The 57671-nt window shown below is 53.4% G+C and carries 57 protein-coding genes and 3 pseudogenes (2 of these 60 cut by a window edge); 13 read left to right on the top strand and 47 right to left on the bottom strand.

The window, feature by feature from the left end; translation table 11 throughout:
- On the bottom strand, positions 1-229 hold the start of the coding sequence (locus GC56T2_RS05065; protein WP_144973514.1) for a Cof-type HAD-IIB family hydrolase. It extends 548 nt beyond the left edge of the window; 229 of the gene's 777 nt are visible here — the first part of the coding sequence; the start codon lies at positions 227-229; its stop codon lies beyond the left edge, outside the window.
- Positions 230-415: 186 nt separating this feature from the next.
- On the opposite strand from GC56T2_RS05065, the gene GC56T2_RS18045 reads away from it, so the two are divergent.
- From GC56T2_RS18045 to rnjA, 3 genes are all read left to right on the top strand, one after another.
- Positions 416-550 carry a hypothetical protein gene (locus tag GC56T2_RS18045; protein ID WP_255516023.1) on the top strand — a complete coding sequence of 45 codons (135 nt, stop codon included), beginning with the start codon at positions 416-418 and terminating at the stop codon, positions 548-550.
- A gap of 135 nt (positions 551-685) precedes the next feature.
- Positions 686-901, top strand: coding sequence for a DNA-dependent RNA polymerase subunit epsilon (locus GC56T2_RS05060; protein ID WP_033022097.1), 216 nt, complete (start codon positions 686-688; stop codon positions 899-901).
- Positions 898-2565 (top strand): ribonuclease J1, encoded by a 1668-nt coding sequence (rnjA, locus tag GC56T2_RS05055; RefSeq protein ID WP_144973512.1) that lies wholly within the window; start codon positions 898-900, stop codon positions 2563-2565. Before GC56T2_RS05060 ends, rnjA begins: the two co-directional genes overlap by 4 nt.
- A 261-nt stretch (positions 2566-2826) precedes the next feature.
- Here rnjA and GC56T2_RS05050 read toward each other — a convergent pair whose 3' ends face one another.
- The 10 genes from GC56T2_RS05050 to fadH all read right to left on the bottom strand — a co-directional run bounded on the left by GC56T2_RS05050 (position 2827) and on the right by fadH (position 11038).
- Positions 2827-3489 carry a potassium channel family protein gene (locus tag GC56T2_RS05050; protein ID WP_144973510.1) on the bottom strand — a complete coding sequence of 221 codons (663 nt, stop codon included), beginning with the start codon at positions 3487-3489 and terminating at the stop codon, positions 2827-2829.
- Between the two features lie 511 nt (positions 3490-4000).
- Complete coding sequence (locus GC56T2_RS05045; protein ID WP_144973508.1) at positions 4001-4243, bottom strand: YkuS family protein; 243 nt, start codon at positions 4241-4243, stop codon at positions 4001-4003.
- Positions 4244-4288: 45 nt separating this feature from the next.
- Positions 4289-5425: an N-acetyldiaminopimelate deacetylase gene (locus GC56T2_RS05040; protein ID WP_144973506.1), complete on the bottom strand. Its 1137-nt coding sequence runs from the start codon at positions 5423-5425 to the stop codon at positions 4289-4291.
- Between the two features lie 57 nt (positions 5426-5482).
- Positions 5483-6193 (bottom strand): 2,3,4,5-tetrahydropyridine-2,6-dicarboxylate N-acetyltransferase, encoded by a 711-nt coding sequence (gene dapD, locus GC56T2_RS05035; protein WP_144973504.1) that lies wholly within the window; start codon positions 6191-6193, stop codon positions 5483-5485.
- Positions 6194-6266: 73 nt separating this feature from the next.
- Entirely contained in the window at positions 6267-7139 is an 873-nt protein-coding gene (locus GC56T2_RS05030; RefSeq protein WP_144973502.1) for a transcriptional regulator CcpC, read from the bottom strand.
- A gap of 97 nt (positions 7140-7236) precedes the next feature.
- Complete coding sequence (gene cbpB / locus GC56T2_RS05025) at positions 7237-7713, bottom strand: cyclic-di-AMP-binding protein CbpB (protein ID WP_144973500.1); 477 nt, start codon at positions 7711-7713, stop codon at positions 7237-7239.
- 101 nt (positions 7714-7814) lie between these two features.
- On the bottom strand, positions 7815-8012 hold the full coding sequence (abbA, locus tag GC56T2_RS05020; protein WP_033022080.1) for an antirepressor AbbA: 198 nt from the start codon (positions 8010-8012) through the stop codon (positions 7815-7817).
- A 298-nt stretch (positions 8013-8310) separates the two neighbouring features.
- On the bottom strand, positions 8311-8544 hold the full coding sequence (locus GC56T2_RS05015; RefSeq protein WP_144973499.1) for a hypothetical protein: 234 nt from the start codon (positions 8542-8544) through the stop codon (positions 8311-8313).
- A gap of 50 nt (positions 8545-8594) precedes the next feature.
- Positions 8595-9812: an EAL domain-containing protein gene (locus GC56T2_RS05010; RefSeq protein ID WP_144973496.1), complete on the bottom strand. Its 1218-nt coding sequence runs from the start codon at positions 9810-9812 to the stop codon at positions 8595-8597.
- A 458-nt stretch (positions 9813-10270) separates the two neighbouring features.
- Positions 10271-11038: a 2,4-dienoyl-CoA reductase gene (fadH, locus tag GC56T2_RS05000; protein ID WP_033022072.1), complete on the bottom strand. Its 768-nt coding sequence runs from the start codon at positions 11036-11038 to the stop codon at positions 10271-10273.
- A 475-nt stretch (positions 11039-11513) separates the two neighbouring features.
- On the opposite strand from fadH, the gene GC56T2_RS04995 reads away from it, so the two are divergent.
- Entirely contained in the window at positions 11514-11948 is a 435-nt protein-coding gene (locus tag GC56T2_RS04995) for a YkyB family protein (RefSeq protein WP_144973494.1), read from the top strand.
- Positions 11949-12143: 195 nt separating this feature from the next.
- On the opposite strand, the gene GC56T2_RS04990 is transcribed toward GC56T2_RS04995, so the two are convergent.
- The 5 genes from GC56T2_RS04990 to corA form a co-directional block, all read right to left on the bottom strand.
- Positions 12144-13547 (bottom strand): glycosyltransferase family 2 protein, encoded by a 1404-nt coding sequence (locus tag GC56T2_RS04990; protein ID WP_144977050.1) that lies wholly within the window; start codon positions 13545-13547, stop codon positions 12144-12146.
- The gene (locus GC56T2_RS04985; RefSeq protein WP_144973492.1) at positions 13547-14572 is read right to left on the bottom strand and encodes a HEAT repeat domain-containing protein; all 1026 of its coding nucleotides are present in this window, start codon (positions 14570-14572) and stop codon (positions 13547-13549) included. The genes GC56T2_RS04990 and GC56T2_RS04985 overlap by 1 nt, the downstream gene beginning before the upstream one ends.
- Positions 14573-16207, bottom strand: coding sequence for a diguanylate cyclase (locus GC56T2_RS04980; protein WP_144973490.1), 1635 nt, complete (start codon positions 16205-16207; stop codon positions 14573-14575).
- Between the two features lie 167 nt (positions 16208-16374).
- On the bottom strand, positions 16375-17025 hold the full coding sequence (locus GC56T2_RS04975; RefSeq protein ID WP_144973488.1) for a glycoside hydrolase domain-containing protein: 651 nt from the start codon (positions 17023-17025) through the stop codon (positions 16375-16377).
- Between the two features lie 68 nt (positions 17026-17093).
- Positions 17094-18086, bottom strand: coding sequence for a magnesium/cobalt transporter CorA (gene corA / locus GC56T2_RS04970; RefSeq protein WP_172706104.1), 993 nt, complete (start codon positions 18084-18086; stop codon positions 17094-17096).
- A 198-nt stretch (positions 18087-18284) separates the two neighbouring features.
- Between corA and GC56T2_RS04965 the strand changes: the two genes are divergently transcribed.
- Positions 18285-18512, top strand: a complete 228-nt coding sequence (locus tag GC56T2_RS04965) for an IDEAL domain-containing protein (protein WP_033022062.1) — start codon at positions 18285-18287, stop codon at positions 18510-18512.
- A 155-nt stretch (positions 18513-18667) separates the two neighbouring features.
- Positions 18668-19825, top strand: coding sequence for an aminotransferase A (locus GC56T2_RS04960; protein ID WP_144973486.1), 1158 nt, complete (start codon positions 18668-18670; stop codon positions 19823-19825).
- A gap of 467 nt (positions 19826-20292) precedes the next feature.
- Here the strand turns inward: GC56T2_RS04960 and GC56T2_RS04955 are convergent, their stop codons facing one another.
- From GC56T2_RS04955 to GC56T2_RS18040, 11 genes and pseudogenes are all read right to left on the bottom strand, one after another.
- The gene (locus GC56T2_RS04955; protein ID WP_144973484.1) at positions 20293-21267 is read right to left on the bottom strand and encodes a quinone oxidoreductase family protein; all 975 of its coding nucleotides are present in this window, start codon (positions 21265-21267) and stop codon (positions 20293-20295) included.
- On the bottom strand, positions 21264-22046 hold the full coding sequence (locus GC56T2_RS04950; RefSeq protein ID WP_144973482.1) for a 2-phosphosulfolactate phosphatase: 783 nt from the start codon (positions 22044-22046) through the stop codon (positions 21264-21266). Before GC56T2_RS04950 ends, GC56T2_RS04955 begins: the two co-directional genes overlap by 4 nt.
- A gap of 9 nt (positions 22047-22055) precedes the next feature.
- The gene (locus GC56T2_RS04945; RefSeq protein ID WP_144973481.1) at positions 22056-23114 is read right to left on the bottom strand and encodes a phosphotransferase family protein; all 1059 of its coding nucleotides are present in this window, start codon (positions 23112-23114) and stop codon (positions 22056-22058) included.
- Positions 23115-23217: 103 nt separating this feature from the next.
- A complete protein-coding gene (locus GC56T2_RS04940; RefSeq protein ID WP_033022050.1) occupies positions 23218-23787 on the bottom strand; it encodes a TetR/AcrR family transcriptional regulator in 570 nt (189 codons plus the stop codon).
- 498 nt (positions 23788-24285) lie between these two features.
- Positions 24286-25905 (bottom strand): long-chain-fatty-acid--CoA ligase, encoded by a 1620-nt coding sequence (locus GC56T2_RS04935; protein ID WP_144973479.1) that lies wholly within the window; start codon positions 25903-25905, stop codon positions 24286-24288.
- A gap of 24 nt (positions 25906-25929) precedes the next feature.
- Positions 25930-26712 (bottom strand): SDR family oxidoreductase, encoded by a 783-nt coding sequence (locus GC56T2_RS04930; protein WP_144973477.1) that lies wholly within the window; start codon positions 26710-26712, stop codon positions 25930-25932.
- 19 nt (positions 26713-26731) lie between these two features.
- Positions 26732-27943: an acyl-CoA dehydrogenase gene (locus tag GC56T2_RS04925; protein WP_144973475.1), complete on the bottom strand. Its 1212-nt coding sequence runs from the start codon at positions 27941-27943 to the stop codon at positions 26732-26734.
- Between the two features lie 366 nt (positions 27944-28309).
- Complete coding sequence (locus tag GC56T2_RS04920; RefSeq protein WP_144973473.1) at positions 28310-29176, bottom strand: NAD(P)-dependent oxidoreductase; 867 nt, start codon at positions 29174-29176, stop codon at positions 28310-28312.
- 130 nt (positions 29177-29306) lie between these two features.
- Complete coding sequence (locus GC56T2_RS04915) at positions 29307-30092, bottom strand: SDR family oxidoreductase (RefSeq protein WP_033844840.1); 786 nt, start codon at positions 30090-30092, stop codon at positions 29307-29309.
- Between the two features lie 342 nt (positions 30093-30434).
- Positions 30435-31109: pseudogene (locus GC56T2_RS04910) on the bottom strand (transposase); the annotation flags it as partial.
- Positions 31110-31186: 77 nt separating this feature from the next.
- A pseudogene (locus GC56T2_RS18040) lies at positions 31187-31773 on the bottom strand (transposase); the annotation flags it as partial.
- A 25-nt stretch (positions 31774-31798) separates the two neighbouring features.
- Here GC56T2_RS18040 and GC56T2_RS04900 point away from each other — a divergent pair.
- Positions 31799-32548 (top strand): DUF6426 family protein, encoded by a 750-nt coding sequence (locus GC56T2_RS04900; RefSeq protein WP_033017698.1) that lies wholly within the window; start codon positions 31799-31801, stop codon positions 32546-32548.
- 690 nt (positions 32549-33238) lie between these two features.
- Here GC56T2_RS04900 and odhB read toward each other — a convergent pair.
- The 3 genes from odhB to GC56T2_RS04880 all read right to left on the bottom strand — a co-directional run bounded on the left by odhB (position 33239) and on the right by GC56T2_RS04880 (position 39629).
- The gene (gene odhB, locus GC56T2_RS04890; protein ID WP_144973469.1) at positions 33239-34513 is read right to left on the bottom strand and encodes a 2-oxoglutarate dehydrogenase complex dihydrolipoyllysine-residue succinyltransferase; all 1275 of its coding nucleotides are present in this window, start codon (positions 34511-34513) and stop codon (positions 33239-33241) included.
- A gap of 31 nt (positions 34514-34544) precedes the next feature.
- On the bottom strand, positions 34545-37397 hold the full coding sequence (locus GC56T2_RS04885) for a 2-oxoglutarate dehydrogenase E1 component (RefSeq protein WP_144973467.1): 2853 nt from the start codon (positions 37395-37397) through the stop codon (positions 34545-34547).
- Between the two features lie 255 nt (positions 37398-37652).
- On the bottom strand, positions 37653-39629 hold the full coding sequence (locus GC56T2_RS04880; RefSeq protein WP_144973465.1) for a methyl-accepting chemotaxis protein: 1977 nt from the start codon (positions 39627-39629) through the stop codon (positions 37653-37655).
- Positions 39630-39862: 233 nt separating this feature from the next.
- Between GC56T2_RS04880 and GC56T2_RS04875 the strand changes: the two genes are divergently transcribed.
- Both GC56T2_RS04875 and yyaC read left to right on the top strand, forming a co-directional pair.
- On the top strand, positions 39863-40531 hold the full coding sequence (locus GC56T2_RS04875) for a GNAT family N-acetyltransferase (RefSeq protein ID WP_144973463.1): 669 nt from the start codon (positions 39863-39865) through the stop codon (positions 40529-40531).
- 90 nt (positions 40532-40621) lie between these two features.
- Complete coding sequence (gene yyaC / locus GC56T2_RS04870) at positions 40622-41170, top strand: spore protease YyaC (protein ID WP_144973461.1); 549 nt, start codon at positions 40622-40624, stop codon at positions 41168-41170.
- Between the two features lie 45 nt (positions 41171-41215).
- Here yyaC and ptsP read toward each other — a convergent pair whose 3' ends face one another.
- From ptsP to glcT, 4 genes are all read right to left on the bottom strand, one after another.
- Complete coding sequence (ptsP, locus tag GC56T2_RS04865; protein WP_144973459.1) at positions 41216-42937, bottom strand: phosphoenolpyruvate--protein phosphotransferase; 1722 nt, start codon at positions 42935-42937, stop codon at positions 41216-41218.
- Complete coding sequence (locus GC56T2_RS04860; protein WP_144973457.1) at positions 42937-43203, bottom strand: phosphocarrier protein HPr; 267 nt, start codon at positions 43201-43203, stop codon at positions 42937-42939. Before GC56T2_RS04860 ends, ptsP begins: the two co-directional genes overlap by 1 nt.
- Before the next feature lie 115 nt (positions 43204-43318).
- The gene (gene ptsG / locus GC56T2_RS04855; protein ID WP_144973455.1) at positions 43319-45334 is read right to left on the bottom strand and encodes a glucose-specific PTS transporter subunit IIBC; all 2016 of its coding nucleotides are present in this window, start codon (positions 45332-45334) and stop codon (positions 43319-43321) included.
- Between the two features lie 331 nt (positions 45335-45665).
- Positions 45666-46523 carry a glucose PTS transporter transcription antiterminator GlcT gene (glcT, locus tag GC56T2_RS04850; RefSeq protein ID WP_144973453.1) on the bottom strand — a complete coding sequence of 286 codons (858 nt, stop codon included), beginning with the start codon at positions 46521-46523 and terminating at the stop codon, positions 45666-45668.
- A gap of 285 nt (positions 46524-46808) precedes the next feature.
- Here glcT and GC56T2_RS18035 point away from each other — a divergent pair, with 285 nt between their 5' ends.
- Positions 46809-46937 (top strand): hypothetical protein, encoded by a 129-nt coding sequence (locus GC56T2_RS18035; RefSeq protein WP_255516021.1) that lies wholly within the window; start codon positions 46809-46811, stop codon positions 46935-46937.
- 3 nt (positions 46938-46940) lie between these two features.
- On the opposite strand, the gene GC56T2_RS18030 is transcribed toward GC56T2_RS18035, so the two are convergent.
- The 5 genes from GC56T2_RS18030 to GC56T2_RS04830 all read right to left on the bottom strand — a co-directional run bounded on the left by GC56T2_RS18030 (position 46941) and on the right by GC56T2_RS04830 (position 50950).
- Positions 46941-47066 (bottom strand): hypothetical protein, encoded by a 126-nt coding sequence (locus GC56T2_RS18030; protein ID WP_255516020.1) that lies wholly within the window; start codon positions 47064-47066, stop codon positions 46941-46943.
- Between the two features lie 193 nt (positions 47067-47259).
- Positions 47260-48522, bottom strand: a complete 1263-nt coding sequence (locus GC56T2_RS04845) for an ATP-binding protein (RefSeq protein WP_144973451.1) — start codon at positions 48520-48522, stop codon at positions 47260-47262.
- Between the two features lie 44 nt (positions 48523-48566).
- A complete protein-coding gene (locus tag GC56T2_RS04840; protein WP_144973449.1) occupies positions 48567-48812 on the bottom strand; it encodes a YueH family protein in 246 nt (81 codons plus the stop codon).
- A gap of 59 nt (positions 48813-48871) precedes the next feature.
- On the bottom strand, positions 48872-49621 hold the full coding sequence (locus tag GC56T2_RS04835; protein WP_144973447.1) for an SDR family NAD(P)-dependent oxidoreductase: 750 nt from the start codon (positions 49619-49621) through the stop codon (positions 48872-48874).
- A gap of 759 nt (positions 49622-50380) precedes the next feature.
- Positions 50381-50950: a hypothetical protein gene (locus tag GC56T2_RS04830; RefSeq protein ID WP_144973445.1), complete on the bottom strand. Its 570-nt coding sequence runs from the start codon at positions 50948-50950 to the stop codon at positions 50381-50383.
- Positions 50951-51128: 178 nt separating this feature from the next.
- Here GC56T2_RS04830 and GC56T2_RS04825 point away from each other — a divergent pair, with 178 nt between their 5' ends.
- From GC56T2_RS04825 to GC56T2_RS04815, 3 genes are all read left to right on the top strand, one after another.
- Complete coding sequence (locus tag GC56T2_RS04825) at positions 51129-51323, top strand: hypothetical protein (protein ID WP_033017672.1); 195 nt, start codon at positions 51129-51131, stop codon at positions 51321-51323.
- A gap of 196 nt (positions 51324-51519) precedes the next feature.
- Entirely contained in the window at positions 51520-52104 is a 585-nt protein-coding gene (locus tag GC56T2_RS04820; protein ID WP_033843404.1) for a cell wall hydrolase, read from the top strand.
- Between the two features lie 264 nt (positions 52105-52368).
- The gene (locus GC56T2_RS04815; protein ID WP_012749561.1) at positions 52369-52545 is read left to right on the top strand and encodes a YkvS family protein; all 177 of its coding nucleotides are present in this window, start codon (positions 52369-52371) and stop codon (positions 52543-52545) included.
- Between the two features lie 32 nt (positions 52546-52577).
- Here GC56T2_RS04815 and GC56T2_RS04810 read toward each other — a convergent pair whose 3' ends face one another.
- The 8 genes and pseudogenes from GC56T2_RS04810 to GC56T2_RS04775 form a co-directional block, all read right to left on the bottom strand.
- The gene (locus GC56T2_RS04810) at positions 52578-53273 is read right to left on the bottom strand and encodes an oxidoreductase (protein ID WP_144973443.1); all 696 of its coding nucleotides are present in this window, start codon (positions 53271-53273) and stop codon (positions 52578-52580) included.
- A 45-nt stretch (positions 53274-53318) separates the two neighbouring features.
- Positions 53319-53648 (bottom strand): annotated as a pseudogene (queF, locus tag GC56T2_RS04805) (preQ(1) synthase); the annotation flags it as partial.
- A 298-nt stretch (positions 53649-53946) separates the two neighbouring features.
- Positions 53947-54120, bottom strand: coding sequence for a tunnelling fold family protein (locus tag GC56T2_RS04800; protein ID WP_370454522.1), 174 nt, complete (start codon positions 54118-54120; stop codon positions 53947-53949).
- Positions 54121-54167: 47 nt separating this feature from the next.
- Positions 54168-54902: a 7-carboxy-7-deazaguanine synthase QueE gene (queE, locus tag GC56T2_RS04795; RefSeq protein ID WP_144973441.1), complete on the bottom strand. Its 735-nt coding sequence runs from the start codon at positions 54900-54902 to the stop codon at positions 54168-54170.
- Positions 54902-55339: a 6-carboxytetrahydropterin synthase QueD gene (gene queD, locus GC56T2_RS04790; RefSeq protein ID WP_033017666.1), complete on the bottom strand. Its 438-nt coding sequence runs from the start codon at positions 55337-55339 to the stop codon at positions 54902-54904. The genes queE and queD overlap by 1 nt, the downstream gene beginning before the upstream one ends.
- Positions 55336-56007 carry a 7-cyano-7-deazaguanine synthase QueC gene (queC, locus tag GC56T2_RS04785; RefSeq protein WP_144973439.1) on the bottom strand — a complete coding sequence of 224 codons (672 nt, stop codon included), beginning with the start codon at positions 56005-56007 and terminating at the stop codon, positions 55336-55338. The genes queD and queC overlap by 4 nt, the downstream gene beginning before the upstream one ends.
- Before the next feature lie 169 nt (positions 56008-56176).
- Positions 56177-57289: a GerAB/ArcD/ProY family transporter gene (locus GC56T2_RS04780; protein WP_144973437.1), complete on the bottom strand. Its 1113-nt coding sequence runs from the start codon at positions 57287-57289 to the stop codon at positions 56177-56179.
- A 26-nt stretch (positions 57290-57315) separates the two neighbouring features.
- Positions 57316-57671, bottom strand: the 3' end of a protein-coding gene (locus tag GC56T2_RS04775; protein ID WP_144973435.1) for a Ger(x)C family spore germination protein. It continues 733 nt past the right edge of the window; only the last 356 of its 1089 coding nucleotides appear in the window; its start codon lies off the right edge, out of view; its stop codon occupies positions 57316-57318.

Raw genomic sequence — 57671 nt, 5'->3', positions numbered from 1 at the left:
GCACATTCCCTTCAAAAACGACGTACTGACCGTTGAAGCTGACGAACGAATCAATGCCAAGCTGTTTGCGGACATGCTCAAACATAAACGGCGCTCGCCCTGTGGCAATGGCGACATACACGCCCGATTGCTTCAAGCGCCGGATCGCCTCGATCGTTGACGGCGGCAGCTGTTTTCGTTCGTCAAGCAGCGTCCCATCGATATCGAAAAACACTATTTTTTGATCCATGTTCTCTTCCCCTTGCTGAAAATCGATTCTTCATTCGTTTACCGTACTGAAAAATCGCAAAAATGTCAATCGAAAAGACGCCGAGGTTCCATTTTTACCCATGAAAAACAAGCCCTTGTCTACATATCATATATAATAGAACATTTACTTTCGCCACAAAATGAGTACAATAAAAGGTAAGGAGTGATGAAACATGTTGAAAAAGCTGAAAAAAAAGCTGCTTCAACAGTGGAAAGATCTGCTCCGAAAAAAATCAATCGCCTAGCCGCTACAACGACAGCCCTTCCGCTTGAAGGGCTTCTTTCCCACTTTGACGAATGAAACGGCCGATGTTCGTCAAAGATGTACATATCGTCGGCCTGTTTTTTTGCTTTTTGCAACAAAACACATGAAAATGGCATTCCATTCCTATATAATAAATAAAGCAACGATTGCACGATAAGGAGAGATTTTGTGATGATTTTCAAAGTGTTTTACCAAGAAAACGCGGACGAGGTGCCCGTAAGAGAAAAAACAAAAACGCTCTATATCGAAGCAGAATCGGAGCGGGAAGTACGCCGAAAGCTCGATGGCCGTTCGATCAACATCGAATATATTCAGCCGTTAGAGGGAGCGCATTTAGACTACGAAAAGAAAAGCCCTAATTTTCAAGTATTGGAGACGTCATCATGAAACTATTGACAGACGAACAAGTTGGCGTTTTTGCCCTCGGCGGACTGGGTGAAATCGGCAAAAATACATACGGCGTACAATTCCAAGATGAAATTATCGTGATTGACGCGGGCATCAAGTTTCCGGAAGATGAGTTGCTCGGCATCGATTACGTCATTCCCGACTATTCGTATTTAGTAAAGCATGCCGACAAGGTGAAAGGGCTGTTCATCACCCACGGGCACGAAGACCACATTGGCGGCATTCCGTACTTGCTCCGGCAGGTGAACATTCCGATTTACGGCGGCAAACTGGCGCTCGGGCTGATTCGCAACAAATTGGAAGAGCACGGGTTGCTGCGCCAAGCAAAGCTTATTGAAATTCGCGAAGACGATGTCATCCGCTTCCAAAAAACGGCCGTTACCTTTTTCCGGACGACACACAGCATTCCGGACAGCTACGGCATCGTCGTCAAAACGCCGGTTGGCCAAATCGTCCATACCGGAGATTTCAAATTCGACTTTACTCCCGTTGGCGAGCCGGCCAACTTGACAAAAATGGCCGAAATCGGGAAAGAAGGCGTCCTTTGCTTATTATCAGACAGCACAAACAGCGAGATTCCGCATTTTACAATGTCCGAACGGCGCGTCGGCGAAAGCATCCACGACATTTTTCGCAAAGTAGAAGGGCGCATCATTTTCGCCACTTTTGCTTCCAACATCCATCGGCTTCAGCAAGTGACGGAAGCGGCTGTCGCCAACAACCGGAAAATCGCCGTCTTCGGCCGCAGCATGGAAGCGGCCATTGAAATCGGACAAGATCTCGGCTACATTAAATGCCCGAAAGGCACGTTCGTCGACGCGAACGAAATCAACCGCCTGCCAGCGCATCGGGTGACGATTTTGTGCACCGGCAGTCAAGGGGAACCGATGGCCGCCTTGTCGCGCATCGCGAGCGGTACGCACCGGCAAATTCAAATCATCCCGGGCGACACGGTCGTCTTTTCTTCATCGCCGATCCCGGGCAACACCGTGAGCGTCAACCGAACGATCAACATGCTATACCGAGCCGGCGCCGAAGTGATTCATGGGCCGCTCAACGATATCCACACCTCCGGGCACGGCGGACAAGAAGAGCAAAAGCTGATGATCCGGTTGATGAAGCCGAAATATTTCGTGCCGATCCACGGCGAATACCGGATGCAAAAAATGCACGCCAAGCTCGCCATCGACTGCGGCGTGCCGGAGGAAAACTGCTTTATTATGGACAACGGCGAAGTGCTCGGCATCAGCGACAAAGAAGCGCGCATCGTCGGCAAAATTCCGTCCGGTTCGGTCTACATCGATGGCAGCGGCGTCGGCGACATCGGCAACATCGTCTTGCGCGACCGCCGCATTTTGTCGGAGGAAGGGCTCGTGATCGTCGTCGTCAGCATCAACATGAAAGACTTTAAAATCGCCGCCGGCCCTGATATTATCTCTCGCGGCTTCGTCTATATGCGCGAATCAGGCGATTTGATCAACGAAGCGCAGGCGCTTATTGCCAAACATCTCGCGAAAGTGCTCGAACGAAAAACGAACCAATGGTCGGAAATTAAAAATGAAATTACCGAAACGCTCGCCCCGTTCTTATACGAGCGGACAAAACGGCGGCCGATGATTTTGCCGATCATCATGGAAATCTAAAAGGTTGGCAAAAAATCACCATTTCCCTTGATCGGTGATTGTAGCGGGGGAGGCAACAACGGTTTCTACTTGAGAAACGATGCCGAGAAGCGGTTAGGCGAGTCAATCGCCAGCCTCCTAAAAAAGGATTGTGTCATCCGCCGACTACTTTCAGATAAATAGAAAAGCAAGTGGAGAGAACGAATCGTTTTCTCCACTTGCTTCATTATTAGGGACTGATCGGACAGCCCTTTTTTCGCTGCCGACGTCTCCGATTCACCGTCACCCGACGACTTCTTCCTCAAATCGGTCGATGTCGCTGTCGGCGCCGATCACAACCAACACATCGCCTTTGCGGATGATTTCCGAGGCGAGCGGCGACACGATGACGCTCGCCCCGCGCTTGATGGCGACGATGTTGATGCCGTAGCGGGCGCGGATATCAAGTTCCAAAAGCGAATGACCGTCAAGCCGTTGGCTCGCCACGATCTCGACGATGCTATATTGATCAGAGAGCTCCAAATAATCCAACACGTTGTTGGAAATCAAATTATGGGCAATCCGTTCGCCCATATCCCGCTCCGGGTGCACGATTTGATCGGCACCGATTTTTTTCAGCACTTTCTCATGATAGTCATTGGTCGCCTTGACGGTAATATGGTGGACACCGAGCTCTTTTAAAATGAGCGTCGTTAAAATGCTCGCCTGAATGTTGTCGCCGATCGCAACAATGACGTGATCAAAGTTGCGGATCCCTAAGCTTTTCAGCACGTTTTCATCGGTCGTATCACCGACGACGGCGTGCGAAGCGATGGACGCAAACTCGTTCACCCGATCCTCATCAATGTCAATGGCGAGCACTTCCATTCCTTGTTCGCTCAATGTGCGGCAAATGCTTCCGCCAAAACGCCCGAGTCCGATGACGGCAAATTGTTTCTTTTTCATCGTTTCTCCTCCATCGTTCGTCAATTCATCGTTCTTCGCTCCTATTGTACCAAAAAATGCGGCCACTGACTGCTGCTGTTTCCGCCTCTTCGGTAGGGGGTGAAAGACCATCCTCTTGGTCGCCAGAAGTCAAAACCGCCATGCGTCCGCACTGACAACGAGGCAAAATCAAAGCGAACTAGGAGTCCGGTGATTTCGGGCAAAATACTGCTGAGTTCCACCCATTTCTCAATGAGAGAAACCTCACAAAATCAGCTTTCGTTTCTGAATAAAAATGCCTCCAATTGGTGTGACAGCGGTTTTTCACCAGCCTTCTAGACGGTTGGTGAAAAACATTGGTTTCCTTTAGTTGACGAAAAAAGTTTGCATTGTTGCAAAGCTTTTCTATTTGAGAAACAATGCTGGGAAGCAGTTGCGCGAGTAAATCACCGGCCTTCTAGGTGTCAAGAGCCTAGCCGCTTGGCGCACAAAAAACCGGGCTGTCAGCGCGCCTAGCCCGGTTTTTGGATCATCAACGAAGTTTTTCTTCAACTTTTTGGCAAATCTCTTCCGCGCTGAGCCCGCTCGCTTCCACCACCGGGCCGGACGTGACCGCGTTTTGAATGCCGGCAACGTTTGCATCCAAACCGGTAATGACGCAGCAGTCGCAACCTTTTGCGTCTTGCTCCCCACGGAGAGGCACAACGTCATGCCCTCGTTCTCTCAACGCTTCTTGCACATCGGTCAGCGATGGCTCAACACCAATTTTCGCCATCCCACTCCACCTCCTCACCCATAATGTGCCTTGTCAGAGGTGGAACTATACTTCTGAATTCCCCTTCCAGGAAAAATAGTCGATCAAAAACGCAATCGCGCGGTCGATCGCTTCCTCGTTCGGAGCGAGTTTGGCATGGTGCAGCCCGTATGGCGACTCAACGCCGAGCCAAAACATAAAACCCGGGATGTCGGCCAGCATGTAGCCGAAATCTTCGCCGGTCATCGCCGCGTTGCAACTGATGACATTCACGCCGCCGTGCGCCGCAGCAAACTTCATAAATTCCGCTGTCAGCTCCGGATCGTTGTACACTTGATGGTACATCGCCCCGTAATCAATAGCGGCTTCACATTCGTACGCGACTTCAACACCGTGCACGATCGCTTCAATCCGCCGTTTCACCTTCTGCATCGCCGCGGCCGACAGCGTCCGAATCGTTCCCTCGAGCCGAGCGCGCTCGGCGATGACGTTTTGCACCGTCCCGCCGGTAATTTTTCCGATCGTAATGACCGCGCTGTCAAGCGGGTCAACGTTGCGGGCAACAATCGACTGCAGCTGCGTCACCAACGCGCAAGCGGCGACGACCATGTCATTCGCCAAATGCGGAAACGCTGCGTGGCCTCCTTTTCCCTTCAAGTCGATAAACAGCTCCGACGTATTGGCAAACAGCAGCCCTTCTTTCGTTGCGATCGTGCCGACCGGATATTCCGGGGCAATATGCAGGGCAAGGATCATATCCGGCTTCCATTCCTGCATGATGTCGCTTTCGATCATCGGCTTGGCCCCACCCGGTCCTTCCTCCGCCGGCTGGAAAATAAACAGCAAGTCATCTTGAATTGGATGATGAGCAAAATGGGTGAGCACGCCAAGGGCGATGCTCATATGGACATCGTGGCCGCACGCATGCATGCAGCCGTCATGCGTCGACCGATACGGCAAGCCCGTCTCCTCGCGAATCGGCAGCCCATCCATATCGGCGCGGTAGCCGATCATTTTGCGCGGTGATGTTCCGTTGACTTTGACAAAAATTCCGGTTTTCCACGTCCGGACTTGAAGCCGCTCTTGTGGCAACGATTGGATATAACGCAGCAAATAGTGCTGCGTCTTAACCTCCTGAAACCCAAGCTCCGGGATTTGATGCAAGTCGCGGCGAATGGCGACAAATCGGCTGATCGCTTCCATCTTCTTCTCCTCCATGGGAAAAAAGCTGTCCTCGTCAAGGGACAGCCTTTCGTGTGATTACAATTGGCGAAGCTCCTGTTTAATCTCCGTTTTCGCCCGCGTTTGCTCGTCAATTTGCTTAATGACGCGCGCCGGCACGCCGGCGACCACCGTATACGGCGGCACGTCTTCGACGACGACCGCGCCCGCAGCGACGACCGCCCCTTTGCCGACGGTCACGCCTTCTAAAATGACGGCGTTCGCCCCGACAAGCACATCATCTTCAATGACAACCGGCTTAGCCGATGGCGGCTCGATCACGCCCGCCAACACGGCACCAGCACCGATATGGCAGTTTTTCCCGACCGTCGCCCGGCCGCCGAGCACGGCGTTCATGTCGATCATCGTTCCTTCGCCGACGACGGCGCCGATGTTGATCACCGCTCCCATCATAATGACGGCGTTGTCGCCAATTTCGACATGGTCGCGGATGATCGCTCCCGGCTCGATGCGCGCCTTGATGCCTTTCAAATCCAAGAGCGGAATGGCCGAGTTGCGGCGGTCGTTTTCGACGACATAGTCTTCAATTTTGTCTTGATTTGCCTCGATGGCGGCTTGAATGTCTTGCCATTCGCCAAACACGATGCCGACGTTGCCGGTCATAAACGTTTTCGCGCTTGGGCCGAAATCGATGCCATCAAGCTCTCCTTTTATGTATACCTTCACAGGCGTGGATTTTTTGCTGTTTTGAATAAACGAAATGATTTCATTGGCGTCCATCATCTTCATGGGCGACATCCTCCTTTGCAGCTGTATTCTTTTTTACTTTAGCAAACGAGAGTTCATCGTGACAAGCATAAATTCACGGGACAAAACGGCGCAGCACCTTTTCGAAGGCTTGTACTTGCGGAAGCTGCCACGCCGCTTCCGAGCTGATCAGCCACGTATCTCTCGTCATCGGCTCACCGCGCTTATTTTTTAACGGTATCATATGAACAACATATTGTTCGCGGTCATCTAAAGCGATTTCCGGTAAAATCGCATAACCAACGCCATGATAGGCGAGCTGTTTGCACGTTTCAATTTGATCGACCATCACCGTGCGCGCCGGCAAAGCTTGAAATTGTTCATGCCACCATTGTTGAATATGCAGCGAATAAGTCGAATCACTTTTAAATTGAATGAACGGGCGCTCGGTGTGGCGCAGCTGCTCCAAATCGTGAATTTCTTGGTCGACCAAATAGAGCTGATCGGTAAATAGCCGCGTCGCGATCCCGCTCCAGTTCGGCTCTCCGCGAACAATCCCAAGCTGAAATCGATTTTCGTACATATGGCTCAGCACTTCGCTTGTCCATCCCGTCGTCAACGAAACGTTGACATCCGGATATAATTTGATAAATGTTTTTAAAACGGGGGGCAGCCAATGCTGGGCAACAATGGACGTGACCGCTATCGTTAACGTCCCGCTAATCTGTCCGACCCGTCGTTGGATCTCCTCTTTGACTCGCTTCGTTTTCTGCACGGTTTCTTTCGCCAGTTGGACGATTTTTTCCCCCTCTGGCGTTAACAGCAACCCTCGCGGAGACCGGATAAATATTTTCACATTCCAGCTCGCTTCGATCGCCTGCAGCCGTTGAGACAACGCCGACTGCGTCACATACAGCCGGGCGGCCGCTTTCCTCATATTCAATTCTTCCGCCAAAACAGCGAGGATTTCATACTCTGAACTGTTCAAAACGATCCTCCTTTTCCTTTCCGCCTCGGCGGGGGACGATCGCCGAGGCGATGGTCGGAACGAACGATAACCATGTTGCAGATGGCAACTTTCCTGCTCATTGTTCAGCTTCTTTTCGGTCCGACTTCCGGCCGCCGTTAGATTTATGCAGCTGTTTATTCAGTTGTTTCAATATCTCCCGGCGAGTGAAAATGCCTGCAAAGTAGCCATCATCATTTTCGACGCAGACGAACGGATGGTTGACAATGAGCCCGATGGCTTTCGTCAGGCTGTCGGTAAGCCGCAGGCGCGGAATGTTTCGGTTCATCACGTCTTCCACTTTCATCGTTTCGAGCCGTTCGAATTCGATGCGCTCCAATCCTAAAATCGCGTCCATGATCATCGTTATGCTGATCAGCCCTTGCAGCTTGTAGGATGTATCCAACACCGGAATCGCTGAATAACCGGTTTTAGTGAGAACGAGCAGCGCGTGATCCAAATAGTTTTCCGGCTGGACGTGCGCCACTTTATCCGCAGAAATAAGAAATGGTTTGACTGTCATAAGAATTGCCTCTTTGTCTTTCAACCATGTCATACCGTTGTTCCGCCTTTCTCTGTTTGTCTTCTCCTCTCCCTCATCATCATATCATAAAAAAGACTATCGCTTCTTGCCAAGCGATAGCGCGAGACAATCTTTTAAGCTTCTTCAGTAAACAGACGGTCATATAAGCGCAACAGCTGCCGGTATCGTTGTTCATCGGCTTTTTTATCACCGTTTTCGATATCCGCCAGCTCGGAACGGACGAGCTCTAGCGCATATTGCTGACTGAACAACACGTCAAGCAACAACATCGCTTCCTCGCCCGACAGCTCCGGCGGCAGCCGCTTGGCCATCTCCATTCCCCCTTTGCCTCTTCCGCTTCCATATATATTCGCCGGCCACAAAAAAAAGTCATGGAAAAAAGCGTCATGTAGAGGCAAACAGAAAGAGGGTGTCCCAAGGATCGGGATCCCTCTTTCGTTGCACTATATACGTACTGGCTGCCTCTGCTGCACGATCGATTGTGCCGATCGTGAAAATACCTGCCGGTCGAAAATGGGCAAAGGGATTTTCATCCTTCTGATGATGACGAAATTGTTTCGTCAAGGAATTCATCTTGAAGACGTCAACCTTTTGGGCTAGCCCCTTTGTTCAATAAGATCGGAGCGCCAAATACCCGATGGCAAACGCGGCGAGCAAAGCAGCGAGCACGTAGGCGAGAAGCATCGGATTGCGCAAATAAGCATGTTCCTCCACCGATTTCGGAATCGGCCCGTCAAGTTCCCCTTGCCAGCGTTGCTGGCGGCCAAGGCGAACTGTATAAATGAATCCGATCGCTGCAATCAAGACGGACAAAATCGATAAGACAAAGGCAAGCTGTGCCATCTTCGTTCACCTCATCTATACTTTGCCGCACCGAGGAGATTTTATACGATTTAATAATGAGCATCGTGCTCAAACAAATAGCTGTACGACAAATCGATGAACAAATAATGGCGCTCATCGATCGGGTACGAATATGTCCGAATCGTTTCGCCCGTTTCGATGTCCGTATACAAATCGGACAAAATGCCTCTTCGGCGCGAGCGCATCCGAATAATGTTTTCCAAAAAATACGGGCGCCAGCTCCAATTTTTCATATAGTACTGCGGCTCCAATGTCCAGCGCCCGTCGCGCTTAAACATATTGCCCGACTGCTGAAAGCCGTCTTCATCACAAACGTAAATGCGGAAGCAAACGTCATCCAGCTCATCGGCCAACAGCGAAATGAGTTCGTTGAAGCCGCCCGCTTTTTTGTATTTGCCAAGCAGCGCGGCAATTCGTTGCTGAAACTGTTCGGAAATGTGATACAGCGTCTCAAGCTTTTTCTTTTCCTGCTGAATGAAGCGATGGCACTCTTTTCGCAGCAAGTCTTTCAGCAAATCGCGCGGCACGACTTCAGGCCCCGGTTTTGCCAAATAATATCCTTGATAATAGCGGCCGCCATGCCGCCAGGCGTATTGGAGCTGAAAGGAAGTTTCGATATCCTCATACAACAGCGTCGCTCCGATTTTGCGCGCTAGCAACGAAATGGAGTGAACGATTTCTTGGTAAGCTTGGTGGACCGATGTTTTCCGCAATTCGTGCAAATCGATTTTTAAAATGTCAGGCGACAACACGCCGATTCGCTCGAGATGAATGCTATGTTCGGCGATATTGTCAACCGCCACGCGAATGCCGTAGGTGCGAATGTACGTCAACAGGTGGCTGAGTTGATCCAAATCGCCTTTAAAATGCTGCTCGTTGATTTCCAACACGATGCGGTCAAGCGCCAGCCCTTTGGCTTGATAAGAAAGAAGCAGCTGCAAAAACGATTCGCCGCGGTCAAGCATCAACAAATTGGCGTCACGGTTGAAAAAGATCAGCAGCGTCTCGTCATCGAGCGACAAAAAATAATCAAGCGCCTTTTTAGTAATCACATCATCGACTTCCATGCGAAACTCTTCCGGAATCGTCTCATCGTGGAAAAACGGACCGAGGCTGACCGTCCCTTCCTCGGTTTGAAAACGCCCGAGCACTTCATATCCGATGACTCCATGCTCATCGGCGCTGAAAATCGGCTGGTAGTGTGGAACGACTTGCGACAAGTTGGCCATCACGTCTAATGCATCCATTTGCGCTCACCTCATTCTCGTCGACCATCTCTGCTTTTATTATAGCACAACGGCTTCGTCGTTCCTGACGGAAAAACAGCGACCCGAACAGACTGTCCTCCTCCCCACCAAACTCGAAACAAAACGCCTCCCATCCGTTGCGACAAAAAGGATGAGAGGCACGGTTTGGACGCGGATCCGCGCGCTGTCAGCGCGCCGTCGCCTTCGCTTAGCGCTCAAGGCGCAAACTACCCGCCACCTGCGCTTCGCTTGGAGGTGGAAGCTTCAAGCGACTTGTGCGTGTTCGCCGAACGGCAAGCCGCACACAAGAACCCTTTACGCTTTCCTTCGCTCGGAAGCGTCCGTTCGAACAATAACCACATCGGTCGGCGGTCGTCAACCGACATGTATCCCCCACCTACTCATTGGGCGTTGTCCCGTCCATTCCTTGAAGTGGGAGGCTTCGTTCGGAAATGACGTTAAAACGGGCGCCGATTCAGCCATTGGCCGCCGTCGACGGTGATGCAAGCGCCGTTGATGTAAGCGGCTTCATCGGAAAGCAGAAACGAAGCGACGGCCGCGATTTCTTCCGGCGTTCCGAGCCGCCCGAGCGGCACGCTTTCCAACGTCATCCGCTCCGCTTCTTCCGACTCCCAAAGACGCTCCGCTCCTCCGGTGCGCTCAATCGGCCCCGGAGCGATGGCGTTGACGCGAAACCCGTATTTTTTCCCCCATTCGACCGCCAATGTGCGCGTCATCGCCAACACCCCGGCTTTGGCGCAGGCGGAATGAATGACTCCGGCGCCGGCATGCCACGCGTACGTCGCGATGATGTTGATGATGTTCCCTTTCAAACCGCGCTGAATCCAGTAGTTTCCCACTTCCCGACTGCAGTAAAACGTGCCGTTTAACACGATGTTGATGACGCTGTTCCAGCCGTTGATCGACAGCTTTTCCGCCGGACAAATAAAGTTGCCGGCCGCGTTGTTGACGAGGGCATCAATGCGGCCAAACTCGGCGTCAGCCCGCGCGACCATGTCCGCAACTTGCTCCGGGTTGCGCACATCCATCGGGACGGCAAGCACGCGCCCGCCGCCGGGCGTTTCCATTTCCCGCTTCGCCTCTTCCAGCGCTTCCGCCCGCCTTCCTGTAATGACGACGTCCGCCCCTTCAGCGACAAACCGCTTCGCCATATACTTGCCCATTCCGCTCGACCCGCCGGTCACAATGACGACCTTTCCATTCATCTTTTTCCCCTCCTGTGAGTGATCATTCATTCATATTTTCATCATACTACATAATCATTGAATATTCGATATTTTTCTCCGGTTGTCCTTCTCTTTCCTTTTTCGTTATAATAAAACTGCTTATGAAAGGACGGCGACATTATGCCTCACATGGAACCAACCTATATGAACCGACGCGCGTTTTAAAAAAATGGGCGCGCACCGGCCTCACGGCAGCGTTGGCGGCGTCTTCCTCCTTTGGCGACGTGCGCTGGAGTGCCGCTTCGGTTTCTCGCCCCACCGGAACTGACCGTTTTTTCGCTCGCCCACCGGTGAGCGTTGGCGAGTCAGTGATTGAAGCCGCTCAAAGAAAGAGGGGACATAGCGGCTTTTTTGGTCGCAAACGAACAAACGCCGTTGTTGCCCGTCCCTTTCGAAAAAGAAGCCAAGCCGGGCGTCCGTATGCTATAATAGAAAGAAAAAAGGAGATATGCCGATGAAACCATTGCAATTGTCGGTCGACAATATCGCCAAAGCCATTTTTACGGTCAACCGCCACGCCAAAACGGCATTAAACCCTTCGTTTCTTTATCTGCTCAAGAAAAAAGCCATCGAAAAACTGCTCGCAGAAGGCAAGGCAAAAAAGGTCGGCCTCCATTTTTCCCGCAACCCAAAATACAGCCAACAGCAGTCGGATGTGCTCGTTGCCGTCGGCGATTACTATTTCCACATCCCTCCGACGAAACAAGATTTCGCCGTCCTCCCGCATCTTGGCGCACTCAATGATTCGTACCGCAATCCTCCGGCTCGCATGCCTTTGTCGGAAGCCAAGGCCATTCTCATCGCCTACACCGGATTGAACGAGCCGTTGGAGCGGGCCCCAAAGCGGATGACCAAACCCGTGTTTAGGCGGCTCGGCGACCGCTATTGACCAAAGAACGCTCTCAATGCCCATCGCAATGACAGACCGCGTTGCTCAGACTCCCCTCCGTTCATGTCCTTGATTTCCGATGAAAAAAGGGGGTCCCGCTGCTTGGGACCCCCTTTTCTTCATGGCGGGGAATTCACGAACCGAACCGTAAACCACGCAAGCGTTCATCTGCCAGCGGCAACACCTCAAGTCCGATTAAGCGGATACCCCTTTTCGTTTCATGCTTCCCCATTGCTTTTGCCGGCGAAACGCATCGATGATCCCTTCGCACCGCCACCACGCGGTCAACGGACGGTACCAAAACGTCTCCGTCAATGAAAAGAAAAACAGCCGAACCAAATCCGAGACGTTCGGAAACTTCCGCTCCGTCCATTCCTCAAGCAGCACTGCGGCCGCTGACAAAAGCGAGCCATACAAAACAGAAACAGTCAACAAAAGAAGAGCAAACTCGATGTAGATGGTGCCGAAACACAATGAAAGGATGATCAACATATACCCCACCAGTTCAACGACCGGGCCAAGAAGCTCAATAACCCAAAAATACGGGAGCGACAAAAGGCCGATCGAGCCGTATTTCGGATTGAACAACAAAGCGCGATGCCGCCACAGACTCTCAAGCAGCCCACGATGCCAACGCCGCCGCTGCTGCCGCAAATCGCGGTACGTTTCCGGCGCCTCTGTCCAGCAAACGGGATCTGGGATGTAGATGATTTTTTTCGGCTCGTTTTTTTCCCGGGCCAGCCGATGCAGACGGACGACCAGCTCCATATCTTCACCGGCTGTGTCGGCATACCCTCCAGCCTCAATCACCCACGGCTTGGAAAAGACACCAAACGCCCCGGAGACGATCAGCAGCAAGTTATGACGACTTAAACCAAGGCGGCCGAGCAAAAACGCCCGCAAATACTCAATCGTCTGCATCACTACGAGCGGCTGCCGCGACAACCCAACCTTGACAATCTCACCGCGTTCAATCTGACAGCCGTTGGCGACCCGGATCGTCCCTCCGGAGGCGATGACCTCGCCATCGGATTCGAGCATTGGCTTCATCACTTTCAAAAACGCGTGCCGTTCCAAAACCGAATCGCCGTCAATGGAACAAATATACGGATAGCGGGCAGCGTTGATGCCGGCATTCAGCGCGTCAGCCTTCCCCCCGTTTTCCTTGTCAAGAACAAACAAATGCGGATAAGCCGGCGATTGATAAATCGCTTTAACTTCTTTTGTCGCCAGTTGGCGGCGAATGACACGATAGACCGGGCGAAGTTCGAAATGCTCGATCAGCCGCTCGAGCGTCCGGTCTGTGGAACCGTCGTTAATGACGATCACCTCGTATTGCGGATATTCAATGGCGAGCAAGGAGCGAACCGAACCGACGATGCCGGCTTCTTCATTATAGGCAGGCACAAGAATGGACACCGGCTTGGCGTAACTGGCTTCAAGCAGCTCTTCATACGGCTCCCAGTCATCAAGCCGATGGAGGCGGCGCAAATGCCAAAACGACACGACAAGCAAAAACGTATAAAAAGCGACTACCCCGATCATATAAACAAGCACCGCGTTCCCAACAAACGATACAACCGACTGCCAGAACGCCATCATCCTTCCCCGCCTTCCAACCATTGTCGGGCCATATCGCGAGCATAACGGTCATCGGCTTGCTGAGCCGCCCGGTTCAACGCGATGCGGCCATCAGGGAGGCGCGCAAGAGCGGCAGCGGCCTCCGCACGAACCGCAAAGGAGCGGTCGGACAGCCGTTCATACAAAAGCGGAAGCAGCCGTTCTTCGCGGCATCGACCGGCAAGGCGGGCGGCCATCAACCGTTCCTGCCAGTGCGGGGAACTTAGATGGTGCGCAAGCTGACGCGCATGAAGCGGCGCGCCGATTTCCGCCATGGCCTTGAGCGCGCGGACACGGATTTCCAGCTCTTCCGATGCCAGCCGCTCTTGCAAAAACGACTGTTCCTGACGGCGGCGGATGCCGATGATGTCGATCAATGCATATTGGCCTGCCGGCGGGAGCTCGGTAAACCGCCTTTTTACTTGTTGGAGCAGCCTTTCGCTCATATGGCCAAAAATGACGCGGTACGCAAATTCCGTCAGTTCATGTTTCGGTTGAAGCACGTACACGACAACCGAGCGGTAATCAAATTTAGCGAAAATCGTCAATATTTTTACCACTTCCCCTTTGGTAGCGATCCGGGAGCGATACAGCCGCTCGATGTCGGCTAGCAACGCCTTCATCTGCAAATCCTCAATGAAAAACAGCGCGTTCATTCTCTCTCCCCAATGTCGACTTGCCAACCGGCGGCGCAGCCAGCCTTCAAAATATTCCTCGGCAAACGCCCGAATCCTTGCCTGCACTTGCTCCCCTTTCAGCAGCGCGGCAAAATCGTCTAGCAGCTCAAGCAGCGCCTCTCGTTCCAGCAAAGAAGCCGGCCAAGGGGGCTGTTCCTCGTCGCCAAGCAAGTAGCGGAGCAACGGAAGTCGAAGCTGTTCCTTGCCAGCGCGCAGCGCCGCTTGGCGCCGGTTTTCCCGCCGCTTGCGCACCATCAAATACGCAAACACCGCGGTCAACGTTCCAAACAAAAAGAAGGTGAGGGAAACGGCAACCTTCAGCGCCATTTACGAATCGAGCCCCCTCAGCAGCCGGCGCAACCGCGCCTCCAGCTCAAGCCATTTGAACGGCTTGGTCACATATTCATCCACCCCGCGCTCCAACGCATGGGCAATTTCCCGCTCATCGTGGCGCGATGTCAACATCATCACCTTGCATCGCTTCCGCTCTTGGCGGAGGCGTTCAAGCACCTCTAGACCGTCCATTTTCGGCATCACCCGGTCGAGAATCACAATGAACCGCCGACCGCCTCGGTACAGCGGGGACTGCAAAAAGGAAAGCCCGTCGCCAAACTCCTCAATGTCCACTTCCCGCTGTTGTTCAGCCGCCAACTTGCGAACAAGATCAGCAATGACCGCCCGCGCCAGTTCATCATCATCGACAATGGCCACCGCCCACCGCCGCCCGCTCGTTCGCCGGCGCTGGCTTCGCTCTTGGCCGTCATCGTGAGGGGCGGACGGCGCGCCAGCTTCCTCGATGCGATTGCCGCCCTTCTTTTTCGCCTCGTACAACGCGGCATCAGCGAGACGCAGCCAATGATCGAGCGATTCATCAGCTTGATCGCATTCCACCAAACCGGCAGAAAACGTGCACGACAGCCGGAACCCGTCGGCCACGATTTCTTCGCCTTCGAACTGGTGCCGCAGACGCTCAAGCACCGCCCGCGCTTCCCGTTTCGACGTTTTGGCCAGCCAAACGATGAACTCTTCCCCACCAAAACGAATGACGGTATCCAAGCCGCACGTATGCTGAAGGAGCACATCAGCCAGTTTCTTTAACACGGCGTCGCCGGCCAAATGGCCGAAGCGATCGTTGATCTGTTTGAAATGGTCGAGGTCTAGGAGCGCTAAACAACTCGGCGTGCCGGAACGCTCCAAATCGCTGCGGAGGCGGGCATACACGCGCGGCAAATATTTCCGATTATAGACGCCTGTCAATTCATCTATCAATACAAGCTCATCAATTTTTCTCTTTTTTTCGATCAACCGGCGGATGCGGATAAACAGCTCATCGGCGGCCATCGGGGCCACGACATCATCGGCGCCGAGCTCATAGCATTTCAACTGCGTCTCTTTCCGCCCATCGGCGCTGATGACCACAACGGGAAGATACGGGTGCCGTCCGGCGTTCTCCAACAAACGAGCCAACGCAGAAGGTTCCCCGTCTTCCTCGCTAAGACTGACCACGAGGCAGTCCGGACTAAGACAAATGATCGAAGCCGCCGCCTGCTCGAGCGACGGCGCCGTGAGCAGCCGCCATGGCGCGGCATCCAGCGCGTGGCAAAGATACGTAAAAAACAGCGGATCGTTTCCGCACAGGAGGATCGTCGCTTCCGATTCCTGTTCGCTTTTGATGAGAGGGAGCGGAAAGGGCGTTTCCTTCTCTTCATAGAAACAGCGAAGAAGAGGGGCGATCTCCGCCAGCGCTTCTTCAGCTGTCCATTCCTTCTCTTTGCCGCTGTTCACCCGACGGCTCAACCGTTCGGCCTCGGCGGCGATGTCAGGCCGTCCGATCACGGTTGCCGCCCGGCCAACGGCGCGCAAAAACCGGGCGAATTCCCGGCTGGTCAGCAGAGGCGCCGCCTTCCATCGTTCGTACTGCTCCTTCATGCGTGCCAATAACAATGCGGTCGATCGATCCACGCTCCCCCTCCTTTCCGACTATATGTCTGCGTCCAATCGCCAATCCGTCCTTTTTTCCTATTACTAATATAATCGATCTGAAGCAAAACATGAAAGAAAATAAACTCAAAACCGCTCCACTTTTCACCGCCCATACAAAAAGCCGCTGCTGTTGGCAACGGCTTCGCTCAATACAGAAAATCAAGCAGGCGGCGGTCAGCCAAATTCGTATCGACCGGGCACACCTCCGCGTCGCGCCCGTACTGCCACACCCAGACATTGGCGCTGCAAGGTGGGGCGGCCGGCTGGTATCGGGGCGCTTTTTGCTCTTTCGTCGCCCCCGGCCTTGGTGCGGCGCTCCAAATGACCGCTTGCACGGCCACTTGGTTGTTCCGGCTGACCGCCTCACAATAAGCGGCAGCAAAGTCCCCTTTCGTCGGGTCAGCGTACAGCCCCGGCCGGTACCCGGTCGGATAGAGCGTTTCCACCCAAGCGGCGATCCAAGCAGCGTCTACGGCAAAAAAATCTTCAATGTTGGCAAACAGCAGCTTGTTTTTCGGAATGCCGAGCCGTCGCGCATGAAACACCGCATTGCGCGCCGCCACCTGTCCGCTCGCATAGCCGACCGCCTCACGAAACGCATTGTAAATGGGCAACACTTTGATGCCGTTGTTGCGGATGCGCGTGATTTCCTCCCGTGTCAACCCTTCCGATACGTTTGGAACCCGAACTAAATAACGGCCCCAAAATTTTGGAGCGCCTAGCTCGGTCCGGACGCATTGCAACAGTTGCTCCGTAACAGACTGAGCCGAGTCGACTCCCCAAATTCCCTTTGCCACCCGTTTCCCTCCTTTGCGATCGCATCGCTATAGCTATGTATATGAAGGGAACCGCTTGGCTTATACGGCTAGGGTCGCCGCTTCCGTTCTTCATCCGCCCAGTCGCTCTTGAGCAGCTGAAACCAACCGTTGCGTTTAAACCAAACGAACATCGTCATGCCGATCGTAGCCATGATCGCTAGTACGGCGAAATAGCCGTATTTCCAACGCAGCTCAGGCATATAGTCAAAGTTCATCCCATAAATGCCAGCGATGAAGGTAAGAGGCATGAAAATGGTCGTGATGGCGGTAAACGTCATCATAATATTGTTCATCCGATTCGAGTTGAGCGACAAATAGCTGTCGCGGATGTCTGCGGTAATTTCCCGGTTCGTCTCAATCATTTCCGACAGCTTGAGCAAATGATCGTAAATATCATGGAAATACAGCTGCCGCTCCTTCATGCGCTGCAGCCGGTCAGAATGGATGATGCGGTATAACAAATCGCGCATCGGCACAATCGTCCGCCGCAGTTTTGACAAATCGCCGCGAATGTCAAACACTTTTTCAATGATGTCATGAATCGGTTCGTTGTTCGTATTCTCCTCTAAATCGTTCAGTACGTCTTCAATATGGTACAACGGCGGAAAATAATCGTCAACGAGTTTGTCAATGAGCCGATACATCACATGAAACGGTCCCTGCTGAACATCCGCCTCGTGTTTGAGCCGCTCCCACACTTCATCGACCGCGTGAATGGCCGACTTATGAAACGAAACGATGAAATTTTGCCCGACAAACAAATCCACTTCCTCAGCCTCGAGCGTCATCCCAGCGATCGCATGGAGAACGACAAACAAGTAGCGGTCGTAAAAATCGAGCTTCGGCCGCTGCACATATTCCAAGCAGTCTTCAATCGCGAGCGGGTGAAAGCGAAAAAACGACGCGAGCAGCTCCGACTCCTCATCCGTCGGCTCATGAAAGTCGACCCAATACCAAGAAACGTCGGGACTGTTGACCATCGTAAGATCTACCCCAGCCAAAATCTCAAATTCTTTTGTCACGATACATGTGCGAATCATTTCCATCACCCTGCCATTGTTTCTTCTTTTTATCATAACCGAAAAGTCTGTTATCGCCCAAGAAAAAACGGGTATTCAAATCATGTAGAGAAAAAATTGACAAAAAATATTTATCGAAATTTTCTTTACATTAGCTTCAAAAACGAGGATAATATAAAAAAGGGAACCATTTCGTTCCCATATAGGAGGGAATCAACGATGTACGAAAAACAATATCCAAACGAAGGCGCCGTCTTGTTCAACCAACCGGAAGAAAAAAGCAGCTACGGCCCGATCGCCGAACAGGTGCTAAACGAAGCGATTTTCCAATTTCAGCGAAAAAAATTAATGGAGCAAATCGACGAGGCGCTCGCCGCCGGCAACAAGCCGCTGTTTTTGCAGCTTTCCGCCCAATACAATGACTTGTTGAAAAAATACGGCGCGTAAAAGGAGCGAACGAAATTGGAGTGTGAATCATCCATCGCAACGTAGGCCCCCTTTCCGTCTGCGGAAACCACCCAAACGGAAATGGGGCTGATTTTCGTTTTTCCGTTTGCGTTGAACAATGATACAATAGAGAAAAAAAGAAAGGTGGACACGCCATGAAACACCTCATTCAGCCACGCGTCCAATCCATCCAAATATCAGGCATCCGCCAGTTTTTCAACCTCGTCGCCGGCCGACCAGGAGTGATCTCACTGACGATCGGCCAGCCCGACTTTCCAACGCCCGAACATGTCAAAACCGCCGCCCAGGAAGCGATCGCCGCTGATTTCACCACGTACACCGCCAACGCTGGGCTGCTCGAACTGCGCCAAGCGGCTTGCCAATTCGTCGCTGACAAGTACGGCCTCCGCTACACGCCGGATGAAGTCATCGCCACCGTCGGCGCCAGCCAAGCGCTTGATATCACGTTCCGCACCATTTTAGAAGAAGGGACGGAAGTGCTCCTTCCTGCGCCGGTCTATCCCGGCTATGAGCCGCTCATCCGTTTGTGCGGGGCAAAACCGGTGTACATCGACACAAGGCCAAACGGGTTCCGTCTGTCGGCTGAGCTCATTGCACCTTATTTGACGGAAAAGACGCGCTGCGTGGTCCTTCCCTATCCATCCAACCCAACAGGGACGGCGCTGTCGGCTGAAGAGCTGGCCCGCATCGCTTCGCTTTTGAAAGGACGGCCGATTTGGATCGTGTCTGATGAAATTTACAGCGAGCTCGTCTATCGCGGACGCCACCGCTCGATCGCCGAATGGCTGCCGGAGCAGACGATCGTCATCAACGGCTTGAGCAAATCGCACTCGATGACCGGTTGGCGCATCGGTTTCGTCTTCGCCCCAGCGTTCGCCGTTGAACAAATGATCAAAGTGCACCAGTACAGCGTCTCGTGCACATCATCGATCAGCCAAAAAGCGGCGCTCGAGGCGCTCACCGCCGGCAAAAACGACGCCAAGACGATGCGCGCCGCCTATGCAAAGCGGCTTGAGTATGCCTACGGTCGTCTCACCGCCATGGGGCTGCCGGTGGAAAAGCCGGACGGGGCGTTTTATTTGTTTCCGTCGATTGCCGCCTTTGGCATGTCTTCGTTCGATTTCGCCCTCGATGCCGTCGAAAACGCCGGCGTCGCCCTCGTTCCCGGCAGCGCCTTTTCCGACTACGGTGAAGGCCACGTCCGACTGTCGTACGCCTATTCACTCGATGTGTTAAAGGAAGGACTCGATCGGCTTGAGCGGTACATTCAACAAAAACGGCGGCGGCCGTAATGGGCGCGATCCACACCGGTTCTTTTTTAACATAATTCCGAAAGAAGTCTCCCACTTCAAGCAAAACGAAGTGGGAGTAGTTCACGGCTTGTTCCTCCTAACAGCCAAAACAGAGACTAGTCGATACATCGCGAAGAGGCCGGTGAAAAACGGTTGTTTCTTTTAAGCAATGGGGAATCGGTTGAAAGGCGATCCTAATGCGACAAGGCTTTTCTATTGGAGAAACGGGCTTGATCAGCGGCTTGCTCCCTTCAATCACTGATCTCCTAAGAGGCCGGTGACGTACTCGTGCTTTTCCATCTCATTTCTCAATGAGAAAAACCTTGTTGCATCGGTCTGTTTTTTCACTCATTTGATGAAGGGAAGCAGCGATGTGTCACCAACCTTCTAAACGTAGCTGGCGGATGCCGACTACGTTCAGGAAGTTGCGGGTGTCCAGCTCCGTGTCTGGACACCCTTTTCGTTCCTTATGGCACAAGCAGCAGCTTGCCGTGCGTTTTCCGCTCTTGAAGAAGTTTATGTACCATCGGCGCCTGCTCAAGCGGGTAGACGCCGCCGATCGTCAGCTGCAAGCTCCCGTCTTGCACCCATGAAAGCAATTCGCGCAAACTTTGTTCGTACAGCGCCCGCTTTCGCATGATTTGCGGCAAAAAGAAACCGATGACGGACCAGTTTTTCGCCATGAGACGAACCGGATTGAGACGCGTCATCTCCCCGCTCGCCGCCCCGTAGACGACAAGACGGCCGAACGGAGCGAGGCAATCGAGCGTCTGATGAAAGACATCGCCGCCCGCCATTTCCAAGGCGACATCGATGCCGCGGCCACCGGTCGCCTCCATCACGTCCGCGGCCCAGCTGTCTTTTGTATAATCAATGGCAACATCAGCGCCAAGCTGCTGGGCGAGCGCCCGTTTTTCCTCCGTACTCGCCGTGGCGATGACCGTTTTGGCGCCGAACCGTTTCGCCAGCTGGACAGCGATCGTTCCAACGCCGCCGGCGGCGGCGTGAACGAGCACGGTTTCTCCTTCCTCTAAGCGGCCCATCGTTTTGAGAATATGGTAGGCGCTCAGCCCTTGCACCGGCAAAGCCGCCGCCTGCCGAGCATCCATGCCGTCCGGAAGCGGCACGACCGCCCGCTCGTCAACAGCAACACACTCGGCGTAGCCCCCCGACTCAATCAACGCGACGACGCGCTGCCCTGGACGGATCGTTTGCACCTCCGGACCAACTTCGCGAACAACGCCGGCCACCTCCGTCCCCGGTATGAACGGAAGCGGCGTCGGCACCACGTAGCGCCCTTCCCGCCGGGCTGTATCGGCATAGTTGACACCGATCGCTTCGGCTTCGATCAATACTTGCCGACCTGTGGGCTTCGGGCGTTCCCCTTCGCAAACACGCAAGACATCGGGCCCACCGTATTCAACGAATTGGACAAATTTCATGACGATATCCCCTCTTTCATGGCTTCTGTTGGCGCGATATCGCGCAGCTCCAAACCGAACGATCCTCGTTCAAGTTTCGGAACGGAAGAAAGCGCCCCGTGCCGGTTAATGTAATCCACTTCTGATTCCAAACCGTACGCCGCCATCCAGCGGCCGACGCGCGAGGCGAACAATACTTCTTTCGCCCTTTCTTCCCCCGAATATTGCCGGTAAAAGAGCCATGCGGCCATCGCGCTGTCAGACAGCTTGGCCGCATCGATCCCTTGCTCGACGAGGCAATGCACGAAATAGCCGGCGCCGTAAAAGTCTTCGAGGCAAAAACGACCCGACGAGCCGGAGCAGATGGCGATAATCGTTTCGTCGCGATGCCATCGGCAAACATGCTCGCTGACCGCCGGGCTGTTCAGCAAGCTCGCCGTGTATACCGCGCTCGCCGACTGCGCTTTATGAACCGCCACCGTGCCGTTGGTCGTCGACAACACGACCGTTTTTCCCGGGCAGATCGTTTGCAAAAACAGCGGCGCCGGAGGATGGAAGCCATCGATCGTCCGCCCCTCCCGTTCACCGACGAGCTCATAACTTTTCGCCGGCAAGTGAATCGCGACCGCCTTCGCCTCCTCGGCATCGCGGACCGGGATCACCGAACGAGCGCCGGCCGAAAGCGCGGCGGCAATCGATGAGGTGGCAAGCAAAATGTCAAACACAACAGCAACTTTCCCATCAGCGAGCGCCGTCTCATCAATGTCTTCCTTGCGCAGCACGACATGCACGTTTGTCATCACGCTGCCTCACCGTCCCGTCGCCAGCTGCCATGCATGCTCGATAAGCGCTTCGACAAACTGGCCGAAATGGCGAAACCGCTCATCGTTCGTCTGCCCGCGGCGATAACGATAATAAATTTGCTGGCAAATGACCGCTAATTTAAAGTAGGCGAACGTCAAATACACGTGCACGTCGGACACATCGCGGCCGCTTTTTCTCGCGTACGCGTCAATGAACTGTTCGCGCGTGTAAAATCCAGGCCGGACGGTGGCCGGCGCGCGACCAAATCCATTTTTCACCAGCGGCGGATCATCCTCTTCAATCCAATAGCTCATCGCCACTGCCAAATCGGCCAGCGGATCGCCGACGGTCGACATTTCCCAGTCAAACAAGCCGACTATGTTGGTGATATCATCTTTCGCAAACATGGCATTGTTCAGCTTAAAATCGTAATGAATGACCGTCGCCTCCCGCTGCGGCGGAATGTGGGAAGCGAGCCACTTCGTCAGCGCTTCAGCCGCTGGAACATCGTCGGTTTTCGCCCGCTCGTACCGCTGAATCCATCCGTGCACTTGCCGCTCCATAAATCCTTCCGGCTTGACCATGTGCACCAACCGCGTTTTCGTATAATCGATTTGATGGATGCGAACTAACGTCTCGACCATCGTTTCGGAAATGCCGCGGCAGACGTCTTCTGTCGGCACAACGCCGTCCGGAAAATCGTCGTCAATGACAACGCCATCACGCCGCTCCATCACGAAAAAGGGGCTGCCGATGATCGACTCATCGTCACAAAAATACAGCGGCTTCGGCGCCAGCGGAAAGAGCGGATGGATTTCGGCAAGCCATGTGCTCTCCCGCTTCATATCATGCGCTTTCGGCGGCACCGGGCCAAGCGGCGGCCGGCGCAGCACCGCCTCCCACTCCCCGCAGCGGAGCAAATACGTCAAATTCGAGCGGCCGGCGGAAAATTGCCGAATCTCCAGCTCCCCATCCGGCATGTCCGGCAGCACTGAGCGCAAAAACGCGGCCAATTTTCCAACCGGCAATTCTTCCCCTTTGCGCACCGGAATAATGGCGCTCATTTCCCTCTCCCCCTTTTGGCGAGCGCGTTTTGTTTGGTCAAACATCGACAGACGAGCGACATGAACGGCGACCTTGACTTCTATGGCGGGCGCATGGTGCTTGTTAAGACGCCGGCCCCATCCCATCGATCAAAATGGTGATCATCTGTTTGGCCACTTCCGCATCAGTCAGCCCGCCGTCCGGGCGAAACCAATGGTAACTCCAATTGGCCGCCCCGAGCACCGTGAGCGCGGCAATCGATGGCGACAAATCGCGGCGCAGTTCGCCGCTTTTCATTCCATCCTCAATTAACGCCTGCAGCTGATAGCGAAACAAATCGCGCTTTTCCTTCACTTTTTGCAAATGCTCCTCGTTCAAATGTTTCATTTCGCGGAAAAAAATGCGCGCTTGCCGCCCTTGGCGCTCAACGTTGTGAATAAGCATATACACAATGGCATACAGCTTTTCCCGCACCGATCGCCGTCCGTCATTGATAATGCGCTGCTGTTCGCGAAGCAGCCCTTCAATGTAGCGAAGATGAATATCCATCAGCAGCTCTTCTTTGCTTTTGAAATAATAGTAAAACGTCCCTTTCGTTACCCCAAGCGCGTCGACAATATCTTGAATCGACGTTTCGCTGAACCCGTTTTGCTCAAACAGTTCAATGCTGGCAGCGATAATCTTTTCCCTCATGTTCTCCCACCTCTTGCCCTGCGTCATCACTGCCAGCTATTGTACCATAAAATGGCCCGTCTTGCCTAAAAGGCTGGTGATAAAATGATGGATACCGCTTTGCCGTATCGTTTTCACGGAAAGTTCCATGGGCAGCGCGGCGGAGTCGATTCATCGGTTGCCGCGGTGTTGGTATCGTTTTCACAGAAAGTTTCACGGGCAACGTTTTGCCCTCCGCCCTGGTATGAAAATCAACGCTTGCCGACGAGATTTTCACAGAAAGTTCCATGGGCAGCGCGACCTGCCCTCCACCCGGGGATGAAAATCTCGCGCTCGGCCGGCATTTTCACCGAAAAGCCTTGTCGCATCGGTCCTGCTTTTCACGCGTTCCCCATCGCTGCTGGGAACCAGCGGTTGTTCACACGATGAAGCGAGCAACATCTGCCGCGTTTTTCGCTCCGATCGAGGCAAGTAGCGGCTTTTCACCAGCCTTCTTGGCGTTAGCCGACAAAGGCGCCGTTATTGCGAGCGCGCCGCCTCCTCACGCAACGCGCGGCGCAAAATTTTCCCGACGTTCGTTTTCGGCAGCTCGGCGCGAAACTCGACAATGCGCGGCACTTTGTACGCCGCTAAGTTTTTCCGGCAATGGGCAATGATCTCTTCCTCGCTTGCCTGCATCCCCTCTTTTACGACGATGATCGCCTTCACCGTTTCGCCGCGGTACGGATCAGGCACTCCAACGGCCGCCGCTTCTCTCACCGCTGGGTGTTCATACAACACTTCTTCGATTTCGCGCGGATAAATGTTGTACCCTCCCGCGATGATCAAATCTTTTTTCCGGTCGACGATCGTCACATACCCTTCCTCATCGATCGAAGCCAAATCTCCGGTGTACAGCCAACCGTCGCGCAACGTCACCGCGGTTTCCTCCGGCATGTTCCAATACCCCTTCATCACTTGCGGCCCACGGATAATGAGCTCGCCGACTTCGCCCGGCGGCAGCTCGCGCGTGCCGGTCGCCACATCGACGACTTTGTACTCGGTGAGCGGCATGCCGATGCCGACCGTCCCCGGCTTGCGCGCCGCAAACGGCGGGTTGCAGTGCGTCACCGGCGAGGCTTCAGACAACCCGTATCCTTCAAGCACAACCGCGCCCGTTTTCGCCTCAAAATCGCGCATGAGCTCCAGCGGCATCGGCGCGCTGCCGCTGTTGCACGTCTTGATGCTGCTGATGCCGTACTGCTCAACCCCGGGGGTGTTCGTGATGGCGACGTACATCGTCGGCACGCCGGGGAACACGGTCGGCTGCTTGTCGCGGATCGTCTCGAGCACTTCTTTCAGTTCAAAGCGCGGCAACAAAATGTTTTCCGCCCCTTGGTAAATCGCCAAGTTCATGCCGGACGTCATCGCAAATACGTGAAACAACGGAATGACGGTTAAATACCGCTCTTTTCCAAATTCAAACGTTCCTTTGAAAAATTCGGCGCACTGCAAGACGTTGGCGAAAATGTTGCGGTGGGTGAGCATCGCCCCTTTCGATCGCCCTGTCGTTCCACCTGTGTATTGCAGCACAGCGATATCATGCGCCGGCTCGATCGGCACCGGGCGCACTTGTCCATCCCCTTGGGCCAAAAACTGTTCAAACGTCACATCGCCTTCAGCGAGCGGGACAGAAGCCGGCGCCCCGAACTGGACAGTGACCGCCCGTTTGACCGCCGTCTCTTGTCTCACGGCAGCTAGACGCGGATAAAGCGGCTCGTAAATGACGATCATCTCCGCCCCCGAATCATTGAGCAAGTAGGAAAGCTCGCGCTCAACGAGCATCGGATTCACTTGGGTGACGATGGCGCCCGCCTGCAAAATGCCGTAGTAAGCGATGACGTATTGCGGGCAGTTTGGCAGCATGATCGCGACCCGATCGCCTTTTTGCACTCCGAGCGCTTGCAGGCTAGAAGCGAAGCGGTTGACCGCCGCGGCGAGCTCAGCGTAAGTGATCGTTTGGCTGTAAAACGTCAGCGCCGGCTGAGCGCCAAATTCCGCCGCCCGTTCATGCAGCACCTCGCACACCGTTTTGTTCGGAATCTCGATATGAAACGACACATGTTCCGGATAAAGAGACAACGCCCGTTTTTCGCTCATTATTTTTTCCCCCTTCCATTTTGATTACATTCCAGCAGCATGGCTGCCGCCATCAACGACAAGAAGCGCGCCGGTGACAAACGCGGAAGCCGGAGAAGCCAAGAACAGGACCGCGCCTTTTAAGTCATCGTCGCCGCCGAAACGGCCGAGCGGCGTATGCTCGAGCACTTTTTGGCCGACATGCTGAAGGACGACTTGTGACATTTTCGTCGGGAAAAAGCCCGGCGCTACCGCGTTGACGCGAATGCCGTGTTTTCCCCATTTGGCGGCCAAATCTTTCGTAAACGTAATGACCGCCCCTTTGCTCGTGTTGTAGCCGATCGTATTCAAAATGTCCGGATGCGTGCCGCCAAGGCCGGCGACCGACGCGATATTGACAATGGCGCCGCCCGTTTGTTTGGCGATCATCACCTTGCCGACCGCCTGGCTCATCAAAAAGGTGCCGGTGACGTTGACGTTGAGCACCTTCTGCCATGCCTCAAGCGGCATTTCCTCGACCGGCGCCCCCCACGTCGCCCCGCTGTTGTTGACTAAAATGTCGATGCCGCCGAACTCGTTGACGGTCGTTTCGACAACATGTTTGACGTCCTCCGGGTTCGTCACATCGCACCGCAATGCGAGCGAACGGACACCGAGCTGTTCGAGCTTTTCTTTCACCTGCTCGCACGCCTCAACCTTGCGCGAGCAGACGACGACGTTCGCTCCGGCTTCAGCGAGGCCGATGGCGATTTGCTCACCGAGCCCGCGCCCGCCGCCCGTCACGATGGCGATTTTTCCTTCGATTTTGAATAAATCCAGCACATGCATAAGCTCCTCTTCCTCTCCCTTATGGTTGGTATTGCCGCAATTCAAGCTTCGCCACTTGCTCTTTGTGCACTTCGTCCGGCCCGTCAGCCAAACGAAGCGTGCGCGAGTTCGCCCACATGGCGGCAAGCGGAAAATCGTTGCTCACCCCGGCGGCGCCAAACGCCTGAATGGCGCGGTCGATGACGTTGAGCGCGACATTGGGCGCGACCACTTTGATCATCGCAATTTCTTTGCGCGCCGCTTTGTTGCCGACCGTATCCATCATGTACGCCGCCTTGAGCGTCAACAGGCGCGCCTGCTCGATCTCGATGCGCGACTGGGCGATCCACTCGCGGATGACGCCGTGCTCGGCGAGCGGTTTGCCGAACGCCACCCGCGACTGCACGCGGCGGCACATCAGTTCAAGCGCCCGCTCCGCCGCCCCAATCAAGCGCATGCAATGGTGGATCCGCCCCGGACCGAGCCGGCCTTGGGCGATGGCGAACCCTTTTCCTTCGCCCCAAATGATGTTTTCCTTCGGCACGCGCACATGGTCATACGTAATCTCCGCATGTCCGTGCGGCGCATGGTCAAAGCCGAACACCGGCAGCATCCGCTCGATTTTCACGCCCGGCGTATCAAGCGGAACGATGATCATCGACTGCTGTTCATGTTTTGGCGCATCGGGGTTCGTCTTTCCCATGACGATAGCGACTTTGCAGCGCGGGTCGCCGGCCCCGGATGACCACCATTTCCGTCCGGTGATGACATACTCATCACCGTCGCGAACGATCGAAGCGCGAATGTTCGTCGCATCGCTCGACGCCACATCCGGCTCCGTCATCGAAAAGCACGAGCGGATTTCTCCGTTCAAGAGCGGGATGAGCCACTTTTTCTTTTGCTCCTCGGTGCCGTAGCGGACGAGCACTTCCATGTTGCCGGTATCGGGCGCATTGCAGTTGAACACTTCCGGGGCGATGAGCGAGCGGCCCATGATTTCGCAAAGCGGCGCGTACTCGACATTCGTTAATCCCGCGCCGTATTCGCTATCTGGCAAAAACAAATTCCAAAGCCCTTCTTTTTTCGCCTTTTCCTTCAATTGTTCGATGATCGGCGGCACGCCGGCCCATCTCGACTCTTGGGCGTTCAGCTGCTCCTCATACACCTTCTCGTTCGGATAAATGTACTCTTCCATGAAAGCGCTTAATTTTTTGATCAACTCTTTCACTTTGGGCGAATAGGAAAAGTCCATCTGCTCCCCTCCTTATTATACTAACCGGTTGGTATGTCCCCTTACTACTACTATACCTCGCCAAGAAACAATATTCAATATTTTTTGACGAATAATCGCTGCACTCTCCGTCGGTCTGAACGGCTTTTCCCACGCCAACGCCGACCTTCTAGCAGGACCGGGACTGAATCGAACATCCCGCTTCCGAGCATCGTTTCCCTCATCGAAAAACCTCGTAGCATCCGGTTTTCGTTTTCCTCCATTCGCTCATGGACGGGGAAAAACCGCTGGTATTCACCAGCTTGCTAGCGGCCAAACAGCAGCAAGCCCTAGCATTCGTCGCGCCTTAGGGGCAACGGACGCTAGGGCAGCCCAAAACGCGCGCCATCATTCTGACGCGTACCGTTTGTACAACGCCTGCGTGCCGCTGTTTTCCTCGCCGGCTTGTGCCAGCTCCTCGTAAAGCCGCTTCGCAAGCGCTAAGCCCGGCAGCGGCAAGTTCATCCGCTCCGCTTCTTCAAGGGCAATGTTCATATCTTTGAGGAAATGCTTCACGTAAAATCCGGGAGCAAAATCGCCAGCGAGCATGCGCGGCGCCAAGTTGCTCAGCGACCAGCTGCCGGCCGCCCCTTTAGCGATACTTTCAAGCACTTTGAATGGATCAAGACCAGCCCGCTTGGCATAGGCGATCGCCTCGCACACCCCGATCATGTTCGTGGCAATGGCGATTTGGTTGCACATTTTCGTGTGTTGGCCAGCTCCCGCTTTCCCTTGCAAAATGATGTTAGTTCCAAGCCGCTCAAGGATCGGCTTGCACGCCAAAAACACGTCTTCGTCACCGCCGACCATAATCGTCAACGTTCCTTCGCGCGCGCCGATGTCGCCGCCGGACACCGGCGCGTCCAACGCATGAACGCCTTTTCGCTTCGCCGCTTCGTAAATCGATTGCGCCAGCGTCGGCGTCGATGTGGTCATATCGATGACGTATGTTCCCGGCCGCGCGTTCTCCAAAATGCCGCCCTCACCGAAATACACTTGCTCGACATCGCGCGGATAGCCGACCATCGTCATCACGACATCCGCCTCCCGGGCCAAATCAGCGACCGTTTCCTTCCATGCCGCCCCCTCTGCCAGCAAGTCGTTTGCCTTTTCTTTCGTTCGCGTATAGACGAGAAGGGGATAGCCTGCTTTTAGCAAGTGGCGCGCCATGCTTTTCCCCATCACACCAAGTCCGATAAACCCGATTGTTTTCATGTTGTTTCTCCCCTCCGATCCGCTTTGGCGGGTGTTGGTCAAGGACGAGTCTAGCTTCTCCACCTATCCCCCATGCTCAATGAGATCGTGCAGATTTCATGACCGTTTTGACGCTACCGATCCGCTCGGCTTAGATGGCCTTCACCATGCCCCCATCGACAATGAGCGCCTGCCCGGTAACATACGAGTTCGCCTCTGACAGCAAGAAAACGACGATGTTGGCAAACTCTTCGGGAGTTCCGTAGCGACCGAGCGGAATGGCGCTTTTCATGCGCGCTTCCATCTCTTCTTTCGTAATGCCTAGTTTCTCGGCGTTCACCTTGTCCAAAAAGGCGACCCGTTCCGTTGCGATTCGCCCTGGGGCCACCGTATTGATCAAAATGCCATCCGGAGCGAGCTCCCCAGCCAACGTTTTCGTCAGCCCGACGATGCCGGTGCGGAACGTGTTGGATAAAATCAAGCCCGGAATCGGCTCTTTGATCGATGAGGAGGTGATGTTGACAATTTTTCCGCCCTTTTTCTTTAAATAAGGAAGCGCTTCGCGAATGAGCCGAATATAGCTCAATAAATTGAGCTCGAACGCATATTGCCAGTCTTCGTCGCTCACCGTTTCAAACGTCCCCGCGGGGGGACCGCCGGCGTTATTGACGAGCAAATCGATCGTCCCAAACGTCTCCACTGTTTTGGCGACCAGCTGGCGAATCTCGTCCGCTTTCGTCACATCGGTGCGCACGTAAGCGACGCGCCCCTTATGTAACCCGTTCAGCTCCTCAGCAACCTGCTGCAGTTTTTCTTCGCTTCGGCTCGTGATCATCACGTTCGCCCCTTCGAGCACAAGCGCCCGAGCGATCGCCTTGCCGAGCCCTTGGCTTGAGGCGGCAACCAACGCCGTTTTTCCCGCCAATCCGAGTTCCATCGTCATCCCCCCAAAAAAAATCATCGCAAGTCATAATATTCGCGGCTATGCTCGATTTTCCTTCTTTCGCCCCGCGAAAAAGCGGTCACGACTCCATACTCGTGAAATGAAGAATGGTCTTTGCGCCTCACCAAGAATATTGCATCCTTTCTGGCGAACGTTCTGCGTCACTGTAGATGGGCAACTAAACGACCATAGACAAAGACCATTAGACAAACATCGTTTCCTCATTTAATTCTCCCCCTTGCTCCTGTATAAACATTTGAAAAGCAATATCAGGCTGTAGATGAGCATTTTTTATTACAATCATTTCCATTCTCTGAGAGACAAACAGGGTACCCCTTAGGCGACATGGAGCTGTTTTTTGATCACATCAATGGGAATATCTTGCTTCGCCGCGTCGTAAATGAACTCAATCAGGCTGTGTCCTTTCCGAGTCCGGAGAAGGTCCAGCCCGGAAGAGAGGTCTTGTTGGGATTCCGCGATGCTGTATACGCAGGCGAACAGCACCACGACCCAATACCGTTTGACCGCCCGAACGTGGCGAACGCGGTACCCATCAAGCTTCAGCTGGTCTTTGGCCTGCCGGAAAACGCATTCGATCGTCCATCGCTGGGCTTAGTAACGCAAGATATCTTCATCGCTAAGCTCCCGGTCGGTGCCGAAGACAACATGCAGATGATCCGGCGTCATTGGTTGATCCGCCTCCCAAGCCAGCAGCACCACCGTGTCATCGAGGCCATGGATTGCTCCCTCGTAGCGATACACGCGGTAACGCTCGTTCCCCACCGTGACGAGGCAGGTGTCGTTGAACTCAATATAGCGGGCAAACTCCTTCGCTTGGATGGCGATGCCTTTCCGGTAGAGGATCCGGTTCGTCTTGAGCATGGCGATGGCATGGAATCCTTGTTTCACGCAGGCTTCGATGAGCGCTTAGGACGGATCCCATGAATCCATGAGCACATACACCCGCTGGGCCCGCTTCCCCTTGAGCGAAGAAAGCATCTCGATCACCAGCTAGGTTGATCTAGCTTCTTTCCGTTTTTGTTTGATTGTCAATTTGTGTTAGTAAATTTGCTTTTGCTCATCTGCAGTTAATTATAATAATCCTTTTCACTAGTTGAATGCCAGCGCTCAACCAGTCCTTGTATGGCCAGGGAATACGCCAGCAAGATGCCATCAAGGACCACCTCAAATCCAGCCACAGAATTCGCCTGAATGTCGATGATCTCGTGTTGTTCTAGAAGAATCGAAAACACCATTTCAACTCCTTTGCGTTTTTTCGAACCGATTCTTTCCATGCCTTGGATACGCCATGCTTTTGCTTGTGTCAAAGACATGGCTTGTCGTACAGCTTTTCGCAAAACGAGCAGCTGATGCACCCTTTGTCTCCAAAGTTGTAGAGAGGAGGGAGATTTGAGTTATCACCATTTCAACCGCTTTGGGACGCTTCCGTCACGACATAGCCTATGGACACTCTTAACCTCCGTCATTTGAAGATGCAACTTGAAACCGTAGCACCACTGCTTTTTAGAAACACAATAATCCATATCTGCAATCCCTCGAAATTGCTTGCCGTGCTACATTTTCGCTGGAGGCACAACGGAAGAGGCAAACTGTCAACGACAGCATAGGCATTTTTAGAGACAATCGTTCGATTGCGTTCTTTGATTGTTTTGATAACTACAATAGGAGGAGTAACAATAATGATAAAAAATACCTTAGGAAATCTCACAAAATTATTTTTTGTTTTTTCGTTAGCTTTTAGTCTGTTGTTGGTGGAGAGTAGCATCATCGCTTCCGCTGAAGAAGAGACTTCAAATACAGAGTGTTCATTGAACAACAAGGCGAATGTGACATTAAATGGGTTTTTAGATAGAACCAAAGAATCGAAAGTAGTTGTATCTCAAAACGGAAATAAAGTAGTTGAAATAACAGACCCAGAAGTTCTTAAACGATTAGAAACTTCTGTTCCTGCACCAAACGGGAAAAAACTAGTTGGGGTTTCGATCGCATACACTCAAACACAAGAATTGTCCCTTTCAAATGACCGTTCTGTAGTGACTCCGCAATTAGGAACTGGTTATTATCTAAAAAACATTACTACTAGTGAGGCATGCGGAATAGAAATAATAAGACAATCTACCTTTAAAGGACCATCAACAGCTACCATGTCTGTAAAACAAGGTGTTTCTGCCACATGGTCATCGAACACAAATATAAGCGCTGAAACAGTTTCAGCAACGTTGGGATTTAATGTGACAAAATCTTATGAAGTTACAGACACCTATCAAATTCGAGTTCCAGCGGGAAAAACCTATACCATTATTGCTAGACCGTATTACAAAGTTTATAATTTTGATGTTTGGTACGACCCCCTTATTGGATGGGATTCTAAAGTAGGATATGGATATGCAGCTAAACCTGTAGGGGTGTGCTTTTATTACTATGAGTAATGTTCTGTTATCAGTAAGAATACAGAAGCAAGTTTTCCATGAAACTTGCTTTTGTTTTTGTTCTTCATCTAAGACTCAAGAAAAACAATGGGATTCGCCTGATTGGCGATCAATCACAAAGAACGAAGTTATGGTGTTGCAAGGTTTTTCAATTTTTGAGACACTGGTAGAGAGTAGCATTTGTAAATCACCAGCCTTCTAGCATAAACGGCCGTTAAAAAGGAGGTATACAAAAATATGTTCAAAGACCCTAGCAGGATGAAGTTTGTTTCACTCATTCTTTCTCTCATTGGATTGTTGCTCATGTTAAACAGCCCTGAATTGGGGAGTCGGCTTGCATCATCATGGGTTCGATCGATGGGCGGCTCTGTCGACTCTCAAGAATACTTGCAAATGCTAAAGGAATATATAAGCACGTATAAGACACTCGGGGGAATTTTGTTGTTTGTAGGCTTGTTTTCTTTTCTTAACCATCGCTACCCGTAACGTCGTGTTTGTTCGTGCATCGAGAAGTCTGTTTTTGTGCACATTGGCACCTTTCCAATATAAGCGGCGTCGCAGGATGATGGCAAGCATCTCTTCTCTTATTTTGAATATGTTTCCACAAGAAAAGGTGAAAATTCCCCAACCGGCCCCAGCCAGCGAAAAAGAAGGAGCCTGCACATCGCAGGCTCCTCTTTTCCTTCCTAATCAGCTTTCCAGCAGCAAGTCTTCCGGATTTTCGATCAAGTCTTTCACCGTTTTTAAGAACCCTACGGCCTCTTTGCCGTCGATGATGCGGTGATCGTACGACAGGGCGACGTACATCATCGGTCGGTTTTCGATCCGTTCCTCATCGATGGCGACCGGGCGCAGTTTGATGGAATGCATTCCTAAAATGCCGACTTGCGGGCCATTTAAGAGCGGGGTCGACAGAAGCGAGCCGAACACGCCGCCGTTTGTGATCGTAAACGTGCCGCCTTGCAAATCGGCAAGCGACAGCTTGTTGCTGCGCGCTTTCACCGCCAGCTCGGCGATATCGCGCTCGATTTCGGCGAAGTTTTTCCGGTCGCAGTCGCGCACGACCGGAACGACAAGCCCTTCGTCGGTCGATACGGCAACGCCGATATCATAATATTTTTTCAGCAAAATTTCATCGCCTTGAATTTCGGCATTGACATACGGATATTTTTTCAGCGCCGCCACGGCTGCTTTGACGAAAAACGACATGAAGCCGAGGCGCACGTCATGCTCTTCGAAAAATTTGTCTTTTTTCCGTTTGCGCAGCTCGATGACGGCGGACATATCAATTTCGTTAAACGTCGTCAACATCGCCGTCGTTTGCGTCACTTCGAGCAGCCGTTTGGCGATCGTTTGCCGACGGCGCGACATTTTTTCGCGGATAACCGGCTTGCCGCTTTCCGGAGTTGGCGTTGGCGTCGAAACGGATGGCGCCGTCGGAGCCGGTTGCGGCGCCGCTTGCGGCGCGGCGGCCGACTGAGCGGCAAACGAAGCGACATCTTGCTTGCGGACGCGCCCAAGCGGATCAACGGTCGGCACTTGCGTCAAATCAATGCCTTTTTCGCGCGCCATTTTCCGCGCCGCCGGCGAAGCGATCGGGCGCTGTCCTGGCGCTTGGGCGACAGCGGCCGGCTGCGGCGCCTTTTGGTCCGCGCGGGCGTCCGGCATGGCCGGCTCCGTTTCAGCGGCCGGCTGCGATGCCGCTTGCGGGGCGGCCGCTGGGGCTGCTGCTCCTTCACCAATAACGGCGATCGCTTGGCCGACGGCGACCGTGTCGCCTTCATTTGCCAACAGCTGCTGCAAAACGCCCGACTCTTCAGCCATGATTTCAACGTTCACTTTATCCGTTTCCAACTCGCAAATCGACTCGCCTTTTTCCACGTAGTCGCCCGGCTTTTTCAACCATTGAGCGATGGTGCCTTCGGTGATGGACTCTGCTAGTTCCGGGACTTTGATTTCAGCCACGTTGATGCCCTCCTCAAACGTTCCATAATCATCATTCATGTTTCGTTAATGCACAGCGGATAATGCGCTCCTGCTCTTTCCGGTGAACGACCGGATCGCCTTCCGCCGGGCTCGCGCGCCGGCGCCGTCCGATGTAGCTGACATCGACGCCAGCGGGCGCCAAAGCCCGCAAGCGCGGTTCCATGTACGTCCAAGCGCCCATATTTTTCGGCTCTTCTTGCACCCAGACGATCTCTTTCACGTTCGGATAGCGGGCGATGATGCCTTTCAACGCTTCTTCTGGAAACGGGTACAGCTCCTCGATGCGCACGATGTGCAGCCAATCTAGCCCTTCCATTTTGTTCAACTGCTCCGCCAAATCGATCATCAGTTTGCCGGTGCCGAATACGATTCGCTCCACTTTGCCGGCGTCCGTCCCTAGCCCCGGCTGCTCAAGCACCGGAGAGAACGAGCCGTTCACGAACGCATCGGCATCCGATGAAGCCAGCGGATGACGAAGCAGGCTCTTCGGCGTCATGATGATGAGCGGACGCACCTCTTCTTTTTGCAACAGTGCCGCTTGCCGGCGCAAAATATGGAAATATTGCGCCGAAGTAGACAAGTTGGCGACCGTCCAGTTGTTTTCCGCGGCCAGCTGCAAAAACCGCTCGACGCGCCCGCTTGAATGCTCCGGTCCTTGCCCTTCGTAGCCGTGCGGCAAAAGCATGACAAGCCCGGACTTTTGTCCCCATTTCGCCCGTCCTGATGAGATAAACTGGTCGAACATCACCTGCGCCATGTTGGCAAAATCGCCAAACTGCGCTTCCCAAAGCACGAGCGTCTCCGGCGCGTAGACGTTATAGCCGTATTCATAGCCGAGCACGGCCGCTTCTGTCAACGGGCTGTTGTACACGACAAACGAAGCTTTCGCGCCGCTGATGTGATGAAGCGGAACATACTCTTTGCCCGTTTTCACATCGTGCAGCACCAAATGGCGCTGGGCAAACGTGCCGCGCTGCGAATCTTGGCCGGTCAAGCGGATCGGCACGCCGTCTTGCAAAATCGTGGCAAACGCCAACGTTTCCGCGTGCGCCCAGTCGATGTTGCCATTTTCGGCAAAGACGCCGCTGCGCCGTTTGAGAATGCGCTCCAGCTTGGTAAACACATGAAAGTCGGCCGGGAACTGGAGCAGCTCCTCGTTGATGCGATGAAGCGCGTCTTTCGCCACACCTGTTTTCACTTCCGGCAGCCGATCGACGACCGGTTTGGGCGGATCCATAATGAAATCGAGCTCATCTTCGTTTTTCGGCACCCGCTCATAAGCGATTTTCAGCCGTTCGGCGACCTCGTGCTCCATTTCTTCCACTTCTTGCTCCGTCAAAATCCCTTTTTCAACCAATTTTTGGGCATACAATTGACGCACGGTCGGATGTTGGCTGATGAGTTGATACATCGTCGGATTCGTCGCCATTGGCTCATCCATTTCGTTATGGCCGAAGCGGCGATAGCCAATCAAATCGATGACAACGTCTTTCTTAAATCGCTGGCGGTACGCAAACGCCAAGCACGCCGCCGCCAAACAGGCCTCTGGATCGTCGGCGTTGACGTGCACCACCGGCACTTCGAACCCTTTCGCCATATCGGATGCATACGTCGTCGAGCGCGAGTCATGGCTTTCCGTTGTAAAGCCGATCATGTTGTTGGCGATGATATGGATCGTCCCTCCGGTCGTATAGCCGCGCAGCTGGCTAAGGTTGAACGTCTCAGCCACAATGCCTTGCCCCGGAAACGCCGCATCGCCGTGAATCAAAATGGCAAATGACGCGTCCGTATTTTGCGCCGGCACGCCTGGGTTCGTCCGATCTTCCTGAGCGGCGCGCGTGTAGCCAAGCACAACGGGATTGACGACCTCAAGATGGCTTGGATTGTTGGCGAGCGTGATCCGCATCGTATGGGCGTTTTGATTGCGCAAACGGCGGGCAGCTCCCAAGTGATACTTGACGTCGCCCGTCCAACCATAAGTGATGGAAATGGCTCCTTCTGACGGGATAAAGTTTTTGCTTTCCGCATGCTGGAATTCAGCGAAAATCATTTCGTACGGCTTGCCAAGCACATGGGCCAGCACGTTCAGCCGGCCGCGGTGCGCCATGCCGATGTTGACCGCGTCGACTTCATGCTCGATCGCTTGGCGAACCAACTCGTCCAATAGCGGCACCATGGCGTCCAAGCCTTCAATGGAAAACCGCTTTTGTCCGACAAACGTCCGATGGATGAACTTTTCAAATCCTTCCACTTCCGTCAGACGGCGCAACAAAGCGACCCGCTCTTTGTTCGCCAAGCTCGGGTAGTACGCTCCGGATTCAATTTGCTGGATGAGCCAGTTCCGTTCTTCTAGATTATGTACTTGCGAGAATTCAAAGGCGATTTTATCGGTATAGATTTTGCGCAAGTGCAAGATGGCGTCCCAGCCGTTTTTGACATGCGCCGGGGCATGCGGGCAAAGAAACGCAACCGGAATGCGCTTCAAATCGTCTTCCGTTAAATCATACTCCTCCAGCTCTAAACGGCGCAACGTTTTCTCCTCTTTGACGAGCGGATTCGTGTCCGCTGCCAAGTGACCGTAATGGCGGATGCTGTCCGCCAGCTTGACGGCGGCGACAAGCTTGCTGAATACGGTCGGTGTTTCCGGCAGCCGGAACGTTTGGTGCGTTTGCGCTGCTTCCTCCGCTTCGGAAGAAACCGGTTCTTCCAACAGCGGCGCCCCCCACTGTTCAAACAGCTGCTTCAGTTCTGGGTCGACGCTGTCCGGATCATCGAGGTACTGTTCGTACATTTCGATGACGTAACCGAGGTTCGGCCCGTAAAACTGGCTCCACGGTTGAGCATAGTTGGTCTGATTTGCCATCGTGAAAAAACCTCCAACTTGTTTTCGTGTCCCTCGGGTCAAGCTAACAGCAGTTAGCAAGACACCGCACTCCCATTTGGCTACCATTATTCCCGAATGAACGGCAAATTAACGACAATAAACGCTTTCACTGTTTATTTTAACACTATTGCCCGTTAAAATCGACGCAGAAACTTAAAAAAATTCAACTCATTATCATTGTTGGAATAGTTCGAATAATGAAAACCGCAGCCGGACAACGGCTGCGTTTTTCTGTTACGAGAGCTTGAATTTTTCTACGAGCTGCTTTAATTGCTGGCTCATCTCGCTTAACGTTTCCGCTGATTGCGTCACCGTCGCGAGCGCCTGCAGCTGGTCATCGGCCGAAGCGGCCACTTCTTCGGCTGCTGCCGCCGACTGCTGGGCGATGGCGGCGATGTTTTGCATCGCGGCAATCACATCGTCCTTGCTTCCGTTCATCCGCTTCGCTCCCTCCATTACATTGGCGAGCGCGGCTGTTAACTGTTCCATCATGTCGGTGATTTTCACGAACGAATCGCCGGTCGTGTGCACCGCTTCCCGCTGCTCGTTGTACGCTTGTTTGGAGCGGCCGACCGCCTCGATCGCCAATCCGGCCTGCTGCTGAATAGCCGCGATCGTTGCGCGGATCATTTCCGTCGCCTTCGCTGATTGTTCCGCCAGCTTGCGCACTTCATTGGCAACGACGGCAAACCCCTTGCCGTGTTCCCCGGCGCGCGCCGCTTCAATGCTGGCGTTCAGCGCCAACAAGTTCGTTTGGCCGGAAATGGCGGTAATCGTTTGAATCACTTCGTCAATTTCGCCCATTTTTTTCACTAAATCGCTGATGACGCTTTCTACGCCGGACAGCTCCTGTTTTGCTTCTTCGGATTTTTGCTGCAAACGATTTAAATGCTCCAGTCCGTCATAGCTAGCCGTTTTCGTTTCGTGCGACAGCGACTCCATGTCGGCTGTTGCACCGGTGACCGCTTCGATTTGCCGTGACAGCGCTGACGTCTGGTCATTGATCGTATCAAGACTTCCGGCTTGATCGGTCGTCCCTTTGGCAATTTCACCGATCGCTTTCGCCACCTGTTCGCTTGTGGCCATCGTTTCCTCGGAGACAGCGCTTAAATGGTCAGCGGAAGCTGCCAATTCATTGACAGAGCGGTTCACTTCTCCGATCAGCGCCCGCATATGCCCGATCATGTCGTTGAAATGGCGGGCGAGGCGCCCGATTTCATCTTTGGCCGTTACCCGCGCCTGCACCGTCAAGTCACCGGCTGCTGCCTTTTCGACTTGCTCTTGCAGAACGATCACCGGTTTCGTAATCGAACGGGCCAAAAAGTAAATGGCAACAAGCGCGACAATGAGGGCGATCACCGTAATGACAAGCATATTCGTTCCGATTGTGCGGCTCATCGCCGACAAGTCCGCTTCCTTATAAACGACGCCCAACTTCCAGCCGAGCTCCGGAATGGTCGTAAAATACATCACCCGTTGTTCGCCATCCTGCTCGTACTGCCGCATGCCCTTGTCATGCTCGAGCATATAGCGAACAGTTGCGTTTTTCGCCATGTTTTTCCCTTTATACTCAGGATGAACGACCGCCACCCCTTTTTCGTCAAACAACACGGGATAACCGTGGTAGCCGACGTCGCTTGCATTGACGATTCTTGTGACTGTATCCAGCGTCATGTCAATGCCGACAACAGCCAAGATGCGGCCGTTTTCGCTCACCGCTTTCGCCAGCGTCACAACGTGTTTACCGGTGATGGCATCGACGTAAGGCTCCGTCCACACGACCTCGTCCGGCTTCTCCATCGCTTTTTTGTACCACGGGCGGCTCGTCGGATCATATCCATCCGGAAGCTCCGTCGTTGGCGTTATGTACATGCTTTTCCGCTCCGTGCCGATATAAATGAACTGGACGTTTTCATGAATGCGCAAAAACGTGCGGAACTGCTTTTCCAACTGCGGCCATGCGTTTTCATCTTGAACCATTTGCAAGACCGAAGGCGACTCACTGAATTGGACAAGGCTGTTTTCCTCGCTTTGAAAGCTGGTGCGAATGTCGCCAAGCAGCCCTTGCAGCGCTGACTGAGCGCGCTGTTTCACGTCAGCGTCCACGAGCTGCCGCGTTTGGATCACGCCGACGAGCTGCACGGCGGCTAACGAAATGACCAACAATAAAGCCATTAAGACAATGAGTTTGCTGCGCAATGTCCGAAACACTCGCTATTTCTCCCCTCTTCTTCCTCTTTTTGTCGAACTATGTTTCATTATAGAAGGACAATCGACCCCCGTCTATAGGATTAGCTTCTTAATTCATACATAAGGTTGGTGAAAAACGCTGATCCCTTTCATCTATCGGCCAACGGTCGGTTTCCTCTTGGATGAACCTTTTCTTGGCGTCTTTTCTATCTTTCGGTTATGATGAAGGTAAAACGAACGAAAGGGGGATCGGCGTGTACAAAAAACGGCTATACGTGTTCGACGGCGACACGCCGCGGCAAGCCGTCATCCGCAACTATACGAAAAGCGATTTTCCCGCTCTCATCCGCGTGCAGCAGGAAAGCTTTCCGCCTCCGTTTCCGTCCGAACTGTGGTGGAACGAGGCGCAGCTGGAAAACCATGTCACCTTGTTTCCCGAAGGGGCGCTATGCGCCGAAGTCGATGGGCGCATCGTCGGATCTATGACCGGGCTCATCGTCGACTTTGACCCGAACCATGCCGACCATACGTGGGAAGAAATAACCGATGGCGGCTATATTCGCAACCATCGCCCGGACGGCAATACGCTTTATGTCGTTGACATTTGTGTTTCCCCGCCGTATCGGAAGCTCGGCCTTGGCAAGTGGCTCATGCAGTCGATGTATGAAGTCGTCGTTCATCTCGGGCTCGACCGGCTGCTCGGGGGCGGACGGATGCCCGGTTATCACCGCTATGCGAACGAACTGTCCCCGGAAGAATACATTCGCAAAGTGACAGCCGGTGAGTTGAAAGACCCGGTCATTACGTTTTTGCTTCGCTGCGGGCGCACACCGCTTGCGGTTGTCCGCAATTATTTGGAAGACGAAGAATCGCTCAATCACGCGGTGTTAATGGAGTGGCGCAATCCGTTGAAGCAAACATGAGGAAAAACTTTCAATCGTGAACAGAAAGGAATCGCTGGCGGCGATCGCGAATAAGACAGCAAGAACAAAAACGGAAAGGACTCGTAAGCGATGAGACCGATTCCTTACAGCGATCCGCTCGCTCCTTTGCTCATTCGCAATGAACTGTTTTCGTTGCTGCCGGCGCACATCGGCCATTTGACGGTTGTTTGCATCGGCAGCAACCGCATTAACGGCGACAGTTTAGGACCGTTTGTCGGCACGCTGCTTGAGAATGTGTATCCCGATCATCTGACCGTCATCGGCACGCTGCAAGCGCCCGTCGATGCCACCAATCTCCGCTTCGTGCATGAGCGGCTGAACGAACGCGGCTCCTACGTGCTGGCGATCGACAGTATCGTCGGTCCGTGGCCGTTTGTCCATACGATCGCCATTCGTCCCGGGGCGCTCGCTCCCGGCACGGCGCTTGGTCATTCCCTTCCATCGATCGGCGATCTCAGCATCATGGGAGTGATGATGGAGGATACGGCTGATATGAGCGTGCTTCCGTATACGAATTTGCACATTGTTTATCAAATGGCGAAAGTCATCGCCGTCGGCCTTTCCCTTACCGTTAGGCAGCGCTACGGTTACGAGACGTCCGCTCCGTTGCTCGCGTAAGGACAAAAAAAAGCGCGGCGAACACGAATGTCACCGCGCCTTCATTTAGGCGATATGGAACGTTTGTTTGATCAACGCCACTACTTCCTCCGCCGTGCCGAGCGACAGCACCGTCTCTTTGATGCGGGCCGCTTCTTCTTTCGCCAGCTGTTTCAACTGAGCGCGCGCCGGCAAAATCGAAGTGGCGCTCATGCTGAACTCATCGAGGCCAAGGGCGAGCAAAATCGGAATCGCAATCGGGTCGCCGGCCATTTCCCCGCACATGCCAACCCATTTCCCCTCGCGGTGGGCGGCGTCGATGACGTGGCTGATGAGCCGCAAAATCGCCGGATTGTACGGTTGATATAAATACGAAACGCGCTCATTCATCCGGTCGGCGGCCATCGTATATTGGATTAAGTCGTTCGTGCCGATGCTGAAAAAGTCGACTTCTTTCGCGAACTGATCGGCCATCACCGCCGCGGCCGGGATCTCCACCATCATGCCGACTTCAATGTCATCGGCAACCGGCACACCTTGGCGGAGGAGCGCCTCTTTTTCTTCAAGCAAAATCGCTTTCGCTTGGCGGAATTCCTCGAGCGTGGCAATCATCGGGAACATGATTTTCAAGTTGCCGTGCACGCTCGCCCGCAGCAAGGCGCGCAGCTGGGTGCGGAACATGTCTTGCATTTCCAAGCAAAGACGAATCGCCCGGAACCCTAAAAACGGGTTCATTTCTTTTGGCAAGTTTAAATACGGGAGCTCTTTATCGCCGCCGATGTCAAGCGTGCGGACGACGACCGGTTTGCCATTCATTTGTTCAAGCACCGTTTGGTAGGCAGCAACCTGCTCTTCCTCCGTCGGCAGCTCCGAGCGACCCATGTATAAAAACTCCGTCCGGTACAAGCCGATGCCTTCCGCTCCGTTCGCCAGCGCCCCTTTTACATCGTCCGGCGTGCCGATGTTGGCCGCCAGCTCAACGTGGACGCCGTCGGCCGTCACCGTCGGCTCATCGACGAGTTTCGCCCATTCCGCCTTTTGCGCCTCATAGCGGGCTCGCTTTTCTTCATAATGGGCGAGCCGCTCCGGCGACGGATTGATGACGACTTGTCCATCGAGCCCATCGATGACGACGATATCGCCGTTTTTCACTTCCGCCGTCACCGCCTTCGTGCCGACGACGGCCGGGATTTCGAGCGAACGGGCCATAATGGCCGAATGCGATGTCCGTCCACCGATGTCGGTCGCAAACCCCTTGACATATTGCCGGTCGAGCTGCGCGGTATCGGACGGCGTCAAATCTTCGGCGATAATGACGACTTCCTCAGAAATGAGGCTCGGGTTCGAGATCGTGACCCCGAGCAGATGGGCGAGGACGCGTTTCGTGACATCGCGGATGTCGGCGGCCCGCTCCTTCATGTATTCATTGTCCATTCCCTCGAACATGGAAATGAAAAACGAGGCGGTTTCCTCAAGCGCATACTCGGCATTCACTTGTTCGGTTTGAATTTTTTCTTTGATCGGGTTCAACAGTTCCGGATCATCAAGCACAAGCAAATGGGCGGCAAAAATGGCGGCTTTGTCTTCGCCGAGCTTCTCTAACGCGTGCTGTTTGATCGCCTCGAGCTCTTCTTTCGCCTTGGCGACCGCCGCCTCAAGCCGCGCCACTTCCGCCTCGACGTCAGCGATCGTTCGCTTTTCAGTCGCCAAATGAGGGGTTTCTAAGCGGTACGCCTTGGCAATGGCGATACCGCTCGATGCAGCAATCCCATGGATGGTTTTTTCCATTACTGCGCGAGACCCTCTTTCGCCAACGTGTCCGTCAATGCTGCCATCGCTTCTGCTGCATCGGCCCCTTCCGCCGTAATTTTAATCGTTGCCCCTTTCGGAATGCCAAGCGACATCACGCCCATGATCGATTTCAAGTTGACGGTTTTCCCGTTGTATTCAAGTTGGATTTCGCTGTTAAATTTGCTCGCCGTTTGCACTAAAATCGTCGCCGGGCGGGCATGGATGCCGGAGTCGGAAATGACTTGAAACGTTTTTTCTGCCATCGTTCATCAATCCCCTTTTCTTTCATCATTATTTTCCTTGCCATCATATCAAATGCTGGGGCGAGGAGGCAACGGAAAATGCTTGTCCTCCCGCCCCAACCGATCAGCCGGCTGTTCAGCCGATTTCCACCACACCGTCTTCTCCTTGGGCGACCGTGCCTTGCTTATGGACGCGCACCGTCTCGCCCGCTTGCAAGTTCGTGAAAATGACCGGCGTCACGATCGATGGCGCGTTCCGCTTCACATAGTCGAGGTCAACGCGCAAAATCGGCTGTCCTTTTGTCACCGCGTCGCCCTCTTTCACGAGCGCTTCGAACCCTTCGCCATTCAGTTTCACGGTGTCAATCCCAAAGTGGATCAACACTTCATGGCCTCCGACGGATTGAATGCCGATCGCGTGCTTGGTCGGGAATACGTTCAAAATTTTCCCGTCAACCGGGGAAACGACAGTACCCTCTGTTGGCATAACCGCAAAGCCGTCGCCCATCATTTTTTGCGAAAACACCTGATCCGGCACCTCAGACAGCGGGACGATTTCCCCGGCGAGCGGCGAGGCGATCCGTTCCGCCTGCGCTGCGGCCGGTGCCGCTTTTTTCGCTTCCTCTTTCGCTTTGACCGGCGTTTTTCCTTGCATAATGTCTTGAATCTGTCCTTTTAAGATGTCCGATTTCGGCCCAAAAATCGCCTGCACGTTGTTGCCGACTTCGAGCACCCCGGCAGCGCCGAGCGCTTTCAGCCGCTCCTTATCCACTTGACCGATGTCATGAACCGAGACGCGGAGGCGGGTGATGCACGCATCCAAATGTTCAATGTTTTCTTTCCCGCCTAAAGCGGCCAGCACTTCATACGGCAGATCGCCGGCGGCCGCCTCGGTCCGCGGCGCTTCGTCAACCGTTTTTTCACGACCCGGCGTCGCCAAATCCCACTTGCGGATGGCAAAGCGGAATCCGAAGTAATAAATGACGGCGAACACCAACCCAACCGGAATGACAAGCCACCAAGCCGTCCGGTTCGGCAAGACGCCAAACAGCAGGAAGTCAATCACGCCGCCGGAGAACGTCATCCCGATTTTGACGTTCAGCAAGTGCATGAGCATAAACGACAAGCCGGCAAAGACGCAGTGAATGGCAAACAGCGCCGGAGCAACGAACAAGAACGAAAATTCGATCGGTTCGGTAATCCCGGTCAAAAACGACGTTAACGCCGCCGACCCCATGATACCGGCCACGACCTTTTTGTTTTCCGGACGCGCTTCATGATAAATGGCGAGCGCCGCTGCCGGAAGACCGAACATCATAAACGGGAACTTCCCGGTCATGAACGTGCCAGCCGTCAGCTCCACCCCGTCTTTCAGCTGCTCGAAAAAGATTTTTTGATCGCCGTGAATGACTTGGCCGGCCTTGTTGACATATTGGCCGAATTCAAACCAAAACGGCGCATAGAAAATATGATGGAGCCCAAACGGGATCAGCGCCCGTTCGATGATGCCGAAAATGAACGCCGCCAGCGGCTTGTTCGCGTCAATCATGTTATGGGAGAAAGCGTTGAGCCCGTGTTGGATCGGCGGCCAAACGAATGTCATCAAAATGCCAAGCACGACCGCCGATGCCGCTGTCACGATCGGCACAAAACGCTTGCCGGCGAAAAAGCCGAGATATTGCGGCAACTCAATATTGAAATACTTGTTGTACATGTACGCCGCCAAAATCCCAACGATGATCCCGCCGAAAACACCCGTTTGCAATGTCGGAATGCCGAGAATGTTGGCATAGGACGGGTCAGATCCGACCATATCGGCGCTGACACCTAAAATGACGCTCATGGTGACGTTCATGATCAAATAGCCGATGATCGCGGCCAAGCCGGCCACACCATCTCCTCCGGCCAAGCCGATCGCCACCCCGACGGCAAACAAGAGCGACAAATTCGAGAAAACAATGCCGCCTGCTTGCTCCATAACGTTGGAGACAAGCACAATCCAATCGGCTTTTAAAGCTGGAATTTTATCGGTCAGCGCCGGATTTTTCAGGGCGTTACCAAACGCCAGCAAAATCCCGGCCGCCGGCAAGATGGCCACCGGAAGCATAAGCGCTTTCCCGACTTTTTGCAGCGTGCCAAACGCTCGTTTCATGTGACACCCTCCTTTAGGTTCCTTTTCTTAAGTTTTGCAGCAAACGGCAAATTCATGTACCGAAAATGGCGCGGTGGGCGATCCGCAGCAAAACGGAGCAGCAGGGAGAAAGCGCCTTCGATCGAGCCTCTCGGCGTGGCTTTGCCGACGCAAAACTAGCCCATTGGGACAGAAACAGCCCTTGAGATCGGCCAGCGCAACAAAAAAAGCATGAATAAAGAGCAGCAAAAAAGAACGCTTACAACAGCCAGCAAACGCCAGCTGCTTTCGTCCCTTTTTGCCCTCTTTACTCATGCCTGATCGAATCAGTAACACGTAAAGCAAGGCAGCGCTATGCCGTTGTTCCGCTTTTTTTCTCCGCCAGCCGCTGCAAATGCAACGTCAAATAGACCGCCTCCGCATCATCTGCGGGCTGACGAATCGTTTGCTGCATGACTTTGATCAGCTTCCACGCTAAATTGTAGCATAGCGGATACGCTTCTTTCAAGATTTTCGACAAATTTTTCGGTTCTTCGACTTTTTCCCCTTTTTTCATCCGCTCAATCGCATAGCGCAAATGGCGGACAAATCGCAAATAATGAATGCTCTCGCGGTCGATCTCAACCCCGAGCTGCTGTTCGACGATCTCAACAAGCTTGGCGATCAGCTGCGAGTATTGGTTGGCTTCCGATACTGTTTGCTTCGAAATGGCGCTATGAATATGAAGAGCGATAAAGCCTGTTTCCCCTTCCGGCAACACGACGCCAAGCCGCCGTTCAATCATGCCGGCCACTTCGCCGGCGATTTCATATTCGAGTGGATACAAACTTTTCGTTTCCGCCAAAAACGGGTTTTTGACGTCAAGCCCTTGCTCGAGCCGTTTGAGCGTAAAGGCGATATGGTCGGTCAGCGCCACGTGAATATGCTCATCGAGCGGCGCGTCCACGCGCCGTGTAATATGCTGAATCACCTCGTTCATCAAGGCGATCAATTCCTCGCTCAATTCAGGCAGCAGCTTTTTATACTGTTCTTGTTCACGCTCATTTTTCAGCACAAAACATTTTTCCACTGCGCTCTCGGCAATTTCATCCCCCCGTTTTTTGCCGAAGCCGATCCCCTTGCCGATCAAAACGACTTCGCCATACGCCGGGTGGGAGGCGATCAACACATTGTTGTTCAGTGCTTTTTCGACGCGAAACGGCTGTGCCAATCGAGCTCCTCCTTTCTATGCGGATCGTTTGCTTCGGAGCTATGCGAACTCATTATAAACCGGACCGGCCGTCAGACTCAATGAAAAAAGATCGTGTGTTGCCGGATGAGACGCCGCCCTTTTCTCCATACTATCAAGAGGGCGCGGATGGGAGGGAATGGGATGCCTTACCTCTCGATGAACGAACGGGTTCGTCCCATTCCGACCAAACATAGCCGTGAGCTAAACAACATCTTGCGTCTATATAGCAAGAAGCGGCTGCTTACATGAAAGGAGGGAACAGAGATGTCCAAAAAAGGAAGACAAAATAAGGTCAGCCAAGAAGTAGCCAATCCAACCGTCTCGAAAGCGGAAGCGGAACTCGCCAAAGACAGCGTCGATACAGGGAAACAAGCGAAAAAAAACCGCTCATAACTATCAAACCGGGGCGGACGGAAAAAGCCCTCCTTTCGACAGCTTTCCGTCAGCCCCGGCTTTTTGAGCAGCAGCCATGGCGATCAGTTTGGCGGCGCATAAAATGACGGTCAATCGGCCAATCCGCATTCCATCACAGCCTCTGGCGCGATTTTCCGTTCTTGATTCCACTTATCATCCGCCGAAGGTTTCAATTTTCATACATGGGACCCGCCCCTTCTGTTATCTGTTTCGCTTAACCGATCCATAGAACGCTTCCCATTCGTTGACCGCTTCTGTTTGTCCCTTTATCTTTTTCGCCCCTTCCGGACGATGTGTTCGCCTAAGATGCACGGGCGGACGGAAAAGTTAAATAAACGACGGTCCCTTTCCCCACTTCACTTTCAATCCGCATCGTCCCTTTATGCTCTTGGACAATTTTCATGCTCGTCGTCAACCCGAGCCCCATTCCTTTTTCCTTCAAAGTAAAGAACGGTTCGCCGATTTTTTGCAACCGCTCTTTCGGAATGCCTATGCCGGTGTCGGCAATATCGATGCAGACGCTCCCTTCAGCTTCAGAAACGCGGACATACAAGGTTCCGCCGTTAGGCATCGCTTCGACCGCATTTTTCATAATGTTCAAAAGCACTTGGACAATTTGGTTTTGATCGCCGTGCACATACGCTTTCGGAGCGTTGTTATGGACCGATACGGAAACATTGTTTAACGTCGCCTCATGGCCGATCAAACTGATCACATACGAAAGGGCCTCGCCGAGCAAAAACGGGCGGTAATCGTGGCTTTGCGGCTTCGCCAGCACCAACAGTTCGCTGACAATTTGGTTGATGCGGCCAAGTTCGCTCAACATGATGCGCATATAGTGATCGTTTACTTCCCGCGTCTCCTGCATCACTTGAATAAACCCTTTCATGGACGTCAACGGGTTGCGGATTTCATGGGCAATGCCTGCCGCGAGTTCGCCGAGGACCGACAGTTTTTCTTTCTTTCGCAACAACTCCTCGGCTCGTTTTTGTTGAGTGATGTCGCGGCCGATCGTCAACAGCCCCTTGCGCTTGCCGTTTTCTTCAAACAGCGGCACTTTAATCACATCAAACGTTTTCATTTCCCCGTCCGGCGTCTCGAACGATTCTTCGCGGCGCGTCACCGTTCCGCTTTCCCATGCCTCGCGATCCGATTCTATGCACTGCTCAAACGCCTTTTGGAAAAACGGCATTCGTTCGCCGAGTTCGCGGTCGGTTTTCCCGATATAGTCGATCTGTTCCAAGCCGTACAGCTGCCGGCCAAAATCATTGACGCGCAGCCATCGTCCTTCGCTGTCTTTAAAACAAACAAAATCAGGCATCGAGTTAATGAGCGTCAATAGTTGCTGCTCGTTTTCCTCCGTTTTTTCCAGCTGCTCGCGTTTTTTCAGCAGCTGATACAAAAACACGGCCGACAGCAACACAAACACCGTTCCTTTGGCCGCGCTGAGCACCGCATAGACGCCGCGGCCGACCGGCAGCACGTTGAGCAAGACATCGGTGGCAACGATCCATACTACACTGCCGATCATATAGGTTGCCATGACTTTTGATTTGTTGAACACGTCCCCATCGAACCCCTAACATGCAAAAATCGTGGGCCGCCGGGCTACATTTCCCGCGCCCAACCGAGCAGCTGCTTCGCCAACAAGGCGGCGCGCTCGCGACCGAGCCGTTTTTCCAACGATGCCTCCAACCGCCGCGCCGTCTCTTCCATTTCCTCCTCATAAGAGAATGAAAAGGACCACTCAAGCGCCGGAATAGCGAGAAGAATGTACTCCTCTTTTCGGTTTTCATAAAGATAAACGCGCGTAGGAGCTTGTCCGTCCACGACCGGCGTTTTGCGGATTTTCATTCCCTCATCCCACCTTTTGAAGACTTCCCATTTCATTTATTTTAGCAAACCCCTGCTCCCTACTCAATATACACCATTTTCCTTGTCATCCCCCCATCAATGATGAGATTCGTCCCGGTGATAAAATCGTTTTCTTCATCGCACAAATACAGACAAGCGCGCGCGATATCATCCGGTTGACCGACGCGGCCGGCCGGATGTTGTTCGTGGTCGATGCTCCGCAATTGGCGGTAATCGCCGGTTTCAATCCAGCCAGGGCTGATGCAGTTCACGCGGATGCGATCTTGGGAAAGCGACACCGCCAACGCATGGGTCAACGCGATGAGCCCGCCTTTTGACGCGGCATATGCCTCCGAATTCGGCTCGGACATCAGCGCCCGCGTCGAGGCGATGTTGACGATCGCCCCTCCTTTGACGTTGCGGCGCATATATTTCGCCGCCTCACGCGAAGCCAAAAAGGCGCTCCGCAAGTTCGTCGCCAACACGTCATCCCACTCCTCGACGGTCAAGTCATACGGCGATTTCCAGCGCGAAACGCCGGCGTTGTTAATTAAATAGTCAATGCCGCCAAAACGATCGGCCGCTTCCTTGACAAACCGCTCAATCTCAGCGGCCCGGCGCACGTCCGCTTTCACAAACGCCGCATGCCTCCCTTCCGCTCGCAGCTGTTCGGCTAGCCTTTCCCCGTTTTCCGCATCCATGTCGACGATGGCAACATTCGCCCCGTTTTTGGCGAACATTGTGGCGATGGCTTTGCCAATTCCGTTCGCTCCACCCGTAACAATCACCGTCTTTTGCTTCATTCCCATTCCACCCGTTCTCCTTTCCGCATTCTCAAAAATTCCATCTTTTCTTGCTCGGGAAACTACCGCTTATTATACCATTCAGAAGCGTCACAAAACATTCGCCCGCTCCTTAGGAGGCTGGTGATTGAATCCTAGGAGGCTGGTGATTGAATCGTGAATACGGCTTTACCATGTCATTTCTCAATTAGAAAAACCTTGTTGCATCGATTCTGCTTTTCGTCTATTCTCCCCATTGAGTAAGGGAATCAGCCGTTTTTCACCGCCCTCCTAGGAGACCGGTGATTGAAGGGAGCAAGCCGCTGATCAAGCCCGTTTCTCCAATAGAAAAGCCTTGTCGCATCAGAATCGCCTTTCAAACGATCCCCCATTGCTCAAAAGAAACAACCGTTTTTCACCAGCCTTCTAGAGGGACGGTGACTTCGTACAAAATTGTGCGATTCCATTTGTTTCTCGGTTAGAAAAGTCTAGGTTCATCACCGAAAGATGTACTTGACTTTTAGGAACAAACATGATATTATCCCTCCCGGTTGAACAAAAATAACAAAAAATGGTAATCAATCTTTTTGACGTTCTTATCATGAAAAACGTTTTTTGTCAAGTACATTTTGTGGTGAAGAGCCAAAGTCTAGTGAAATCAACCTTTTTTTGGCGCCATGCCGCAGATTTGCTTGCGGCAGCCGGCTTTCACCGGCCTTTTCGGCGCAATGACATGGAGTCCACTCGCAAAAAAAAGACCGCTTTATCGCGGTCTTTTTCCACGAGTTATGGAATATACGGCGTCGACCATCCAGGGGCGTAAGGGGTGGGACCGCCATCATATGACGGCATCCACGGCGCGGCGTAACCACCGTATGGCATGGTGGAGTGCGGCACCGGATAGTACATCGGCGCATACGGGACGCTGCTAGGAACAACAGCCGGCGTCACCCCCGTCGACATATGGGGAATGAACGCTGGCGCCGGGCCGCCTCCCATGCCAACAGCTGGCGTCATGCTCCCGTACGGAGCCATATGGCCGGCAGGCGGCGCATTGTCTTCTCCGCCCATCGGCCCGGCCGAAGCGGGCGCCACATTCGGCATGGTTCCTAGGCTGAGCGGCGGCATCAGATTCGAACTGTCTGGGCTGTCGAAACTATCCGAGCTCTCAAGCCCGCCCATATAAGCCGGGCTGACCAACGGCGCCATCGGCATCGCCGGCGGACACCAGTAGCTGTAAGGCATCATCGATGGATAGTAGGTCATCGGCATCGCCGGCTCGGCCGGGCCCGTCTCGCCGCTATAGCCGGCAGCCGCCGGAAATGGTTGATTCACATACGAATTCCAATGATTCATTGTCCTCTCCCTTTCTCACTCATATTCTCGGGGCGCGTACCCACCCATATTGTATGTCGGAACAAGCAAAGGGTGTTTGCCCGGCCAAAATATGGGTATTTATCCGCATCGTCGGCTGCGTTATGATGTATGATGAATGTTGACAAGGCGATTTCATCAACGGTTGGGGGGATCGATGATGAATGAAGCATGGGCCGTTCAAAAAATCAACGAACTGCGCAACGGCGTCATCTCTGAACTATTGGTGAAAAAAGAAGATTTTTTACTCTTCCGCTCCGTGCTCATCCAACAGCCCGATTTCAAACAGTTCCGCGGCATCGCCCAGCGCGGCGGCCACGTTCTCTACCATTACATGGATACCCCGCGCAGCTGACTTTTTTGTTTTTCATCGTTTCAACATCCGGCTTTCAAGGGGAAGAAAGCCGGATGTTGCTTTTGGCGGAGAAATTTCCAATGTTTCTATGAAACTCGTCCTATCAACGCTTCGCACACTTTTCCATCATTTAGATAATGAAGAACGACGCCATCCTTGTTACTCTAGTAGCGAGTTTACGAGAGGAGGGATGTGGATGAAACGAGGAAAGGCATGGGTGATGGCGCTATTGTGTGGAACGTTTTTCTTTGCCGGCCACGCCGATGCGGCGACCATTCATACAGTCAAACGCGGCGATACGCTTTGGAAAATCGCCAAACAATACGGCGTACCGCTGAAGCAGCTGAAACAAAAGAATCGCAAAGGCGATCTATTGTACCCTGGCGAACAACTCGTCATCCCTGATGCCGGCATCACAGCGGCAGAAAAAGATTTGCTTGCTCGCCTTGTTCATGCCGAAGCGAAGGGAGAACCGTATGCCGGGAAAGTGGCCGTGGCGACGGTCGTTCTCAATCGCGTCGATCACCCTGATTTTCCGGATACGATTCGCGACGTCATTTATGAGCGCTCTGGCGGCCATTACGCGTTCACGCCGGTCGCAAACGGAACGATCAACGAACCGGCTGACCGCGAATCTTACCGCGCCGTTGAAGAAGCACTTGCTTTTCGCGGTTTAGGAAACGGCTCGCTCTATTTCTATAATCCGAAAACGGCGAAAAGCAACTGGCTGCGCTCTCGCCCGGTGACCGTTGTCATCGGCAACCATGTGTTTGCTAAATAAACGAAAACAAAGGGGCGGTTTCGCCCCTTTTTTCAATCGCGAACGCCCTCCGTTGCGCTTCGCCGAGCCGTCGCCCTTCATTCCCCTTGAGGCAGGGGATTTGTTTCGGAACGTACGTTCAATTTTTTAGGACATATATCCCCTTTACTTGTATTCAAAAATACGGCAAACTAGTAAAAAAGCCGGTTGCAAGAATAAGTGCACCGAGTGGCTCCATCGCAGCAAATTCGGCTGATGATCAAATTGGATAAAAGGGGAATGACGATGAAAAAAGCCAAAGTCGGAGATATCATCGAGTTTAAAAATGGGTTGCGCGGCATTGTGGAGAAGGTGAATGAAAACTCAGTCATCGTGGATTTGACATACATGGAAAACTACCGTGAACTCGATTTGCAAGAACGGACGGTTGTCAATCATAAAAATTATAAAATTATTGAATAGGAAAAAGAGGCTGCCAAGAGCCTCTTTTTTGTTTACGAAATGCGGGCGAGTTCATCACATTCATAAATATGGACGCCGTCCGCCGCCGACAACGCCCGGTAAAACATCGCCAACGCAAGCTCGTGGGCATCAATCGGCTTGTACTTTTTCCACTTGCCAACGAACAAAAACGGCAGCCGACCGAACAGCCATCCGGCGAGCGCCTCGCCGAGGCGGAACTCCCGGCGCTTGCCAACAAGCAGCGACGGGCGAAAAATATGGAGCGATGGAATGGAAAGCCGTTGCAGCGCTTCTTCCGTTTCCCCTTTGACGCGTTGGTAAAAAAACGGCGAGCACGGGTTGGCGCCAATCGAGGAAACGGTCAGAAAGCTTTTCGCCCGGCACTTTTCCGCCAGCGCCGCGGCGCGCAACGTATATTCATAGTCGACCTGAATGAACTGCTGCTTTGTTTTCGCCTTTTTCCGCGTCGTTCCGAGACAGCAAAAGACGTCATCGACGTAAAAATACCGCTCATACGACTCGAGCCGGGCAAAATCGGCGACGACTTGCTGCAGCTTTTCATGTTCCAACGGCAGCGGGGTGCGGACGAAAATAGTCACTTGCCGGTATAAATCCGACTGCAGCAGCAAAGCCAGCAGTTCGCCGCCCACCAAGCCGCTCGCTCCAAGCAAAAGCGCTGTTCTTCGCTCCAACGCCAAAACCTCCAAGGCAAAACATTCATTGTTCATTATATATGAGGTTTGGCGAAAAAACTACCTCTTTTTTTACCGTCTTTAGCGGTTGTCGATTTTTTCCGGGTATAGGTCATGGTTGAGCAGCCGATATTCAGCCATTTGTTCATATTTTGTCCCGGGGCGTCCCCAGTTGCAATACGGGTCGATGGAAATGCCGCCGCGCGGGGTGAATTTGCCCCATACTTCGATGAAGCGCGGCTCCATCACGTTGATTAAGTCGTTCATAATGATGTTGACGCAGTCTTCGTGAAAGTCGCCGTGGTTGCGGAAGCTGAACAAATACAGCTTGAGCGATTTGCTTTCGACGCATTTTTTGTCCGGGATGTAGCTGATGTAAATCGTCGCGAAGTCCGGTTGTCCGGTTTTTGGCAACTGTTTGCCGACGCAAACAGGTGGACTATATCTTATTCTTATTCAGCTGCGATACTGAATAAGAACCCTTGCGCTTCCACCGCGGCAACAATGTGCAACGGTGTACTCTACTCTCTTCCTTCAGAGCTACTCTTACTCGCTTCACTCTGAAGTGATTTCGATAGTCTCTGCACCTTCCTCAAACGGAGCAACCGCTTGCCGTCTGAGGCTTGGCTCAGGGTCGGAAAAGTAGAGGGCCCTTTCTTCCCCTGAATTCACAAGGTTTAGCCGACAGCGTCACCGCTGAAGTGTGCCCTTATTGACACAGCGTCGTAAACTCCGGACAATTGAACTTCACGAAATAATCCCGGTCAGGATGTTTGTTGTCAAACACTTCAAGAAGATTCGGATTGTACGTGAACGAATACGTCGTCCCTTGATTGCCAAGCAGTGTCAAGTCTTTCAATTCTTCCTCTTTTCTTCCAGACATTCTTCCTTCCTCCTTCGCTGTCATTTTGCGCTCGAACCGCTTTCGCTTTACACGCCGCGCTTGTTTCCCCAAAGGAGCGTGTGCAGCTGCGGCAGGATGTGGACGTCGGCCAGCTCCTCCGACTCGGCGGCTTGCTCCACGAGCCATTCCAACCGGCTGAGAAGCTTCGCGCGGAGGGCATCGACCTCGGAAGCGGCCACATCGGCGTTGCCGGTCTGCAAGTAAAATGGAACGCCTGGGTAGCGGCGGTGCACCTGTTTCGCATACGCCAAATCGGCGTCGTCAAACACGATGACTTTCAAGCTGACGCGCCGCGCCCGGCTTCGATCGGCCAGCAGCCGTTCAATGATTTGATCGAGCGCTGTCCAGTCGGTGTCCATCCCCGAGCTTGGCGGTTTCGGGGAAAGGGTGACGTCGTCAACGTCAAGCAGCCAATCCTGCCAGCGGCTCCCTTGCGTTTCGACCGCCACTCGCACCCCTTTTTCATGAAGGAGCGCGACGAGCTCACCGAGCGCGGCGATCAGCAGCGGGTTGCCGCCGGAGATCGTCACGTGGCGGAAGCGGCGGCCGCCAATGGCTTCAAGCCGCCGCCAAATGTCGTCGGCCGTCAGCTGCTCGATCTCGTCTTTCGCCGACCCGTCCCACGTAAACGCCGAATCGCACCAGCGGCAGCGGTAGTCGCAGCCGGCGGTGCGGACGAACATCGTCTTTTGGCCGATCACCATTCCTTCTCCTTGGATGGTCGGACCAAAAATCTCCAACACCGGAATCGTGCGCGCCATTACCGCTCCCCCGCTTTCGGCCGGTAGACGACATAGCTCGTCGGCGTTTCGCGGACAAACACTTGCAAACATTTCGGCTTGTGCGGCAGCGTATCCAAATAGCGCTGGATCGTTTCATAAATCGTGCGCGCCACCACTTCGGTCGTCGGAAACCGGTTCGGGTCGTGACGGTCAAACCAATCGTTGTGATCATTGAGCAGCGTATGGTCCAATTTTCCGTGGACAAGCTTCTTTACCGTTTGGAAGTTGACTAAAAAACCGCTCTCATCGAGCTCGTCGCCGGCGATCGTCACATTGACGATGTACGTATGGCCGTGAACGTTGGCGCAGCTTCCCGCCGCTTTGTGCGGGATGAAATGGGCAGCGGCGATGTGCATATCTTTGTTCAACTCATAGCGGTAGTGATGCGCCACTTGCGGATAGAGCTGGTGCATCATCGCGCCTCCACCTCCGCTTTTTCCCGCAAATATTCCTCCAACCCGCGCTTGCGCAGCACGCACGCCGGGCATTCGCCGCAGCCGTTGGCGATGACGCCGTTGTAGCACGTCAGCGTCTTCGTGCGGATGAACTCGAGCGCCCCGAGCTCATCAGCGAGCTTCCACGTCTCCGCTTTCGTCAGCCACATGAGCGGCGTATGAATGACAAATTCGTAATCCATCGCCAAATTGAGCGTGACGTTCAAAGATTTGATAAATACATCGCGGCAGTCCGGATAGCCGCTAAAATCAGTTTCGCACACACCTGTCACCATATGGCGCGCCCCCCGCTGTTTGGCAAGCACAGCAGCGAACGACAAAAACAACAAATTGCGCCCGTCCACAAACGTCGTCGGCAGCTCGCCTTCCTTTTGTTCAATGGCGATGTCGCGCCGCGTCAAGGCGTTCGGCGCCAACTGCCCGAGAAGTGACAAATCAAGCACCGTATGGCGGACGCCAAGTTCTGCGGCGATGGACGAGGCCACTTCTATTTCTAGGCGGTGGCGCTGGCCGTAGTCAAACGTCACCGCTTCCACGTCACCAAACTGCTTTTTCGCCCAAAACAAACACGTTGTGCTGTCTTGGCCGCCGCTAAAGACGACGACCGCCTTTTCTTCCTTTCGCTTCATCCTCATCCGCCTCCTTCTGAATGAGCAGAAGAAGAGGTTTCCAAAACAAAAAGGCCATACCCCTAGGATACAGCCGTCCCTAGTTTTTTATAGAGGGTGTTGCTAGAAACCTCTCCCGTACAAACGTACGGAATTGTATTCTTCTGTTTTCTTTCTCACTATACCATATTTACGGCTTTTGTTGTAGCGTTTTTTTCACCTTTTCCACCACCCACACGCTGACGCACAAAAGCGGAACATAGACGGCGACAAGATACAATCCGAGCTTGGCCGTCCATTGGCTGATCCGTTCGATGTCCGCTTTCTCTTGAAGCAAGAGCGTGCCGATAAACAAAATGACAAGAAGCACAGGCAGCGACCGGCGCTGCTGGACGGCAAACAGCTGTTTCACAACCCGCGTCGCCGCCCAAACCGAGAGGGTGATAATCGGAAACACGACAAGCACATAAATCGAGATGACGATGTATTCCATCCGTTCGATAAACGGAACTTCGGGAATTTTCGCCAGCGTCAACGTCGGCCATGTTAAGTGCTGCACTTGTTCTTGATTATAAAACACGATCGAGATAAGAATGATGACAAGGTAAATGAAGGTCGTAAAACCGTTGGCGGCATGCGCCCATTTTTGCGAAGACGGCGCGTTTTTCACAAATGGGTAGTACATGAGCAACATTTCAAATCCTAAATATTGCAGCGTCATCTCTTTCGATGCGCTAACGAGCTGCCCAAACGAATGATCGAATATCGGCAGCAAGTTTCGATACTGCGCGTACTCCAGCGGGAAAAACAACATCGGGAAAATGGTCGCCAGCGGAATGACCACCCCCCATACACACAGTCCCGCCACGACGCGGAATCCGCCAAGAACGGCGTAATAGGTGAGCACCAAAAAAATGAGGCTGAACTGCCATGTTCCCATGAACGGAAACACCCATACTTTAATGATTTCAATGTACGCCTGCAGCACGGTCAGCGCCGCCAACAAATAGTAAAACAGCACCCCTACGCTCAACAGGCCGCCAAACCACCGGCCCAAATAATGTTGATGAAGCGAGACGATATCCCCGCCGAAAGGAGCGTGGGAAAGCAGGCGATACATCAACCAAATGAACAAGTGGGCAGCCAACCCGGTCAGAAGCACGACCATCCAGGCATCCTGCCCGACCGCTTTCATCAGCGGCCGTTGGAAGCTGAGCGCCCCAATCCCAATTTGTGTAGCGTGGACGACGAAAAAAACGAAAAACGGGGAGATGAGAAACCGGTCTGGAATCGGTTGTTTCATGATTTTCCCTCCTCATAGTCCCCGTCTTATTCGCCAATGCCCGTGTGCACGATGTCGACTGTCACATGGGGGCGGATGTCCAAGTCCGGGTATTCGCGGTAAAACGCAGCCTGATCCCAATGTCTTGTCACACTGCGGACAAAATCGCCGAAGCCAAGCGGGTCAATTCGTTTTTTTTGAAAAGAGCGGAATAAACGTTCCATATTGTGCTCCAATTCGCTTTCCATTTTTTTTCTCACGTTATCCAACTGCTTCCCCATGACCGGATCGAGCCATGACGGATAATCTCGCACCGAGGCATGAATATGAACGAACACATCGAGGCGATGGCGGCTTCCGTCACGTTTCCATTCATATTTCGGCTTCGCCCATAAGTTTTGCA

It is taken from the genome of Geobacillus sp. C56-T2 (assembly GCF_007829715.1).
GTDB lineage: Bacteria > Bacillota > Bacilli > Bacillales > Anoxybacillaceae > Geobacillus > Geobacillus icigianus.
Note: the sequence above shows the minus strand (reverse complement) of the source record. Positions and strands in the feature narration are given on the sequence as shown.

Bases quoted from the DNA above. Each gene is read 5' to 3' on its own strand.
- GC56T2_RS18045 (WP_255516023.1), top strand. From the start codon at position 416: ATGAAACATGTTGAAAAAGCTGAAAAAAAAGCTGCTTCAACAGTGGAA.
- GC56T2_RS05060 (WP_033022097.1), top strand. From the start codon at position 686: ATGATTTTCAAAGTGTTTTACCAAGAAAACGCGGACGAGGTGCCCGTA.
- rnjA (WP_144973512.1), top strand. From the start codon at position 898: ATGAAACTATTGACAGACGAACAAGTTGGCGTTTTTGCCCTCGGCGGA.
- GC56T2_RS05050 (WP_144973510.1), bottom strand. From the start codon at position 3,489: ATGAAAAAGAAACAATTTGCCGTCATCGGACTCGGGCGTTTTGGCGGA.
- GC56T2_RS05045 (WP_144973508.1), bottom strand. From the start codon at position 4,243: ATGGCGAAAATTGGTGTTGAGCCATCGCTGACCGATGTGCAAGAAGCG.
- GC56T2_RS05040 (WP_144973506.1), bottom strand. From the start codon at position 5,425: ATGGAAGCGATCAGCCGATTTGTCGCCATTCGCCGCGACTTGCATCAA.
- dapD (WP_144973504.1), bottom strand. From the start codon at position 6,193: ATGAAGATGATGGACGCCAATGAAATCATTTCGTTTATTCAAAACAGC.
- cbpB (WP_144973500.1), bottom strand. From the start codon at position 7,713: ATGACATGGTTGAAAGACAAAGAGGCAATTCTTATGACAGTCAAACCA.
- abbA (WP_033022080.1), bottom strand. From the start codon at position 8,012: ATGGCCAAGCGGCTGCCGCCGGAGCTGTCGGGCGAGGAAGCGATGTTG.
- GC56T2_RS05015 (WP_144973499.1), bottom strand. From the start codon at position 8,544: ATGGCACAGCTTGCCTTTGTCTTATCGATTTTGTCCGTCTTGATTGCA.
- GC56T2_RS05010 (WP_144973496.1), bottom strand. From the start codon at position 9,812: ATGGATGCATTAGACGTGATGGCCAACTTGTCGCAAGTCGTTCCACAC.
- fadH (WP_033022072.1), bottom strand. From the start codon at position 11,038: ATGAATGGAAAGGTCGTCATTGTGACCGGCGGGTCGAGCGGAATGGGC.
- GC56T2_RS04995 (WP_144973494.1), top strand. From the start codon at position 11,514: ATGAAACCATTGCAATTGTCGGTCGACAATATCGCCAAAGCCATTTTT.
- GC56T2_RS04990 (WP_144977050.1), bottom strand. From the start codon at position 13,547: ATGGCGTTCTGGCAGTCGGTTGTATCGTTTGTTGGGAACGCGGTGCTT.
- GC56T2_RS04985 (WP_144973492.1), bottom strand. From the start codon at position 14,572: ATGGCGCTGAAGGTTGCCGTTTCCCTCACCTTCTTTTTGTTTGGAACG.
- corA (WP_172706104.1), bottom strand. From the start codon at position 18,086: ATGATTCGCACATGTATCGTGACAAAAGAATTTGAGATTTTGGCTGGG.
- GC56T2_RS04965 (WP_033022062.1), top strand. From the start codon at position 18,285: ATGTACGAAAAACAATATCCAAACGAAGGCGCCGTCTTGTTCAACCAA.
- GC56T2_RS04960 (WP_144973486.1), top strand. From the start codon at position 18,668: ATGAAACACCTCATTCAGCCACGCGTCCAATCCATCCAAATATCAGGC.
- GC56T2_RS04955 (WP_144973484.1), bottom strand. From the start codon at position 21,267: ATGAAATTTGTCCAATTCGTTGAATACGGTGGGCCCGATGTCTTGCGT.
- GC56T2_RS04950 (WP_144973482.1), bottom strand. From the start codon at position 22,046: ATGACAAACGTGCATGTCGTGCTGCGCAAGGAAGACATTGATGAGACG.
- GC56T2_RS04945 (WP_144973481.1), bottom strand. From the start codon at position 23,114: ATGAGCGCCATTATTCCGGTGCGCAAAGGGGAAGAATTGCCGGTTGGA.
- GC56T2_RS04940 (WP_033022050.1), bottom strand. From the start codon at position 23,787: ATGAGGGAAAAGATTATCGCTGCCAGCATTGAACTGTTTGAGCAAAAC.
- GC56T2_RS04935 (WP_144973479.1), bottom strand. From the start codon at position 25,905: ATGAGCGAAAAACGGGCGTTGTCTCTTTATCCGGAACATGTGTCGTTT.
- GC56T2_RS04930 (WP_144973477.1), bottom strand. From the start codon at position 26,712: ATGCATGTGCTGGATTTATTCAAAATCGAAGGAAAAATCGCCATCGTG.
- GC56T2_RS04925 (WP_144973475.1), bottom strand. From the start codon at position 27,943: ATGGACTTTTCCTATTCGCCCAAAGTGAAAGAGTTGATCAAAAAATTA.
- GC56T2_RS04920 (WP_144973473.1), bottom strand. From the start codon at position 29,176: ATGAAAACAATCGGGTTTATCGGACTTGGTGTGATGGGGAAAAGCATG.
- GC56T2_RS04915 (WP_033844840.1), bottom strand. From the start codon at position 30,092: ATGGAACTCGGATTGGCGGGAAAAACGGCGTTGGTTGCCGCCTCAAGC.
- GC56T2_RS04900 (WP_033017698.1), top strand. From the start codon at position 31,799: ATGATAAAAAATACCTTAGGAAATCTCACAAAATTATTTTTTGTTTTT.
- GC56T2_RS04885 (WP_144973467.1), bottom strand. From the start codon at position 37,397: ATGGCAAATCAGACCAACTATGCTCAACCGTGGAGCCAGTTTTACGGG.
- yyaC (WP_144973461.1), top strand. From the start codon at position 40,622: ATGAGACCGATTCCTTACAGCGATCCGCTCGCTCCTTTGCTCATTCGC.
- ptsP (WP_144973459.1), bottom strand. From the start codon at position 42,937: ATGGAAAAAACCATCCATGGGATTGCTGCATCGAGCGGTATCGCCATT.
- GC56T2_RS04860 (WP_144973457.1), bottom strand. From the start codon at position 43,203: ATGGCAGAAAAAACGTTTCAAGTCATTTCCGACTCCGGCATCCATGCC.
- ptsG (WP_144973455.1), bottom strand. From the start codon at position 45,334: ATGAAACGAGCGTTTGGCACGCTGCAAAAAGTCGGGAAAGCGCTTATG.
- GC56T2_RS18035 (WP_255516021.1), top strand. From the start codon at position 46,809: ATGTCCAAAAAAGGAAGACAAAATAAGGTCAGCCAAGAAGTAGCCAAT.
- GC56T2_RS18030 (WP_255516020.1), bottom strand. From the start codon at position 47,066: ATGCGGATTGGCCGATTGACCGTCATTTTATGCGCCGCCAAACTGATC.
- GC56T2_RS04840 (WP_144973449.1), bottom strand. From the start codon at position 48,812: ATGAAAATCCGCAAAACGCCGGTCGTGGACGGACAAGCTCCTACGCGC.
- GC56T2_RS04835 (WP_144973447.1), bottom strand. From the start codon at position 49,621: ATGGGAATGAAGCAAAAGACGGTGATTGTTACGGGTGGAGCGAACGGA.
- GC56T2_RS04830 (WP_144973445.1), bottom strand. From the start codon at position 50,950: ATGAATCATTGGAATTCGTATGTGAATCAACCATTTCCGGCGGCTGCC.
- GC56T2_RS04825 (WP_033017672.1), top strand. From the start codon at position 51,129: ATGAATGAAGCATGGGCCGTTCAAAAAATCAACGAACTGCGCAACGGC.
- GC56T2_RS04820 (WP_033843404.1), top strand. From the start codon at position 51,520: ATGAAACGAGGAAAGGCATGGGTGATGGCGCTATTGTGTGGAACGTTT.
- GC56T2_RS04815 (WP_012749561.1), top strand. From the start codon at position 52,369: ATGAAAAAAGCCAAAGTCGGAGATATCATCGAGTTTAAAAATGGGTTG.
- GC56T2_RS04810 (WP_144973443.1), bottom strand. From the start codon at position 53,273: ATGAACAATGAATGTTTTGCCTTGGAGGTTTTGGCGTTGGAGCGAAGA.
- GC56T2_RS04800 (WP_370454522.1), bottom strand. From the start codon at position 54,120: ATGTCTGGAAGAAAAGAGGAAGAATTGAAAGACTTGACACTGCTTGGC.
- queE (WP_144973441.1), bottom strand. From the start codon at position 54,902: ATGGCGCGCACGATTCCGGTGTTGGAGATTTTTGGTCCGACCATCCAA.
- queD (WP_033017666.1), bottom strand. From the start codon at position 55,339: ATGATGCACCAGCTCTATCCGCAAGTGGCGCATCACTACCGCTATGAG.
- queC (WP_144973439.1), bottom strand. From the start codon at position 56,007: ATGAAGCGAAAGGAAGAAAAGGCGGTCGTCGTCTTTAGCGGCGGCCAA.
- GC56T2_RS04780 (WP_144973437.1), bottom strand. From the start codon at position 57,289: ATGAAACAACCGATTCCAGACCGGTTTCTCATCTCCCCGTTTTTCGTT.